General features: G+C 61.9%; 43 protein-coding genes and 1 other RNA gene (2 of these 44 cut by a window edge). 27 read left to right on the forward strand and 17 right to left on the reverse strand.

What is annotated here, in order from left to right; genetic code table 11:
- The 10 genes from AD665_RS20690 to AD665_RS20735 all read left to right on the forward strand — a co-directional run.
- Window positions 1-197, forward strand: the 3' portion of a protein-coding gene (locus AD665_RS20690; RefSeq protein WP_223194630.1) for a hypothetical protein. Its footprint begins 214 nt before the window's first position; 197 of the gene's 411 nt are visible here — the last part of the coding sequence; its start codon lies off the left edge, out of view; its stop codon occupies window positions 195-197.
- A 563-nt stretch (window positions 198-760) separates the two neighbouring features.
- A complete protein-coding gene (locus AD665_RS20695) occupies window positions 761-1,123 on the forward strand; it encodes a DUF6124 family protein (RefSeq protein WP_024776790.1) in 363 nt (120 codons plus the stop codon).
- A gap of 326 nt (window positions 1,124-1,449) precedes the next feature.
- Window positions 1,450-2,865 (forward strand): cytochrome c oxidase accessory protein CcoG, encoded by a 1,416-nt coding sequence (gene ccoG, locus AD665_RS20700; protein WP_053193484.1) that lies wholly within the window; start codon window positions 1,450-1,452, stop codon window positions 2,863-2,865.
- 11 nt (window positions 2,866-2,876) lie between these two features.
- Entirely contained in the window at window positions 2,877-3,416 is a 540-nt protein-coding gene (locus AD665_RS20705) for a FixH family protein (RefSeq protein ID WP_024776788.1), read from the forward strand.
- Window positions 3,417-3,572: 156 nt separating this feature from the next.
- Entirely contained in the window at window positions 3,573-6,023 is a 2,451-nt protein-coding gene (locus tag AD665_RS20710; protein WP_053193486.1) for a heavy metal translocating P-type ATPase, read from the forward strand.
- A 24-nt stretch (window positions 6,024-6,047) separates the two neighbouring features.
- On the forward strand, window positions 6,048-6,266 hold the full coding sequence (gene ccoS / locus AD665_RS20715) for a cbb3-type cytochrome oxidase assembly protein CcoS (protein ID WP_024776786.1): 219 nt from the start codon (window positions 6,048-6,050) through the stop codon (window positions 6,264-6,266).
- Window positions 6,259-6,942 carry a sulfite exporter TauE/SafE family protein gene (locus AD665_RS20720; protein WP_053193488.1) on the forward strand — a complete coding sequence of 228 codons (684 nt, stop codon included), beginning with the start codon at window positions 6,259-6,261 and terminating at the stop codon, window positions 6,940-6,942. Before ccoS ends, AD665_RS20720 begins: the two co-directional genes overlap by 8 nt.
- A 247-nt stretch (window positions 6,943-7,189) precedes the next feature.
- The gene (gene hemN, locus AD665_RS20725) at window positions 7,190-8,572 is read left to right on the forward strand and encodes an oxygen-independent coproporphyrinogen III oxidase (protein WP_024776784.1); all 1,383 of its coding nucleotides are present in this window, start codon (window positions 7,190-7,192) and stop codon (window positions 8,570-8,572) included.
- 93 nt (window positions 8,573-8,665) lie between these two features.
- Window positions 8,666-9,400 (forward strand): fumarate/nitrate reduction transcriptional regulator Fnr, encoded by a 735-nt coding sequence (gene fnr, locus AD665_RS20730; protein WP_024776783.1) that lies wholly within the window; start codon window positions 8,666-8,668, stop codon window positions 9,398-9,400.
- 75 nt (window positions 9,401-9,475) lie between these two features.
- Window positions 9,476-10,024, forward strand: a complete 549-nt coding sequence (locus AD665_RS20735) for an adenine phosphoribosyltransferase (RefSeq protein ID WP_024776782.1) — start codon at window positions 9,476-9,478, stop codon at window positions 10,022-10,024.
- Window positions 10,025-10,285: 261 nt separating this feature from the next.
- On the opposite strand, the gene recR is transcribed toward AD665_RS20735, so the two are convergent.
- From recR to dnaX, 4 genes are all read right to left on the reverse strand, one after another.
- Complete coding sequence (gene recR / locus AD665_RS20740; protein WP_024776781.1) at window positions 10,286-10,888, reverse strand: recombination mediator RecR; 603 nt, start codon at window positions 10,886-10,888, stop codon at window positions 10,286-10,288.
- 66 nt (window positions 10,889-10,954) lie between these two features.
- Window positions 10,955-11,989 carry an NADP-dependent oxidoreductase gene (locus tag AD665_RS20745; RefSeq protein ID WP_053193491.1) on the reverse strand — a complete coding sequence of 345 codons (1,035 nt, stop codon included), beginning with the start codon at window positions 11,987-11,989 and terminating at the stop codon, window positions 10,955-10,957.
- A 258-nt stretch (window positions 11,990-12,247) separates the two neighbouring features.
- Window positions 12,248-12,586, reverse strand: coding sequence for a YbaB/EbfC family nucleoid-associated protein (locus AD665_RS20750; RefSeq protein WP_003183512.1), 339 nt, complete (start codon window positions 12,584-12,586; stop codon window positions 12,248-12,250).
- Window positions 12,587-12,650: 64 nt separating this feature from the next.
- Window positions 12,651-14,699: a DNA polymerase III subunit gamma/tau gene (gene dnaX / locus AD665_RS20755; RefSeq protein ID WP_053193494.1), complete on the reverse strand. Its 2,049-nt coding sequence runs from the start codon at window positions 14,697-14,699 to the stop codon at window positions 12,651-12,653.
- Between the two features lie 143 nt (window positions 14,700-14,842).
- Here dnaX and AD665_RS20760 point away from each other — a divergent pair, with 143 nt between their 5' ends.
- Window positions 14,843-15,610 carry a substrate-binding periplasmic protein gene (locus AD665_RS20760; protein WP_053193497.1) on the forward strand — a complete coding sequence of 256 codons (768 nt, stop codon included), beginning with the start codon at window positions 14,843-14,845 and terminating at the stop codon, window positions 15,608-15,610.
- Here AD665_RS20760 and AD665_RS20765 read toward each other — a convergent pair.
- Window positions 15,562-17,304, reverse strand: a complete 1,743-nt coding sequence (locus tag AD665_RS20765) for a putative bifunctional diguanylate cyclase/phosphodiesterase (RefSeq protein ID WP_053193500.1) — start codon at window positions 17,302-17,304, stop codon at window positions 15,562-15,564. The two genes, AD665_RS20760 and AD665_RS20765, sit on opposite strands and share 49 nt — an antisense overlap.
- 338 nt (window positions 17,305-17,642) lie before the next feature.
- Between AD665_RS20765 and AD665_RS20770 the strand changes: the two genes are divergently transcribed.
- On the forward strand, window positions 17,643-17,957 hold the full coding sequence (locus AD665_RS20770; protein ID WP_024776777.1) for a helix-turn-helix domain-containing protein: 315 nt from the start codon (window positions 17,643-17,645) through the stop codon (window positions 17,955-17,957).
- 193 nt (window positions 17,958-18,150) lie between these two features.
- Here the strand turns inward: AD665_RS20770 and AD665_RS20775 are convergent, their stop codons facing one another.
- The 7 genes from AD665_RS20775 to AD665_RS20800 form a co-directional block, all read right to left on the reverse strand.
- A complete protein-coding gene (locus AD665_RS20775) occupies window positions 18,151-18,804 on the reverse strand; it encodes a Pr6Pr family membrane protein (RefSeq protein WP_053193503.1) in 654 nt (217 codons plus the stop codon).
- 193 nt (window positions 18,805-18,997) lie between these two features.
- An RNA gene (ffs, locus tag AD665_RS27085) (signal recognition particle sRNA small type) lies at window positions 18,998-19,094 on the reverse strand.
- Between the two features lie 196 nt (window positions 19,095-19,290).
- A complete protein-coding gene (locus AD665_RS20780; protein ID WP_024776775.1) occupies window positions 19,291-20,451 on the reverse strand; it encodes a zinc-binding metallopeptidase family protein in 1,161 nt (386 codons plus the stop codon).
- 106 nt (window positions 20,452-20,557) lie between these two features.
- Complete coding sequence (ligA, locus tag AD665_RS20785; protein WP_024776774.1) at window positions 20,558-22,915, reverse strand: NAD-dependent DNA ligase LigA; 2,358 nt, start codon at window positions 22,913-22,915, stop codon at window positions 20,558-20,560.
- A gap of 227 nt (window positions 22,916-23,142) precedes the next feature.
- On the reverse strand, window positions 23,143-23,985 hold the full coding sequence (gene zipA, locus AD665_RS20790) for a cell division protein ZipA (RefSeq protein ID WP_024776773.1): 843 nt from the start codon (window positions 23,983-23,985) through the stop codon (window positions 23,143-23,145).
- A gap of 230 nt (window positions 23,986-24,215) precedes the next feature.
- Window positions 24,216-27,704 (reverse strand): chromosome segregation protein SMC, encoded by a 3,489-nt coding sequence (gene smc, locus AD665_RS20795; RefSeq protein ID WP_053193506.1) that lies wholly within the window; start codon window positions 27,702-27,704, stop codon window positions 24,216-24,218.
- A 2-nt stretch (window positions 27,705-27,706) separates the two neighbouring features.
- Window positions 27,707-28,366 carry a GntR family transcriptional regulator gene (locus AD665_RS20800; protein ID WP_024776771.1) on the reverse strand — a complete coding sequence of 220 codons (660 nt, stop codon included), beginning with the start codon at window positions 28,364-28,366 and terminating at the stop codon, window positions 27,707-27,709.
- Between the two features lie 346 nt (window positions 28,367-28,712).
- Here AD665_RS20800 and xdhA point away from each other — a divergent pair, with 346 nt between their 5' ends.
- From xdhA to guaD, 4 genes are all read left to right on the forward strand, one after another.
- Window positions 28,713-30,167: a xanthine dehydrogenase small subunit gene (gene xdhA, locus AD665_RS20810; protein ID WP_053193509.1), complete on the forward strand. Its 1,455-nt coding sequence runs from the start codon at window positions 28,713-28,715 to the stop codon at window positions 30,165-30,167.
- Window positions 30,160-32,556 (forward strand): xanthine dehydrogenase molybdopterin binding subunit, encoded by a 2,397-nt coding sequence (gene xdhB, locus AD665_RS20815; RefSeq protein WP_053193512.1) that lies wholly within the window; start codon window positions 30,160-30,162, stop codon window positions 32,554-32,556. Before xdhA ends, xdhB begins: the two co-directional genes overlap by 8 nt.
- A gap of 126 nt (window positions 32,557-32,682) precedes the next feature.
- Entirely contained in the window at window positions 32,683-33,525 is an 843-nt protein-coding gene (xdhC, locus tag AD665_RS20820; RefSeq protein WP_053193681.1) for a xanthine dehydrogenase accessory protein XdhC, read from the forward strand.
- A gap of 8 nt (window positions 33,526-33,533) precedes the next feature.
- The gene (gene guaD, locus AD665_RS20825) at window positions 33,534-34,838 is read left to right on the forward strand and encodes a guanine deaminase (RefSeq protein WP_024776766.1); all 1,305 of its coding nucleotides are present in this window, start codon (window positions 33,534-33,536) and stop codon (window positions 34,836-34,838) included.
- A 105-nt stretch (window positions 34,839-34,943) separates the two neighbouring features.
- Here the strand turns inward: guaD and AD665_RS20830 are convergent, their stop codons facing one another.
- Window positions 34,944-35,708 carry a GntR family transcriptional regulator gene (locus AD665_RS20830; RefSeq protein WP_024776765.1) on the reverse strand — a complete coding sequence of 255 codons (765 nt, stop codon included), beginning with the start codon at window positions 35,706-35,708 and terminating at the stop codon, window positions 34,944-34,946.
- A gap of 333 nt (window positions 35,709-36,041) precedes the next feature.
- On the opposite strand from AD665_RS20830, the gene AD665_RS20835 reads away from it, so the two are divergent.
- Window positions 36,042-37,232: a benzoate/H(+) symporter BenE family transporter gene (locus AD665_RS20835; protein WP_053193516.1), complete on the forward strand. Its 1,191-nt coding sequence runs from the start codon at window positions 36,042-36,044 to the stop codon at window positions 37,230-37,232.
- Window positions 37,233-37,378: 146 nt separating this feature from the next.
- On the opposite strand, the gene AD665_RS20840 is transcribed toward AD665_RS20835, so the two are convergent.
- On the reverse strand, window positions 37,379-37,723 hold the full coding sequence (locus tag AD665_RS20840) for a YggL family protein (RefSeq protein ID WP_024776763.1): 345 nt from the start codon (window positions 37,721-37,723) through the stop codon (window positions 37,379-37,381).
- 232 nt (window positions 37,724-37,955) lie between these two features.
- Here AD665_RS20840 and dacB point away from each other — a divergent pair, with 232 nt between their 5' ends.
- Entirely contained in the window at window positions 37,956-39,422 is a 1,467-nt protein-coding gene (gene dacB / locus AD665_RS20845) for a D-alanyl-D-alanine carboxypeptidase/D-alanyl-D-alanine endopeptidase (protein ID WP_024776762.1), read from the forward strand.
- A 229-nt stretch (window positions 39,423-39,651) separates the two neighbouring features.
- Here the strand turns inward: dacB and AD665_RS20850 are convergent, their stop codons facing one another.
- Entirely contained in the window at window positions 39,652-42,036 is a 2,385-nt protein-coding gene (locus AD665_RS20850; protein ID WP_053193518.1) for a sensor domain-containing diguanylate cyclase, read from the reverse strand.
- A 141-nt stretch (window positions 42,037-42,177) separates the two neighbouring features.
- Window positions 42,178-44,463 (reverse strand): bifunctional 23S rRNA (guanine(2069)-N(7))-methyltransferase RlmK/23S rRNA (guanine(2445)-N(2))-methyltransferase RlmL, encoded by a 2,286-nt coding sequence (rlmKL, locus tag AD665_RS20855; RefSeq protein ID WP_024776760.1) that lies wholly within the window; start codon window positions 44,461-44,463, stop codon window positions 42,178-42,180.
- Between the two features lie 533 nt (window positions 44,464-44,996).
- Here rlmKL and rmf point away from each other — a divergent pair.
- The gene (rmf, locus tag AD665_RS27090) at window positions 44,997-45,212 is read left to right on the forward strand and encodes a ribosome modulation factor (RefSeq protein ID WP_003223300.1); all 216 of its coding nucleotides are present in this window, start codon (window positions 44,997-44,999) and stop codon (window positions 45,210-45,212) included.
- Between the two features lie 199 nt (window positions 45,213-45,411).
- On the opposite strand, the gene AD665_RS20860 is transcribed toward rmf, so the two are convergent.
- Window positions 45,412-46,431 (reverse strand): quinone-dependent dihydroorotate dehydrogenase, encoded by a 1,020-nt coding sequence (locus AD665_RS20860; RefSeq protein ID WP_024776759.1) that lies wholly within the window; start codon window positions 46,429-46,431, stop codon window positions 45,412-45,414.
- 241 nt (window positions 46,432-46,672) lie between these two features.
- Here AD665_RS20860 and AD665_RS20865 point away from each other — a divergent pair, with 241 nt between their 5' ends.
- From AD665_RS20865 to cobA, 8 genes are all read left to right on the forward strand, one after another.
- Window positions 46,673-47,884, forward strand: a complete 1,212-nt coding sequence (locus tag AD665_RS20865; RefSeq protein WP_024776758.1) for a CmpA/NrtA family ABC transporter substrate-binding protein — start codon at window positions 46,673-46,675, stop codon at window positions 47,882-47,884.
- A 13-nt stretch (window positions 47,885-47,897) separates the two neighbouring features.
- Window positions 47,898-48,473 (forward strand): ANTAR domain-containing response regulator, encoded by a 576-nt coding sequence (locus AD665_RS20870; protein ID WP_024776757.1) that lies wholly within the window; start codon window positions 47,898-47,900, stop codon window positions 48,471-48,473.
- 335 nt (window positions 48,474-48,808) lie between these two features.
- Window positions 48,809-50,020: a nitrate/nitrite transporter gene (locus tag AD665_RS20875; protein WP_024776756.1), complete on the forward strand. Its 1,212-nt coding sequence runs from the start codon at window positions 48,809-48,811 to the stop codon at window positions 50,018-50,020.
- A gap of 9 nt (window positions 50,021-50,029) precedes the next feature.
- Window positions 50,030-51,700, forward strand: coding sequence for a bifunctional protein-serine/threonine kinase/phosphatase (locus tag AD665_RS20880; protein WP_053193521.1), 1,671 nt, complete (start codon window positions 50,030-50,032; stop codon window positions 51,698-51,700).
- Window positions 51,701-52,143: 443 nt separating this feature from the next.
- Window positions 52,144-54,597, forward strand: a complete 2,454-nt coding sequence (nirB, locus tag AD665_RS20885; RefSeq protein WP_053193523.1) for a nitrite reductase large subunit NirB — start codon at window positions 52,144-52,146, stop codon at window positions 54,595-54,597.
- Window positions 54,594-54,911: a nitrite reductase small subunit NirD gene (nirD, locus tag AD665_RS20890; RefSeq protein ID WP_024776753.1), complete on the forward strand. Its 318-nt coding sequence runs from the start codon at window positions 54,594-54,596 to the stop codon at window positions 54,909-54,911. Before nirB ends, nirD begins: the two co-directional genes overlap by 4 nt.
- On the forward strand, window positions 54,911-57,628 hold the full coding sequence (locus AD665_RS20895; protein ID WP_053193526.1) for a nitrate reductase: 2,718 nt from the start codon (window positions 54,911-54,913) through the stop codon (window positions 57,626-57,628). The genes nirD and AD665_RS20895 overlap by 1 nt, the downstream gene beginning before the upstream one ends.
- A gap of 10 nt (window positions 57,629-57,638) precedes the next feature.
- On the forward strand, window positions 57,639-57,671 hold the 5' portion of the coding sequence (cobA, locus tag AD665_RS20900; RefSeq protein ID WP_053193528.1) for a uroporphyrinogen-III C-methyltransferase. 723 nt of this gene lie beyond the right edge of the window; only the first 33 of its 756 coding nucleotides appear in the window; it begins with the start codon at window positions 57,639-57,641; its stop codon lies beyond the right edge, outside the window.

Genomic DNA, 57,671 nt, shown 5'->3' on the forward strand with positions numbered 1-57,671 from the left:
TCAAGGGAGCGCTATGTAAAGCGACACGAGACGACCTCACAAGTTTTCTTGATGAAGCCAAGGCCTCCGGCGACCTGCGTGAATTATTGATCACTTCTGTCCGGCCTCATCCAGACAGGAAAGTAATATACATTTCAGAAGACTCAATTTTTCTGTACGCAGATGGATATACTCAACGCCCTCTGCCTCCCGCTTGAAGAGCTTCTGAATACCCGATTTCAGATAAAGATAAACCTGTTCGAGCCTTTGTCCTATGAACGGCTTTTAAAGCCACTAGTGGTCTGTGCAGTTACGCCCCAACCGCGTCGGCGCAGTCCTGAAGGCAGACCGCGCTAACTACTTTACGACGGCTGCGCCCTCGGAACGGGAGCAAGCTCCCTCGCCACGAATTGCAGATAACTTTCAGACCGTGCCTACACACTGGCTATCGCGCTCGTCCAGGCTACGCAACCTTGCGCCTTTACCTACAACTACGCCAGAATCCGCCCGCTTGTGCGCCTTAGTCATGCCGTCCTATCGTAATCCCGTCGCTGCAGATACAGCGACCGGGCTTGGCGGCCCGGTACTCGAAAGGCGTAACAATCCTTCAAATATGACTGCGATGCTTTTAGCATTGGCTTTCGTATGTTATGGCGGGTTGCGCAAGGATCCCTTCGGGGATGCCGGGTTCCTTTCGTTCCGGTCCGCCAACCTTGTGTAATCCGTCACCCCATCTGCTTGGCGGCAGACGGTGATGGTTCCCCTACGAAAGGAGTTCATCATGTTCAAAGTCACACCCAATCCGCCGAAGGCGGATTCCACCTCCTCCTGCAAAGCTGATACTGGTTCCAAGAAATACGACGAAGCCACCAACCGGGCGCTTGATTACTACCTGCTACCCAAACAGGAACAATCTCAAGACGCTCCGAAACAAGGCCAGCTATTCACCATCGTGAAAGATATCGATAACGAATGCCTGCTCGCCAACCTCAGCGAAACCCTGGCTTCAGCTGACGCAATGGTCAGCGATCTGGCCTTCGAATTGGACGGTTCACGACGTCACATTGCCCTGGGCATTCAGCAATTGATCGAGCTGAGTTACTTATTGGCGAATCGGGTATTGGATAACGTCGATCCGCGATAGCTGCCAAGTATCAGAAAACAAAGGGCATACCGAGCGTATCGATATGCCCTTTTTTGCGCATGCCTGCACACCCACCGCTATGACACCTAATAACCGATATTACAAATCGTCCGCTACGGCTGGACGACTATACTCGACAAGTCAATTGACCTGGGTCATGACTTGTTACATCCGCTACACCATTCACCCCTTGCGCCCAACGCGACCAAAGGTCGCACCCTTGGGCTAGAGCGACAGGCGTATCATTGCGCCATTGCAGCACCCTTTCTGACCGTGGTCGGCACGCACTGGCCTCGGCACTTTTCCACTGCCGTGGGATGCATTTGATGAGCAACCAGATTCCGGTACATGACGTTACCCCGCCTGCCAAGGACGCCAACAAAAGCGTCGACTTGTATGCCTCTCGGGAAAAAATCTACACCCGAGCCTTCACCGGCCTGTTCCGCAATCTGCGGATGGTCGGCGGAGCCTTTTTGTTCCTGCTGTACTTCGGTACCGTCTGGTTGAACTGGGGCGGTCATCAGGCCGTCTGGTGGAACCTGCCGGAACGCAAATTCTTTATTTTTGGCGCGACCTTCTGGCCCCAGGATTTCATCCTGTTGTCCGGACTGCTGATCATCGCCGCCTTCGGCCTGTTCTTCATTACGGTGTACGCCGGTCGGGTGTGGTGCGGCTATACCTGCCCGCAGAGCGTGTGGACCTGGATCTTCATGTGGTGCGAAAAGGTCACCGAAGGCGACCGCAACCAGCGCATCAAGCTGGACAAGTCGCCGATGGGGGTCAACAAGCTCCTGCGCAAATTCGCCAAGCACAGCCTCTGGCTGCTGATCGGTTTCGTCACCGGTATGACCTTCGTCGGTTACTTCACGCCGATCCGCGAACTGGTGTTCGAGTTCTTTACCGGTGAGGCCGATGGCTGGTCGTATTTCTGGGTCGGCTTCTTCACCCTCGCCACCTACGGCAACGCCGGCTGGCTGCGTGAGCAAGTGTGCATCTACATGTGCCCTTATGCCCGCTTCCAGAGCGTGATGTTCGACAAGGACACTCTGATCGTCTCCTACGACCCGCGTCGCGGCGAAAGCCGTGGCCCACGCAAGAAAGGTATCGACTACAAGGCTCTGGGCCTGGGGGACTGCATCGATTGCACCATGTGCGTCCAGGTCTGCCCTACCGGCATCGACATCCGCGACGGCCTGCAGATCGAGTGCATCGGCTGCGCCGCCTGCATCGATGCCTGCGACAACATCATGGACAAGATGGATTACCCGCGCGGCCTGATCAGCTACACCACGGAGCACAACCTCTCAGGGCAAAAAACCCATAAACTGCGCCCGCGCCTGATCGGCTATGCGCTGGTGTTGCTGGCGATGATCAGCCTGCTGGTGACGGCGTTCTTCATGCGTTCACTGGTGGGTTTCGACGTCAGCAAGGACCGCGTACTGTTTCGCGAGAACGCCGAAGGCCGGATCGAGAACGTCTACAGCCTGAAGATCATGAACAAGGACCAGCGCGATCACACGTATGTGCTGGAAGCCACCGGCCTGCCTGACCTGAAGCTGCAAGGCCGACGGGAAATCAAGGTCGCGGCCGGCGATATCTTCAGCCAGCCGGTGGAGTTGTCCAGCGCACCGGACCAACTGCCGTCGAGCACCAACGAGGTGACCTTCATCCTCAAGGATGCCGATGACGACAGCGTTCATGTCGAAGCCAAGAGCCGATTCATCGGCCCACAAATTCGTTGAGAGAACTGAACATGCCTGCAGCAACCGCCACCAGCCCTTGGTACAAGCACCTGTGGCCGTGGATCATCATCGGGATCCTGACCTGTTCGGTAACCCTGAGCCTGACGATGGTGACCATTGCGGTAAAGAACCCGGACAACCTGGTCAACGACAACTATTACGAGGCCGGCAAGGGCATCAATCGCTCGCTGGAGCGTGAGCTGCTGGCCCAGACCCTGCAGTTGCATGCCAACGTGCGGATGGATGGTGTCACTGGCGAGGTGGACCTGCGCCTGAGCGGCAACAGTCGACCCCAGACCCTGGAGTTGAGCCTGATTTCGCCGACCCAGCCGGAGAAAGACCGCAAGATCGTCCTGACCCGCAACGACAGCGAGCCGGGGCGGTACATCGGTCAGTTGACGGACAAGGTCGAAGGACGACGCTTTGTCGAATTGCTGGGGGTGGAGAACGACAAGACCTGGCGCCTGTTCGAAGAAGAGCAGGTCAACCATGACCAGGCCATCCTGCTGGGTGATGAACCGCTGCAAGGCGCTGAAGACCTGAAGAAGTAGGCCGTCTTTCTGTAGCTCTGATTGTTCCCACGCTCTGCGTGGGAACACAGCCCGGGACGCTCCGCGTCCCCTCGCAAGCGTGACGCGGAGCGTCACAGGATGCGTTCCCACGCAGAGCATGGGAACGATCATTGGACAACGTTCTGTGAAAACGCAATGACTACGCCCCTGCCCTGCTACCACTGCGCCCTGCCCGTCCCCCCCGGCAGCCGCTTCACCGCCGTTGTTCTGGGTGAAACCCGTGAGCTGTGCTGCCCGGGCTGCCAGGCAGTGGTCCAGGCGATTGTCGCCGGCGGCCTGGAAAGTTATTACCAGCATCGCAGCGAAGCATCGGCCAACCCCGAGACCTTGCCCGTCCAATTGACCGATGAGCTGGCATTGTACGACCGTCCTGACGTGCAGCAGTCGTTCGTGCGCCACGAAGGCGAGCTGGCCGAAACCACGCTGTTGATGGAAGGCATCAGTTGCGCAGCCTGCGGCTGGTTGATCGAAAAACAATTGCGCAGCCTGCCGGCCGTGGCTGAAGCACGGCTGAACCTGTCCAATCATCGCCTGCAGGTCCGTTGGGCCGACGCTGAACTCCCGCTGAGCACCCTGCTCGCCGAGTTGCGCCAGATCGGCTACGTCGCCCACCCGTACCAGGCCGACCAGGCCAGCGAGCAACTGGCCGCGCAAAACCGCCTGGCCCTGCGCCAGCTCGGCGTGGCCGGGCTGCTGTGGTTCCAGGCAATGATGGCGACCATGGCGACGTGGCCGGAATTCAATATCGACCTGAGCCCGGAGATGCACACCATCCTGCGCTGGGTTGCGCTGTTTCTCACCACCCCCATCGTGTTCTACAGCTGCGCGCCCTTCTTCAAAGGCGCGATGCGCGACCTGCGCACCCGCCACCTGACCATGGACGTTTCCGTGTCCCTGGCTATCGGCAGCGCCTATATCGCCGGGATCTGGACGTCTGTCACTGGCGTGGGCGAGCTGTATTTCGACGCCGTGGGCATGTTCGCGCTGTTCCTGCTGGCCGGCCGCTACCTGGAGCGACGAGCCAGGGAGCGTACCGCTGCTGCCACGGCGCAACTGGTCAATCTGTTGCCGGCCTCGTGCCTGCGTCTCGAAAGCGACGGCCAGAGCGAACGCATCCTGCTCAGCGAGTTGCGTACCGGCGACCGGGTCTTGGTGCATCCGGGGGCGGTCCTGCCGGCCGACGGCAGGATTCTCGACGGCCAGTCCAGCATCGACGAATCCCTGCTGACCGGCGAATACCTGCCACAACCCCGCCAGGCGGGCGATGCCGTGACCGCCGGCACGTTGAACGTCGAAGGCGCCTTGACCGTCGAGGTGCAGGCACTGGGCCAGGACACCCGATTGTCCGCCATCGTGCGGCTGCTGGAGCGAGCCCAGGCCGAAAAGCCGCGACTGGCGGAAATCGCAGACCGCGCGGCCCAATGGTTCCTGCTGTTCTCCCTGATCGCCGCAGCCGCCATCGGCCTGTTGTGGTGGCACCTGGATGCGTCCCGCGCCTTCTGGATTGTCCTGTCGATGTTGGTTGCCACCTGTCCTTGCGCGCTGTCCCTCGCCACGCCGACCGCCCTCACTGCCGCCACCGGCACCCTGCACAAGCTTGGTCTGCTGCTGACTCGGGGTCATGTGCTGGAAGGCCTGAACCAGATCGATACAGTGATCTTCGACAAGACCGGTACCCTCACCGAAGGTCGCCTGGCCTTGCGCGCCATTCGTCCCTTGGCAGACCTCGACAGCGACCAGTGCCTGGCCCTGGCCGCCGCCTTGGAAAACCGCTCCGAACACCCCATCGCACGGGCCTTTGGCCGCGCGCCGCTGGCCGCCGAACAGGTACAAAGCACGCCAGGGCTGGGGCTGGAGGGCCAAGTCGGCGAACAGCGCCTGCGCATCGGCCAACCCGGTTTTGTCTGCGAGTTGAGTCCCGCGGCAGTACCGCAGATGCCAGACGAACCCGGCCAATGGCTGCTGCTGGGCGATACCGGGGGGCCCTTGGCCTGGCTCGTCCTCGACGACCGTCTGCGTGCCGACGCCCCGGCCTTGCTGGCGGCCTGCAAGGCGCGAGGCTGGCGAACCCTCCTGCTGTCGGGCGACAGTTCGCCGATGGTTGCCAGTGTTGCCGCAGAACTGGGCATCGATGAAGCCCGGGGCGGTCTGCGCCCGGATGACAAACTGGCAGTGCTGCAACAGTTGCATCAGCAAGGGCGCAAGGTGCTGATGCTCGGCGACGGGGTCAACGACGTGCCCGTGCTGGCGGCAGCGGACATCAGTGTCGCCATGGGCTCGGCCACCGACCTGGCCAAGACCAGCGCCGACGCAGTGTTGCTGTCCAACCGTCTCGATGCCCTGATCCACGCCTTCAGCCTGGCCCGGCGCACCCGTCGGGTGATCATCGAGAACCTGGTGTGGGCGGCGCTGTACAATGGCCTCATGTTGCCGTTCGCCGCCCTCGGCTGGATTACCCCGGTATGGGCCGCGGTCGGCATGTCCATCAGCTCGTTGACCGTGGTGTTGAATGCGCTCAGGCTGACCCGCCAGCCCAAGGTGCAGATGTTCGACGCTGCGCCCGATACCCGCCCGCTGCCGGCCTGAGCCGCGCGAGCCTGGAGTTCCGAAATGCCAGCTCTTTACGTGATGATCCCGGCCGCGCTGTTGATCGTGGCCATCGCCGTGTACATTTTCTTCTGGGCCGTGGACAGCGGCCAGTACGACGACCTCGACGGTCCGGCCCACAGCATCCTGTTCGACGATCAGGATCCCAATCACAAGGCCGCCGTGGACGAAGCCGACGGCCAGACCCACGGGCCGGACGACAAGGCCCCGCCCCATGCTTGATCTGGCGCCATTACTGGTTTCAGCGGTGATCCTCGGCCTGCTGGGCGGCGGCCATTGCCTGGGCATGTGCGGCGGCCTGATGGGCGCCCTCACCCTGGCGATCCCCAAGGAACAACGCAGCCGGCGCTTCCGGCTGTTGCTGGCGTACAACCTGGGACGAATCCTGAGTTATGCCATCGCCGGACTGTTGATCGGCCTGGCCGGCTGGGCAGTCGCCAACAGCCCGGCGGCGATGATCATGCGGGTACTGGCCGGATTGTTGCTGATCGCCATGGGCCTGTACCTGGCGGGCTGGTGGAGTGGCCTGACCCGTATTGAAGGCGTCGGCCGGGGTTTGTGGCGACATATCCAACCGATCGCCAACCGCTTGCTGCCTGTATCTAGCCTGCCCAGAGCCTTGCTGCTTGGTGCGCTGTGGGGCTGGCTGCCCTGCGGCCTGGTCTATAGCACCCTGTTGTGGTCCGCCAGCCAGGGCAACGCCCTGGACAGCGCGTTGCTGATGCTGGCTTTCGGTCTCGGAACCTGGCCGGTACTGCTCGCCACCGGCCTGGCCGCCGAGCGCGTCACCGCCCTGCTGCGCAAACGCAGCGTGCGCATGGCCGGCGGCCTGCTGGTGATTGTTTTTGGCATCTGGACCTTGCCAGGGCCGCACCAGCATTGGCTCATGGGGCATTGATCGGGATTCCCTGTCACTGCCACCTGTGGGAGCCGAGCTTGCTCGCGATCGAGGACGGCACCATCAATACTCAATTGACTGACCCACTGCTATCGCGAGCAAGCTCGGCTCCCACAAGTTGTACTCCACACTTAGCCCCCATCCGACAGGGTCTTGAACAGCACTCCCCCGTTGATGCAAATCAACACGCCCCAGCGTCCACCCTCCTAGACTCGCGCTCATGCCAGCCTATCCGGGGAACGCCCGCATGCTCGACGCCATTCGTTGGGACTCTGACCTGATCCGCCGCTACGACGTAGCGGGGCCTCGCTACACCTCGTACCCGACTGCGGCGCAGTTTGCCGGCCAGGTGGGTACCTTCGACCTGCTCCACGCCCTGCGCGACAGCCGCAAGGCGATGCGACCGTTGTCGCTGTACGTGCATGTGCCGTTCTGCGCGAACGTCTGCTACTACTGCGCCTGCAACAAAGTCATCACCAAGGACCGTGGTCGCGCCCATGTCTACCTGCAACGCCTGGAACAAGAGATCCAGTTGATCGGCTGCCACCTGGATCCGGCCCAGCGCGTCGAGCAGTTGCACCTGGGTGGCGGCACTCCGACCTTCCTAAGCCATGACGAGCTGCGCCAGTTGATGGCCACGCTACGCCAGCATTTGAACCTGCTGGATGACGATTCTGGTGACTACAGCATCGAAATCGACCCCCGGGAAGCCGACTGGTCGACCATGGGCCTGTTGCGGGAACTGGGCTTCAACCGGGTCAGCATCGGCGTGCAGGACCTCGATCCAGCCGTGCAGCGCGCCGTCAACCGCCTGCAAAGCCTGGACGAAACCAGAGCGGTGATCGAAGCTGCCCGGACCTTGCAGTTCCGTTCGATCAACGTCGACCTGATCTACGGCCTGCCCAAGCAGACCCCGGACAATTTCGCCCGTACCGTCGAAGAAGTCATCGACCTGCAACCGGACCGCCTGTCGGTATTCAACTATGCCCACCTGCCGGAGCGCTTCATGCCCCAGCGGCGCATCAACAGCCAGGACCTGCCGAACCCGGAGCAGAAACTGGCGATGCTGCAAGGCACCATCGAACAACTGACCTCCGCCGGCTACCGCTACATCGGCATGGACCACTTCGCCCTGCCCGACGACGACCTGGCCATCGCCCAGGAAGAGGCCACCCTGCAACGCAACTTCCAAGGCTACACCACCCACGGGCATTGCGATCTGATCGGCCTCGGCGTGTCGGCCATCAGCCAGATCGGCGACCTGTACTGCCAGAACAGCAGCGACCTGAACCAATACCAGAACATTCTTGCAGACGGACAACTGGCGACCAATCGCGGCCTGCTGTGCAATGCCGACGACCGGCTGCGACGGGCGGTGATCCAGCAGTTGATCTGCCATTTCGAGCTGGCCTTCGCAGAGATCGAGCGAACCTTCAATATCGATTTCCACCGCTATTTCGCAGCATTGTGGCCGCAATTGCAGGCGATGGCCGAGGACGGGCTGATCGAGCTGGATGACTCCCACATAACGGTATTGCCTGCCGGGCGCCTGCTGGTGCGCTCGGTATGCATGGTGTTCGATAGCTATCTGGAGCAGCAAAACCGGCAGCGCTTCTCACGCGTCATCTGAGCGCGACAATTTGACGAGGAGCCGCACTGGCCGAGGACCCGGAGCTGGGTTACCCTTACGCCTTATGTGTGTTTCCCCACAAGGATTAAAGAAATGTCCGAGCCAGTCAAACTGCGCGCCCACAGCCAGGCCCATTGCAAGGATTGCAGCCTGGCCCCTCTCTGTCTGCCATTGTCGCTGAATCTGGAGGACATGGACGCACTGGATGAGATCGTCAAACGGGGCCGACCGTTGAAAAAAGGTGAGTTCCTGTTTCGCCAGGGTGACACCTTCGACTCCGTCTATGCCGTGCGCTCGGGCGCGTTGAAAACCTTCAACCTGAGCGACAGCGGCGAAGAGCAGCTCACCGGTTTTCACCTGCCCAGCGAGCTGGTGGGACTGTCCGGCATGGACACCGAAAGCCATCCGGTCTCGGCCCAGGCACTGGAAACCACGTCGGTGTGCGAGATCCCCTTCGACCGCCTCGATGAACTCGCGCTGCAACTACCGCAGTTGCGCCGCCAGTTGATGCGGGTGATGAGCCGGGAGATCCGCGACGATCAGCAGATGATGCTGCTGCTCTCGAAAAAAACCGCCGACGAGCGCATTGCGACCTTCCTGATCAACCTTTCCGCTCGCTTCCGTGCCCGTGGATTCTCGGCCAATCAGTTCCGCCTGAGCATGTCGCGCAATGAAATCGGCAACTACCTGGGCCTGGCCGTGGAGACCGTATCCAGAGTGTTCACCCGTTTCCAGCAGAATGAGTTGATTGCCGCCGAAGGCAAGGAGATCCACATTCTCGATCCGATCCAGCTCTGCGCCCTGGCCGGCGGCTCGATCGAAGGCTGATGAACGGGCGCGGCTGAGGGATTTCCCTGGCCGCGCTATACTGCCGCGTTTGCAGCCTGCCAGGACACTTCGACGATGGTCTTCGACTCCTTCGACATCAAATCCCTGATCCGCCCCGTAATCGACTTCCCCAAACCCGGCGTGATCTTCCGCGACATTACCCCACTGTTCCAGTCTCCCACGGCCCTGCGGCTGGTGATGGACAGCTTCGTCCACCGCTATGTCGAGGCCGAGTTCACCCACATCGGCGCGATGGATGCCCGGGGGTTCCTGATCGGTTCGATCCTCGCCTACCAGCTGAACAAGCCTCTGGTGCTGTTCCGCAAGCAAGGCAAGCTGCCGGCCGATGTGCTGGCCGAGGGTTACCAGACCGAATATGGCGAAGCCTTCCTGGAAGTGCATGCCGACAGCCTGTGCGAGGGAGATTCAGTGGTGATGTTCGATGACCTGATCGCCACCGGCGGTACGCTGATCGCCGCAGCCAACCTGATCCGCCGCATGGGCGCCAAGGTCCACGAAGCGGCGGCGATCATCGACTTGCCGGAATTGCTGGGCTCCCAGCGACTGACCGACATGGGGATTCCAACGTTCTGCCTGACGCAGTTCTCCCTGAGCGAACGATAACCGCCCGACCATCATCGGTTCGGTGGGAGCGGGCTTGCTCGCGAAAACGGTGTATCAGTCACATTATCGCCAACTGACTTACCGCCATCGCGAGCAGGCTCGCTCCCACAGGGGTTGTGTGCGGCCGCAGAATACTAAAGCTACCCCCGACCAATGTGGGAGCGAGCCTGCTCGCGATAGCGGAGTGACAGCCACATGATTTATTGACTGGCACACCGCTTTCGCGAGCAAGCCCGCTCCCACAGAGGGGTCATACGGTGGTTACAGCGTAATCGGCTTGCGCCCGGCAAACGAGTGCGCCAGCGTTCCGCCATCGACCAACTCCAGCTCGCCCCCCAACGGCACGCCGTGGGCGATGCGGGAGGCAACCAGGCCTTTGTTGCTCAGCAGTTGGGCGATGTAGTGGGCGGTGGCTTCGCCTTCCACCGTCGGGTTGGTGGCAAGGATGACTTCAGTAAAAGTCCCCGCCTCTTCGATCCGTCCCATCAACTCGGGGATGCCAATGGCCTCTGGCCCCAAGCCATCGAGGGGCGAGAGATGTCCCTTGAGCACGAAATACCGGCCACGGAAACCGGTCTGCTCCACCGCATACACATCCATGGGCCCTTCCACGACGCACAGCAGTGTGTCGTCCCGACGCGAATCGGCACATTGCGGGCACAGGTCGTCTTCGGTCAGGGTGCGGCATAAACGGCAATGCCCAACCCCTTCCATGGCCTGGCTCAGGGCCTGGGCCAGGCGCGAACCGCCGCTGCGATCACGCTCAAGCAATTGCAATGCCATGCGCTGGGCAGTTTTCTGGCCCACACCCGGCAAGGTTCGCAGGGCATCGATCAGTTGGCGAATCAAAGGGCTGAAGCTCATCGAGGAAATGTCCGACATGACAACGAGACGCGGTTTATACCCGCGCCTCTGAGCAGCGTCAAATACTCAATCCTGTGCCACCCGCACCACCAGCTTGCCAAAGTTGCGCCCCTCCAGCAGCCCGATGAATGCCTGTGGCGCATTCTCCAGACCATCGACCACGTCTTCACGGAACTTGACCCGACCATCCCGCACCCATGGCGCCATGGCGCTGATGAATTCCGGCTGACGGTCACCGTAGTCGTCAAACACGATAAAGCCCTGCATGCGCACCCGTTTGGTCAGCAAGGTCCGCTGCAATTGCGGCAAGCGATCCGGCCCGCTCGGAGCATGTTGATCGTTGTAGGACGCGATCAAGCCACAGAGCGGGACGCGGGCCTTGGCGTTGAGCAGCGGTACCACCGCGTCGAAGACTTTGCCGCCAACGTTTTCGTAATAGATGTCGATGCCTTTGTCGCATGCCCTGGCCAGCTCTTCGGCAAAGTGCTCACTCTTGTGATCGATGCAGGCGTCGAATCCCAACTCATCGACCACGTACTGGCATTTCTCGCTGCCGCCAGCTATCCCGACGACCCGCAGGCCCTTGATTTTCGCCACCTGGCCAACCACGGAACCCACGGCACCCGAGGCGGCGGCCACCACCAGGGTTTCCCCGGCCTTGGGTTGACCGATGTCCATCAATCCCATGTAGGCGGTCATGCCCGGCATGCCCAACACCCCCAAGGCCATCGACGGGCTGGGCAACCCGGATGGAATGGGTATGACGTTGCGACCATCGCTGATGCTGTGGCTCTGCCACCCCGTGGCCCCCACTACCAGGTCGCCCTCGTGAAATTTCGGGTGCTTCGAGCGCACTACGCGGCTGACAGCTCCGCCGGTCATCACTTCGTCGATTTCCACCGGCGCTGCGTAGGAAGGCGCGTCGCTCATCCGCCCACGCATGTAGGGATCCAGGGACAGGAACAATGTCTTGAGCAGCACCTGCCCGTCCGCCAGCTCTGGCAGAGTCACCTGTTCAATGCGGAAGTTCTCCGTGGTGGGAGCGCCCTTGGGACGGGAAGCGAGGACGATGCGCTGGTTGGAGGTCGATGCTTGTGACATGGAAACGTCTCCTTGATCGTTGAATGGGCACGTATAGGGAGCAGACCATTGCCTGGGGGGTGGCGTTCGATGTTTATCGCTGTGGGAGCAAGGCTTGCCCGCGATGGATTCAACGCGGTCTTTCAGGGGCCCCGGCGCTTATCGCGAGCAAGCTTTGCTCCCACAAGGGTTCCGGCCATCACAGCCATGCACCAGACACAAAAATGCCAGGCGCGATGCCTGGCATTGGGTGTAGCCCATCCCGACCGGGATGGCGAATCAGAACGGCAGTTTCATGCCCGGCGGCAGTTGCATGCCGGCGGTCATGCCGGACATCTTGTCCTGGCTGTTGGCTTCGATCTTGCGCACGGCGTCGTTGACGGCGGCGGCGAACAGGGCTTCGAGCATTTCCTTGTCATCTTCGCTCAGGCCTTCGACCACGCTCGGGTCAATGCTGACGCGCTTGATGTCGTGGCGACCGGTCATGACCACGGTCACCATGTCGCCGCCGGACTTGCCGGTGACTTCGGCGTTGGCCAGCTCTTCCTGCATCTTGGCCATTTTTTCCTGCATCTGCTGCGCCTGCTTCATCAGGCCGGCCATGCCACCTTTCATCATGGGAATCACCTCGAAAGTACTTGGATAAACACCGCGCCCGGCCCTTTCGGCCCGGCGCCTTCAATTATGAGCCCTGGGTGACCGGGGCTTCGACAGGTTCGATAGTATCGTGACGGACCACCGCGCCGAACTGTTGCATCATCTGCTGGATGAACGGATCGCTGTGGATCGATTCCTCGGCCTCGCGCTGTCTGTCGGCACGACGCCGGGACGCGGCCTGGGCCGGGGTTTCCTGCTCAGGCTTGATCAGCTCGATGCTCAGCGTCAAGGTGCGCTGGTGATACTGGTTCAGTGCATCGTTGAGACGCCGCTGCTGGGTCGCGTTGAACAGGGCGCTGTGGGCCGGGTCCAGGTGCAGCAACCAGTGGTCGCCTTCCACCGCGATCAGCGTGCAGTTGGCGGCGATGCTACCGGTCATGCCGGTGATCGGCAATTTCGGGAACAGTTCCAGCCATTGCAGGGCCAGTCCGGTAGCCGGCATCGCCGCGGGCTCCGGCTCCGGCTCAGGTGCCGGCTCGGCGGCGTGCTCACTGGCCAGATCGTCCAGGTAGCTATAGGCCGAGTCCATGTCAGGCTCGATGTAATCCTCATCCAGCGGAGGCTCGTCGTCCAGGTCCACGCCCGGCGTGGCCATATCAACATCGGCGACAGTCGGCTCGGGCATCGGTGCGGCGACCCACTCGGGCGCCTCCGGCACCACGCTGTCGGGCGTCGGCAGGGGCATCGGCGGCAGATCGGGCTGCTCGGCAACGGTTTCCAGTACAGGCTCGACGACAGGCTGCTGGACGATCTCGGGCTCGACCGGATCATTCCAGGGCAGATCGATAACGACTTCGGCGACAGGCTCGGGAACAGGCTCAGGCTCGACGACAGGCGCCGGGGCCGCTTCCATGACCGGCGGCACCGCAGCCGGAGCAGAAGCCACTGCCGGCGCAGCAACGGGCGCGGCAGCCACTGGCTTGGCGGAATCAGCTGTGGCCTGACTGATCCCCACTGGCTTTAGCGCCTGCCTCGGCGCGTCCGCCGTGTCGGCAGGCCGGAACGCCAGCATTCGCAGCAGCACCATCTCGAAGCCGCCGCGCGGATCCGGTGCCAGAGGCAGGTCACGACGACCGATCAGGCCCATCTGGTAATAGAACTGCACGTCTTCGGCGGGCAACGCCTGGGCCAGGGCCAGCACGCGATCACGGTCGCCGTGGCCATTGTCGACGCCGTCGGGCAAGGCCTGGGCGATGGCGACACGGTGCAATACATTGAGAATTTCCGACAGCACGCCGTTCCAGTCCGGCCCCTGTTCGGCCAGGTGGCGCACCGCTTCGAGCAACGCCTTCGCGTCGCCGTCGATCAGGGCATGCAACACGTCATAGACCTGGCCGTGATCAAGGGTACCGAGCATGGCCCGCACATCGGCAGCCATGACCTTGCCTTCACCGAAGGCAATGGCCTGGTCGGTCAGGCTCATGGCGTCACGCATCGAGCCGTCGGCAGCGCGGCCCAACAGCCACAGCGCATCGTCTTCGAACGGCACATTCTCGACGCCCAGCACGTGGGTCAAGTGCTCGACGACCCGTTCCGGTGTCATGTTCTTCAGGGAGAACTGCAGGCAGCGGGACAGAATCGTTGCAGGAAGCTTCTGTGGATCGGTGGTGGCCAGGATGAACTTGACGTAGGGCGGCGGCTCCTCAAGCGTCTTGAGCAGCGCATTGAAAGAGTGGCTGGAGAGCATGTGCACTTCGTCGATCAGGTAGACCTTGAAGCGCCCACGGCTCGGGGCGTACTGCACGTTGTCGAGCAGCTCGCGAGTGTCCTCGACCTTGGTGCGGCTGGCGGCGTCGATCTCGATCAGGTCGACAAAACGACCTTCGTCGATTTCCCGGCAGACCGAACATTCGCCGCAAGGCGTTGAAGTGATGCCGGTTTCACAATTCAGGCACTTGGCTATGATCCGCGCGATGGTAGTCTTGCCCACGCCGCGGGTCCCGGTGAACAGGTAGGCGTGGTGCAGGCGCTGGCTGTCCAAGGCGTTGATCAGAGCCTTGAGCACATGGGTCTGGCCGACCATTTCGCGGAACGAGCGCGGACGCCATTTACGTGCAAGAACCTGATAACTCATCGAAAACCATCGCAACGAAGGAACATAAGCGGCTAATGCTAGCGGAGCAGGGGCGAAATTGCATCCGGTGCACCGTTCTAATCTGACTAAGCTTGGATCAGGGACTCGGTTGTCGACACGTTTTTAGACCGTCAGGAGAGCTTATGCGCTTGGCCATGGGGGCTTTGCTGTTATTAGGGACAGAATGTTCCGCCGCCGAATTACCCTTGCGCTTTGCCGTGACCGACGGCTGGGCCATGCCCATGGTGCAGATCGAACAGGGTCGCCCGACGCAGGGAATACTCCCTGACGTCATGAGCAGTCTGGCGACCCGGGTGGGCATGCCAGCCGAGTTTCACGTCCTGTCCCGGGCCCGGCTCGACGGCGCCATGGAACGCGACGAAGTCGACATACGCTGTTATGTCAGCCAGGATTGGGTGAAGGATAAAGGCGGTGATTACCTGTGGAGCGTGCCGCTGTTCTTCCAGCGCGACCTGCTGGTCGGTACGGCCAGTGCCCCGGCAAAGGTGGCACCGGCGACGCTGGGGCAGCAGTTCATAGGCACCGTGCTCGGTTATACCTACCCGACCTTGCAACCCCTGTTCGACAGTGGCCATCTGCGGCGCGACGATGCACGGAGTCAGGAACAGGTGCTGGCAAAACTGCTTGCCGGCCGCTACCGCTACGGCGTGAGCAATCAATGGGCACTGGACTGGTTCAACCAACGACACACCGCTGACCGCCAACTGCAAGGGGTGACCATTCTCCAGGAACAGCAATTGGGCTGCTACCTGCGCAATGATCCGAAAATCCCGGTACAGCGTATTCTGCGCACCTTGCAGGACATGAAGGCATCAGGGGAAATCGACGCGATCATCCAGCTCTACACCGGCCGCAACGCGGCATCCGAAGCTGAAGCCGGCTCCCCCTGAATGCCCGGACGCTGCTGCCATTGCGGCGGCGGAACAAACCTCGCCACCCAACCCGGTATCTGCTCCGGTGGCATGGGCCGGGCGATGAAGTAACCCTGGGCGACTTCACAACCCAGGCGCAGCAGCAATTGCCCATGCTCGAGGCTGTCCAGCCCCTCGGCGACGACTTCGCGATCGAACGCCTGGGCCAGACCGATCACAGCCTTGGTCAAGGCCAGGTCATCCCGGTTCACAAGAATGTCGCGGATGAAGGTCTTATCGATCTTGATGGTCTGGGTACGCAAATGCTTGAGGTCATTGAGAGAGCAGTAGCCCGTCCCGAAGCCGCCCAGGGAGAACCCTACCCCCAAGGCCTGGCAAGCCTGCAGGCAAGTGCTGACATGCTGGAGATTTTCCACCGCGACGGATTCGACGATTTGCAGGTCAAGCATCCGCGGCGCCACGTCCGAGTGCCGCCCCAGCATCTGCTGCAGCCGCTCGACAAAGTCCGCCCGCTGGAAATGCCGCGCCGAGATGTTGATGCTCACCGGCCACCCCGGTCCCGCTTGCTGCCAAAGCTGCAACTGGGTCATGACCTGCTCCATGACCCACTCGCCGATCTCGACGATCAGGTCGGTCTCCTCCGCCAGCGGCAGGAACTCCCGGGGCGGCACCAGGCCACGTTGCGGGTGCTTCCAACGCAGCAAGGCCTCAAGCCCCACCACGGCACCGCTGCGCATGTTGACCTTGGGCTGGAAATGCAGCCGCAGCTCCTGGGCGGCCAATGCCTGCCGAACCCGCTCGACGGTCTGGTAGGTGGCCCGCACCTCCTTGTCCCTGGATACATCGAACAGATGGAAGCGGTTGCGACCGCTCTGCTTGGCCATGTACATAGCCTGATCGGCATGGCGCAGCAACGTCTCGGCGTTTTCGTTGTCCCAAGGGAATAACGTGACGCCGATACTTGCGAAAACCTTGATGCTTTTTCCGTCAATGGCATAGGGCGTGGACACGGCAACCAGCACCCGGTTCAAAGCCCCATGCAACTCATCCATCCCAGGCACGTGACGCAACACCAGCACGAATTCGTCCCCCGCCAGCCGCGCAACCACATCTTCGCCTCGCACGATGCTGCGCAATCGCCTAGCGACCTCGATCAGCAGTTGATCGCCACTGGCATGGCCGTGACCGTCATTGACCGCCTTGAAGCCATCGAGGTCGAGCATACAGACCGCCAGGGGGAAGTTTTCCGACTGGGAAAACGCCAGGGCCTGGTCCAGCAGTTCAGACAAGTAGGTGCGATTTGGCAGCCCGGTCAGCACGTCGTGCCCGACTCGCCATTGCAGGGAGTGCAATTGTCGACGCTTGTCGCTGACGTCGAAACGAATCGCCAGGTAGCGCTCGACCTGCCCCGTCGCGTCGTCGATCACCGGTACCAGGGTGGTGTCGACCCAATGCAACGTACCGTCCTTGGCGCGGTTACAGATATCTCCCTTCCAGACCTGTCCCAACGAGATGGTGTGCCACATGTCACTGAAGAACTCGCCTGGGTGATGACCGGAATTGAGCAGGCGATGGTTCGCCCCCAGCAGTTCATCGCGCCGGTAGCCGAAGAGGCTACAGAACTGGTCGTTGACGTAAGTGATACGCCCGCTCGCATCGGTTTCGGAAAAAATCGCGGCGGCGTCAACGGCTCTGCGGTACTTCTTATCCATCGAAGCAGTCATCCATGAGTCAGGCTCATTTGTCGCACGCGGTTGCACCGCCTTCGGACAGGCGAAAATCAACTAGGCTCAAACACCTTGAGAAAAGCGGGAGCACGGCGTCGCCGGTGCCACCTGAAAGTCCAGAACGCCTGCCCGGCGCGACGACAATGAGCGCGCGGCCCATTTCTTTTTGCGCATTCCGGCATCTGAAGCAGGTCACCAAATGCCCGTCCCAAACGATGATTCTACGAAACGCATCACATTTTGCAAAGCAAGGTGATGGATTGCGCGGTTGCCTAATGCGAAAATCTATCGTTAAGTTCTTGATTCTAAATGGGAATTGAGCGATGCAAATTTCAAGTTTGGGTGCAGCCATCAGACGCTACCGCAAAGTAGCGGGGCTGACTCAGGCTGAACTTGGCGAAAAAACCGGTTTTGACCCCAAAACCATCAGCCGCTTCGAAACCGGCATCTACATGCCCAGCATCGAAGCCCTGTTCCTGCTCGCCAACGTGTTGGACGTGCAACTGAAAGCCTTTTTCGCCGACATGAACGATGAAGACGAACAGCGCGCCTATCTGTTCGGAGTCATACACAAGGCCACGCCGAAGGACCTGGGCAAGCTGATCGCGGCGGTGGATCAGGCGCTGTCCAAGCCTTGAGCCGGGCGTGATCGCTCCCCGGCTACCCGCACCTGACGCACACAACCTGTGGCAGCAAAGCTTGCTCGCGATAACGGAATATCAGGCAACATCAATGCAAGCTGACCCACCGCCATCGCGAGCAAGCTTTGCTCCCACAAGGGATCGGTGGCGAACACTGGGTGTATGGGCATCCAGAAAAATAACCAGTCAATCAGCGCCCGCCTTTCGCTCGATCCACCGCGACCAGCACCAGTGAAATCACCACGAACCCCACCAACACCAACACCGCATTAACCAGCACCTGTGAATAACCCAAGCTGTTCGCCTCGATGAACGGATAGGGGTAGAAGCCGATCATCTCGCCACGTATCAGGGCGTAAATGAAATAGACCAGTGGATAGATCAGCCACGCCCATACATTGCTCCAGTGCAGGGTTCCCTTTGGCACACAGAACCACCAATAGATCATGAACAGCACCGGCATCACGTCGTGCAACAGCTCATCAGCCACCCACTGCCAGCCTTGAGGATTCCACGTCTGGCGCAGGAGCAGGTTGTACGCCACCCCGACCAGCAAAATGGCAGCCGCCACCCCCGTCTGGGTCGAAGGCCGGAGAAAGAAACGTCGCAGCGCCGAGTCTCCTGTCGTCGCCGCGCAGGTCAGCACGATTGCCACCAGGACATTGGTCAGCACCGTGAAATAGCTGAAAAAGATCTCCACGCCACCCAACAGGCTCTTCTCGGCCTGCCAGCGCGAGGCCAGGACCAGGTAAAGCTGGAGAAGCAATGCAAACCATCCCAGCGCCGCCGCGACCTTCACGGCGATTGCCCCCCTGCTTTGCGTCAACACCATGTCGTTGTTCATCACGCCGCCCTCTGGCCGGTTACACGAACCCTAGAAAGGCACAACGTGAAATTCTACTGTCAGAAATGACAGTGCCGATCAACGGTAATAGAGCAGACAGCAGAAGGCATCGACCGAATTCGATCAGAACAAGAGAAATAAGGGACAATCTGACAAACCTTGCGAATGAAGGCCTGGGGCGTTATGGAGGCAACCCCACCAGCCACACCCCGGCACACAATGTTCCCGCTGTGGCTGCTTCCTTCCGGATCTGACCAGGTTCACGGGTAATCGTTGCGGGGGGACCGATGGGGTCACCATAACGACGCCCGCCTGACGGCGAGCCGCGCCATTGTACCTATCTGACGGGAAGTTACAACCGTTCGCACCGGATTAAAAAAGCGAAGATGTTCAAGCACTTGCTATGGGGGTGGAGATGATTTCTGCAGCACCCCGAAGAACCCTGTGGGTGAGCCAAGAGCACAGCCATCCCGCCAAACCCCATCGCTACAGCAGCACCTCATCTGCCCGGCCGCCCTCCTCCTGGATCACCAGATGGATGAAATGCAGTTTGGTGATGACGGTTGCCGGCACGACGAACGGGTAGAAATCCGGCTGGCCCATGCTGCGGGACAGTTCGTTGAGCATGCCTGCCAGTTCGATCCAGGCGTTGACGAACGACAGGAACGCCGCGCCTCCGGTGTGCTCGGGATCGAACAGGGTGTCGGCTGGGAACGGTTGGTAGTCGAAGTCCATGTCCTGGGCACTCATGCCAAAGCCCAGCGCCGTGTCCACGGCGTCCATCATGTGCAGGTAGTGAGCCCAGGTTTCGGCCCAGTCCTCCCAGGGGTGCATGGTGGCGTAGGCACTGACGTAACGGGTTTGCCAGTCCAACGGTGCTCCTTGCTGGTAATGCCGCTCCAGCGCGTCGGCATAACTGGCGCGCTCATCGCCGAACAATCCGCGGAATGCTTCGAGCCAGTGGCTGTTGGCAATCAGAAGATCCCAGTAGTAATGCCCCACTTCGTGACGAAAGTGCCCGAGCAAGGTGCGATACGGTTCGTGCATCTGCTGGCGCACGGCCTCACGGTGGGCGTCGTCCGCTTCCTTGATGTCGAGCGTGATCAAGCCGCTGGCATGACCGGTGGTCGGTGGCGTGCCGTCAGGGTCGACGCCGATGAAGTCGAAGGCCAGGCCCGTGGATTCGTCGACGCTTTTCGGCGCGACCGGCAGACCGAGGGTGATCAGTTGCGCCACCAGCCTGCGCTTGGCCGTCTCGACCTTGCGCCAGCGTTCAGGGCTCTCCGGGATCGACAGGTCGGGGATGGTGCGGTTCAGCCTGCAGGCGATGCACAAGGTGTCGCGCCCCCCGGCCGGCAGCAGCCAGTTGCACGCTGCCGCGGTATCGAGGTTGGCACAGCGACGGAACAGACCGGCCTGCGGGTCGGCATCCAGGGTCCAGGTGTCAGGCAGATCACCGGGTTGCAGGGACGAAAGACGACTCTGCTCCGGCTGGTAGCCCAACGCCGCCAGGCAGGCCAGGCACTGGCTGTTGCGGAAAAACAGCGACTGGCCGCAGCGACACGGCCAGACCTTGCTGTTGCGCGAACGGTCGCCCAGGAACGGCGCGGCGATGCGTGAGCTCAGTTGTTCGAAGAAGCGGTACATGGCGATCTCTCCCTGGGGCCTGCAACACTAGATCGTCTTCTGGCACAGACGTTCAGCCTGGTGACACACCCCTGTGGCGAGGGGATTTATCCCCGCGCCACAAGGGCTAGACCGTGATGCCGTGCTTGCCAAGAAACGCCACGAACGCCTCTTCGTCCAGCACCTTGAGCCCCAGTTCATTGGCCTTGGTCAGCTTCGAGCCCGCGCCCGGCCCGGCCACCACGCAATGGGTTTTCGCCGACACGGACCCGGCGACCTTGGCCCCAAGGCTCTCCAGCTTGTCCTTGGCGACGTCTCGGCTCATCAATTCCAGCGAACCGGTCAGTACCCAGGTGTGACCCGCCTCGGGCAAGCCTTCGACCACCTTTTTCTCGCTTCGCCAGTGCATGCCGAAGTCCCGCAACTGCTGTTCCGCGGCCTCGGCCTGCTGGCGGTTTTCGGTAATGGCAAAGAACTCCCGCACGGCGTTGGCCTGCTTTTCCGGCAGGGCCTGGCGCATGTCCAGCCAGTCCGCGTTCATCACCGCCTCAAGGGAGCCGAACTTGTCTGCCAGTTTCTGCGCACCACCCGGTCCGACCGACGGGATGTACAGCTTGTCGAGGAAGCCGCCCAGGGTGGTGCTGGCGGAGAACTCGGCGCCCAGCTCGCCCTGGTCCTGGATATCGAGACCATGACGCAGCAGGTCCGCGATCACCTGACGGTTGTGCGGGTCCTCGAAGAAGCTGTGGATCTCATGCGCCACTTCCAGGCCCACGTCCGGCAGATAAGTGAGCACCTGGGGCAACGCCGCTTGCACGCGCTCCAGCGAGCCCAGGGAGCGCGCCAGGACCTTGGCGGTTTCCTCGCCGACATCCGGGATGCCGAGGGCGTAAATGAAGCGCGCCAGACTGGGCTTCTTGCTGTCGACGATGGCCGCCAACAACTTCCGGCTCGACAATTCGGCAAAGCCTTCCAGGTCGACCACTTGTTCGAAGGTCAGGGCATACAGATCGGCCGGCGATCCCACCAGGCCCTCGTCCACCAGTTGTTCGATGCTCTTTTCCCCCAGCCCTTCGATGTCCATGGCCCGGCGCGAGACGAAGTGAATGATCGCCTGCTTGAGCTGCGCCCCACAGGCCAGGCGCCCGACGCAGCGATAGACCGCGCCTTCGCTGATGGTTTCGCGACCCTTGCTGCGCTTGATCAATTGCGTGCGCTCCACGTGGGAACCGCACACCGGACACTGCTGGGGCACTTCCACCGGGCGGGCATTTTCCGGGCGGCGCTCGGTGACGACTTGAACCACCTGGGGGATCACGTCCCCGGCGCGACGGATAATCACCGTGTCGCCGATCATCAATCCCAGGCGCGCCACCTCGTCCATGTTGTGCAGCGTGGCATTGGCCACGGTCACGCCGGCCACCTTGACCGGCTTGAGCCGCGCAACAGGCGTCACGGCCCCGGTGCGACCCACCTGAAACTCGACGTCGAGTAACTCGGTGAGCTCCTCGCTGGCGGGGAATTTATGGGCGATGGCCCAGCGCGGCTCGCGAGCGCGGAAGCCGAGTTCACGCTGGGAAGCAATGCTGTTGACCTTGAACACCACGCCATCGATCTCATAGGGCAACGCGCTACGCCGCTCGCCGATGTCGCGGTAGTAATCCAGGCATTCGTCGATGCCGTGGGCCAGTTTCAGTTCGCGGCTGATGGGCATGCCCCAGGCCTTGAGCTGTTTGAGATTGCCAATGTGGGTATCGGCGATATCCGCTGTCACCTGGCCAATGCCGTAGCAGCAGAACTCCAGCGGGCGGTTGGCGGTGATTTTGGAGTCAAGCTGGCGCAGGCTGCCGGCCGCCGCGTTGCGCGGGTTGGCGAAGGTCTTGCCGCCCGCCTCCAACTGCGTGGCGTTGAGGCGCTCGAAACCGGCCTTGGACATGTAGACCTCGCCGCGCACTTCCAGCACGGGTGGCCAGCCGCTGCCTTGCAGCTTGAGGGGAATGTTGCGCACGGTGCGCACATTGACGCTGATGTCTTCGCCAGTGGTGCCGTCGCCGCGAGTGGCACCGCGTACCAACAGGCCGTCCTGGTACAACAGACTGACCGCCAGGCCATCGAGCTTCGGCTCGCAGCTGTACTCCACCGCCGCACCGCCGCCCAGCAGATCGCCTATCGGCAGATCGAGACCTTCGGTCACCCGGCGGTCGAACTCACGCATGGTGGTTTCATCGAAGGCATTGCCCAGGCTGAGCATCGGGATTTCGTGACGGACCTGGCTGAACGCCGACAGCGCCACGCTGCCGACCCGTTGGGTCGGTGAGTCGCTGGTCACCAACTCCGGGTGCTGCGCTTCCAGGGCCTTGAGCTCATGGAACAGCCGGTCGTACTCGGCATCCGGGATGGTGGGTTCATCAAGGACGTGATAGCGGTAGTTGTGCTGCTCCAGTTCGGTGCGCAGCTCTAGGATGCGGGTTTCGACGGCATTCATGGGTGTTCTCTCATAAAGCAAAAGAGCAGCCGAGGCTGCTCATTTCAATCAGTCAAGTAACGCTCGGCAGAGAACCTGTGGCGAGGGGATTTATCCCCGCTCGAGTGCGCAGCACTCGCAAACTCTGTGGCAACACAACATTTTGAGGGCTGCTTGGCAGCCCAGCGGGGATAAATCCCCTCGCCACAAAAGCGGTTTGCCACAAGCGGCTACCAGAGGCGCTCTGATCAGCGCTTCTGGGTCAATGCCCGACGTTCGAATTCGACAATACGCTGACGGTAGTGCTCGATGGTCTGGGCGGTCAGCACGCTGCGCTGGTCATCCTTCAATTCGCCATTGAGTTCCTGGGACAACTTGCGAGCCGCCGCCACCATCACGTCAAAGGCCTGCTTGGGATGACGCGGGCCCGGCAGACCGAGAAAGAAACTCACCGCCGGCGTGCTGAAATGATCGATGTCGTCCAGATCAAACACCCCCGGCTTGACGGCATTGGCCATGGAGAACAGCACCTCGCCGTTGCCGGCCATGCTTTCGTGGCGGTGGAAAATGTCCATCTCGCCGAAACGCAGGCCGCTTTCCAGGATGTTCTGCAACAACGCAGGGCCCTTGAAGCCGGCCGGATCGCGACAGATCACGCTGATCACCAGGACTTCTTCCGCCTGGGCCTGGTCCTTGTCACTGCTCGACGCCTTGCTCTCGTCCGGGAAATCGTCGCGGCTGCTGAAGCTCGGGCCGCCATCCAGGTCCAGGTTGAGGTTCAGGTCTCCCTGGGACGGTTCGTTGTTGCGCTTGCCGCGCTTGGAGCCCGACTCGCGGGGTTCGCGCACCGGCGCGCTCATCGACGGCAGGTCATGCTCGTCCAGCTGCGGCTCCTTGTGGGTGTCCAGCACCCGGGGCGGCCCCAGCAGTTCGGCATTGTCATCGTCGTCCGGCAGGTTCGACAGGCTGCGATCAAGGCGGAACTTGAGTTTCCCCTTGCCGCCGCGCATGCGGCGCCAGCCATCGAAAAGAATACCGGCAATGACAATGATGCCGATGACGATCAGCCACTCGCGCAGACCGATTTCCATGTAATCCCGTGCCTCTATAAAAATGCTGAAAAATAAGGGGCTTAGCTATTTGCAAACCGCTTTAAAACGTGGCGCCAACTCTATGTTCTGAATGGCGTTTTGCCCACGCACACGAAAAATTGACATTAAACTAGCATGACCAACAGCTACAAGCTACATAACAGCAGCTTCAAGCTTCAAGCCGAAGCTGCATCGCTTGCAGCTTGCCACTTGAAGCTCGCCGCTCGCCGCTAGGCATCCACCATTGCCATCGCCTCCTCGACATCCACCGCCACCAACCGCGAACAGCCCGGCTCGTGCATCGTCACCCCCATCAACTGATCGGCCATTTCCATGGCGATCTTGTTATGGGTGATGTAGATGAACTGCACCGTTTCAGACATTTCCTTTACCAGACGCGCGTAACGGCCCACGTTCGCGTCGTCCAGCGGTGCATCGACTTCGTCGAGCATGCAGAACGGCGCCGGATTCAACTTGAAGATGGCAAATACCAGGGCCAATGCGGTCAGCGCCTTTTCGCCACCGGAGAGCAGATGAATGGTGCTGTTCTTCTTTCCGGGAGGCCGCGCCATGATCGTCACCCCAGTATCGAGTAGATCTTCGCCCGTCAGTTCCAAGTAAGCGCTGCCGCCACCGAAAACTTTTGGGAAAAGCGCCTGCAAACCGCCATTGATCTGATCAAAGGTATCCTTGAAGCGGTTGCGGGTTTCCTTGTCGATCTTGCGAATGACGTTTTCCAGGGTTTCCAGCGCTTCCACCAGGTCAGCGTCCTGGGCGTCGAGGTAGCGCTTGCGCTCGGACTGTTGCTCGTATTCGTCGATGGCCGCCAGGTTGATCGCGCCCAGGCGCTGGATCCGCGCAGCAATGCGCTCCAGCTCCTCCTCGGCGTCTTTCTCGTTAGCCCCGGCCACCAGGGTAGCGAGCACGCCGTTGAGGTCGTAGCCGTCCTCCAGCAGTTGGTCCTGCAAGGCCTTGCGGCGCACGGTCAGGGCCTGCCACTCCAGGCGTTGCTGCTCCATCTGGCCGCGAATCAGCTGGGATTGCTGCTCGGCCTGGCTACGGCGCTTCTCGGCATCGCGCAGTTCGCGGTCGGCGTCCTCCAGGGCGATCTGCGCCGTCTTGAGCTCTTCATCGACACTCATCCGCTTGTCGAGCAGTTCCTCGAGTTTGAGGCGCAACTCTTCCAGCGGCGCCTCGCCCTCTTCCAGGTTCAGGCTCAACTGTTCGCGTTTTTCGGTCAGCCGTTCGGACTGCATTTCCAAACGCTCGAGAGCCTGGCGCGTGGAATCGTACTGCGCCTTGAGCGAACCCAGGCGCACCGCCAACTGATGGGCATGATCCTTGTGCTGACGCGCTTCCTGGCGCACCCGGTCAAGGCGTTCGCGCAGGCTGTCGCGCTGGGCCAGCAACAGTTCACGCTGCTCAGTGTCCAGCGCCATGGCATCGAGGGCTTCCTGCAGTTGCAGGCGCGCCTCGCCGATCTGTTCGTGCTCCAGTGCCCGTTGCTCGCCCAGCTCGGCGATCTCTTCTTCCAGACGAGTACGACGCAAGGCCAACTGCTCGGCCTTGGCCTTGCCGGCCGAGAGCTGTGCCTTGAGCTCGCCCTGCTGGCGCGCCTCGTCCTGCAGCAGCCGGCGCAGGTGTTCGCGGCCGTTTTCCTGTTGACGCTGCTGCGCCCGCAGATTCTGCAACTCGGTTTCCAGGGCTTCGACACTGGCTTCGCGCTCGTCGCGCTCGGCGCCCAAACGCTGGATTTCCTGGCCCCGGGCGAGCATGCCGCTCTCGGCTTCGCTGGCCCGACGCACCCGCAGGAAATGCCGGCCGATCCAATAGCCGTCGCGACTGATCAGGCTCTCGCCCGCCGCCAGTTGCCCGCGCAACGCCAGAGCCTGTTCGAGGTTTTCCACCGGCCTGACCTGCCCCAGCCAAGGCGCCAGATCGACCTTGGCCTCGACTTTGTCCAGCAGGCTGCCCGGCATCCGCACGCCGTCACTGGCCGGGCTGAGCAGGCGCAGATCGCCTTGGGTGAACCCCGAGAGGTCGAAGCCGGCGAAATCATCCACCAGCACCGCTTGCAGATCGGCGCCCAGCACGGTTTCCACCGCCAGCTCCCAGCCGGCGTCGACCTTCAGCCCTTCGGCCAGCCGCGGGCGATCGGCCAGATGCTGGTCGCGCAACCATTCGGCGGCGCCGGTGCCCGGGTCCAGCGCGGCTTGCTGCAAGGCTTCCAGCGAGGCCAGACGCCCGTTGAGCCGTTGCAGCTCGCCCTGGGCCTGCTGCTGATTCTGAAGGGCCAGTTGCAAGGCCTGGCGCAGTTGTTCGAGCCGCTCGACCTGGGCGTCTTCGCTGGCCTGCAAATCTTCGAGGGTGGCTTCGCTGGCGGCCAATTGCTCGCTCAGGTCCAGGATCGCCGCGTCTTCCGGGTCTGCCGCAAGCAACGCACGCTCTTCGGCCAGGCGACGCTGACGCTCGGCCAGGCGCTCCATGCTGGTTTCCAACTGCTGGATGCGCGACTGCTGGACCTCGGCCTGACGCCGCGGCTCGGCGGAAGTCAGGTTGAACCGGTCCCATTGCTCCTGCCAGCCGTGCATGGTCAGTTCGGCTTCTTCCAGGGCCGCGGCAGCCTCTTCGGCAGCGGCACTGGTGATTTCCTGCTCTGGCGTGAGCCGCTCCAGCTCTTCGCCAAGAGTCAGCAGCAAAGTGCGGTCGTGCCCCAAATGAGACTCGGTTTCCAGGCGCGCGCGCTCGGCTTCCTTCAAGTCATCCTGCAACTGGCGCAGTCGTTGCTGACCGTGCTGGATACTCTGCTCGACCCTGGCGATGTCGCCACCAACCGAATAGAAGCGCCCCTGCACCAGATTGAAACGCTCGGACAATTCGTGGTGCCCGTCACGCAAGCGCTCGATGGCGGCATCGGCGTTGCGCTGTTCGGCCACCAGGGCTTCGAAGCTGACCTCCTGATTGCCGATGATCGCTTCGCGCTGACCGACCTGCTCGTTCAATGCCTGCCAGCGCAGGGCCGAGAGCTGGGCCTTGAGCTGACGCTCCTCACCTTTGTATTCCTGGTATTTGCGCGCGGCCTCGGACTGGCGGTGCAGGCGTTCGAGCTGACGGTCGAGTTCTTCGCGCAGGTCGGTCAGGCGAGCCAGGTTTTCGTGGGTGCGACGGATTCGGTTCTCCGTCTCGCGCCGGCGCTCCTTGTACTTGGAGATGCCGGCGGCCTCTTCGATGAAGTTGCGCAGGTCTTCAGGCTTGGCCTCGATCAGCTTGGAGATCATGCCCTGTTCGATGATCGAGTAGCTGCGCGGCCCCAGGCCGGTGCCGAGGAAGATGTCGGTGATGTCGCGACGCCGGCATTTGGCGCCGTTGAGGAAGTAACTGTTCTGGCTGTCGCGGGTCACCTTGCGGCGGATGGAGATTTCCGCGTAGGCCGCGTATTCGCCGATCAAGGTACCGTCGGAGTTATCGAACACCAGCTCGATGCTCGCCTGACTGACCGGCTTGCGGCTGGTGGAGCCGTTGAAGATGACGTCGGTCATCGATTCGCCGCGCAGGTTCTTGGCCGAACTCTCGCCCATCACCCAGCGCACGGCGTCAATGATGTTCGACTTGCCGCAACCGTTGGGCCCCACCACAGCCGCCATGTTGCTGGGGAAGTTCACCGTGGTCGGGTCGACGAAGGACTTGAACCCCGCCAGCTTGATGCACTTGAGGCGCACGTTCAGGCCTTCGTCAGGGCGGCAACCACCAGATCGCAACTGCGCTGACAGTAAGCCATCAGCACAATGCGAATCTGCGGCAGATCACGGGCCAGCACCGCGACGAGCAAGCGTTGGAACAGGTCGAGAAACTCGCTCATCTCGGCTTTGCGCTGTTCCAGGGCCAGGAAGTAGGCGCGGCTCATGGCCGGCTGCAGGTTCTCGACGGTTTCCTGCAAGTACGGGTTATTGGCAAACGGATAGGCCGCGCGCATCACACTGAAGCTCTCGTCGACGAACATGCGGATGTCCTGGCGCTCGAAGGCCTCCTTGAGGCGCTGCTGGATCTGCAGGAACGGCGCCATGTCGGCCGAATCCCGCCAACCATGGGCCACGGCGTTGCCCAGCAGGATGTACAGCTCGCTCATGAGCGTACAGAGGCTGCGCACGTTATGTTCGGTGAGTTCGGTGACGTGGGCGCCACGGCGCGGCAGGATGGCGATCAGATGACGTCGCTCCAGGATCAGCAAGGCCTCGCGGACCGAGCCGCGGCTGACGTTGAGCGCCAGCGTGACCTTTTGCTCCTGGATGCGCTCTCCCGGCTTCATTTCACCGCGAATGATGCGTTCGGCGAGATGGTGGGCGATTTGCTCGGCGAGGCTGTCCGGGGCCTTGAACGTCATGGTTGTCCTTCAAACTCTTCGATCTGCACAAGCGGCGCAGTGTAGCGCACTCGATAAGGCATGGCGCAGGGCCTGTATGGGGTTTTTGGCACGTTTCAAGCAAAAAAAGGTTCTGTGGGAACCGAGTTTGCTCGCAATGGCCATGCCGGCCTCCATCCCTGTTGAATGTGCCACCGCCATCGCGAGCAAGCTCGGCTCCCACAAGGTTCTACAGTGTCTATAGAACGTTGCTCATCGACAAACCGGATTTTCCTGACCTTTAAGTCAGAAAAACGTTGACCGAAAAGTCAGACCTGCTAAATTCGGCCTACGTCGATACAACAATAATGAATCTGCGAGGCCTTCCGTGATCCAGTTTTTACTCAACCAGGAACTCCGTAGCGAGCACACCCTGGACCCGAACCTGACCGTGCTCAACTATCTGCGCGAGCATGCTGGTAAATCCGGCACCAAAGAGGGTTGTGCCAGCGGCGACTGCGGTGCCTGCACCGTGGTGGTGGGCGAATTGGACATGGATGAAAGCGGCCGCTCGCGCATTCGCTATCGCAGCCTCAATGCGTGCCTGACCTTCGTCTCGTCCCTGCACGGCAAGCAGTTGATCAGCGTCGAAGACCTCAAGCACCAGGGCCGGTTGCACAGCGTCCAGCAGGCGATGGTCGATTGCCACGGCTCGCAATGCGGCTTCTGCACACCGGGTTTCGTCATGTCACTGTTTGCCCTGCAAAAGAACAGCGATCAACCTGACGCCCACAAGGCCCATGAAGCGCTGGCCGGCAATCTGTGTCGCTGCACCGGCTACCGGCCGATCCTGGCTGCCGCCGAACAGGCCTGCTGCGGCAAGCAACCCGACCAGTTCGACACCCGCGAGGCCGAGACTATCGCTCGCCTCAAAGCCATCGCTCCCAAGGAAACCGGCGAGCTCAACTGTGGCGATAAACGTTGCCTGGTGCCGCTGACCGTGGCCGATCTGGCCGATCTCTACGACGCCTATCCTCAGGCGCGCCTGCTGGCCGGCGGCACCGATCTGGCCCTGGAAGTCACCCAGTTCCACCGCACCCTGCCGGTGATGATCTACGTGGGTAACGTCGCTGAACTCAAGCGCATCGAGCGCTTCGACGATCGCCTGGAAATCGGCGCCGCCACCGCGCTTTCCGATTGCTATGAGGCGCTCAAAGCCGAGTACCCGGACTTCGGTGAGCTGTTGCAGCGCTTCGCCTCGTTGCAGATCCGCAACCAGGGCACCCTGGGCGGCAACATCGGCAATGCCTCGCCCATCGGTGACTCGCCACCTCTGCTGATCGCCCTTGGCGCGCAGATCGTGCTGTGCAAGGGCCAGGTCCGTCGCACCCTGGCGCTGGAGGATTACTTCATCGAATACCGGGTCACCGCCCGCCAGGAAAGCGAATTCATCGAAAAAATCATCGTGCCACGGGCCAGCGCCGAGCAGGCGTTCCGTGCCTACAAGGTGTCCAAGCGACTGGACGATGACATCTCCGCAGTGTGCGCCGCATTCAACCTGCGCATCGACAATGGCGTGGTCCGCGATGCCCGCGTGGCCTTCGGCGGCATGGCCGCCATTCCCAAGCGTGCCAAGCATTGTGAAGCCGCATTGATCGGCGCGCAGTGGAACGACAGTACCCTGGAGCGCGCCTGCGCCGCCCTGGCCGAAGATTTCACGCCGCTGTCGGACTTCCGCGCCAGCAAGGAATATCGCCTGCTCGGCGCCCGCAACCTGCTGCGCAAATACTTCATCGAACTGCAAACGCCGCACATCGAGACTCGGGTGACCGCTTATGTCTAACCATCACACCGTAGAAAAGACCCAGGCCGAACTGGCCGAGATGTTCGCCCGCGACCTGACCACTGGCGTCGGCCGTAGCGTCAAGCATGACAGCGCCGCCAAGCATGTGACCGGTGAAGCGCAGTACATCGATGACCGTCTCGAATTCCCTAACCAACTGCACGTCTACGCGCGACTGTCGGACCGCGCCCACGCCCGGATCCTGCGCATCGATACCACGCCCTGCTACGCCTTCGAAGGCGTGCGCATCGCCATTACCCACGAAGACATCCCGGGCCTCAAGGACATCGGCCCATTGTTGCCTGGCGATCCGCTGCTGGCGATTGACGATGTGCAGTTCGTCGGCCAGCCGGTATTGGCCGTTGCCGCCAGGGACCTGGAAACTGCACGCAACGCGGCGATGGCCGCGATCATCGAATATGAAGACCTGGAGCCGGTGCTGGACGTGGTCGAAGCCCTGCGCAAACGGCATTTCGTGCTCGACAGCCATACCCATCAACGCGGCGATTCAGCCACCGCACTGGCGAGTGCCGAACATCGCATCCAGGGCTCGCTGCACATCGGCGGCCAAGAGCACTTTTATCTGGAAACCCAGATCTCCTCGGTGATGCCCACCGAAGACGGCGGAATGATTGTCTACTGCTCCACCCAGAACCCCACCGAAGTGCAGAAACTGGTGGCTGAGGTGCTGGGCGTGTCGATGAACAAGGTCGTGGTGGACATGCGCCGCATGGGTGGCGGCTTTGGCGGCAAGGAAACCCAGGCTGCCAGCCCGGCCTGCCTGTGCGCGGTGATCGCGCACCTCACCGGCCAGCCGACCAAGATGCGCCTGCCCCGGGTCGAAGACATGCTGATGACCGGCAAGCGTCATCCTTTCTACATCGAATACGACGTGGGCTTCGACAGCCGCGGACGCCTGCACGGCATCGCCCTGGAACTGGCCGGCAACTGCGGCTGCTCGCCGGACCTGTCGGCGTCGATTGTCGATCGAGCGATGTTCCATGCCGACAACGCCTATTACCTGGGCGACGCGACCATCAACGGCCACCGCTGCAAGACCAACACCGCGTCGAACACCGCTTACCGTGGCTTCGGCGGCCCGCAGGGGATGGTCGCCATCGAAGAAGTCATGGACGCCATTGCCCGGCATCTGGGGCTCGATCCGCTGGCGGTGCGCAAGGTCAACTACTACGGCAAGACCGAACGCAACGTCACCCACTACTACCAGACCGTCGAGCACAACATGCTCGAGGAAATGACCGCCGAGCTGGAAGAAAGCAGCCAGTACGCCGAACGGCGCGAAGCGATCCGTCGCTACAACGCAGGCAGCCCGATCCTGAAAAAGGGCCTGGCGCTGACGCCGGTCAAGTTCGGCATCTCGTTCACCGCCAGCTTCCTCAACCAGGCAGGTGCCTTGATCCACGTCTACACCGACGGCAGCATCCACCTGAACCATGGCGGCACCGAAATGGGCCAGGGGCTCAACACCAAGGTTGCGCAGGTGGTGGCCGAGGTGTTCCAAGTGGAAATGGACCGGGTGCAGATCACCGCGACCAACACCGACAAAGTACCGAACACCTCTCCTACCGCGGCCTCCAGCGGCGCCGACCTGAACGGCAAAGCCGCGCAGAATGCCGCCGAAACCATCAAGCGGCGCCTGGTGGAGTTCGCCGCACGACAGTACAAGGTCAGTGAAGAAGACGTGGAGTTCCACAACGGCCATGTGCGGGTGCGCGATCACATCCTGACGTTCGAAGCGCTGGTGCAACAGGCGTACTTTGCCCAAGTCTCGTTGTCGAGCACCGGATTCTACAAGACCCCGAAGATCTACTACGACCGCAGCCAGGCCCGTGGCCGGCCGTTCTACTACTACGCCTATGGTGCGGCGTGTGCAGAGGTGATCGTCGATACCCTCACCGGCGAATACAAGATGCTGCGCACCGACATCCTCCACGACGTCGGCGCCTCGCTGAACCCGGCCATCGATACCGGACAGGTCGAGGGCGGATTCATCCAGGGCATGGGCTGGCTGACCATGGAAGAGCTGGTGTGGAACGACAAGGGCAAGCTGATGACCAACGGCCCGGCCAGCTACAAGATCCCGGCCGTGGCCGACATGCCACTGGACCTGCGGGTCAAGCTGGTGGAGAACCGCAAGAACCCCGAAGACACAGTGTTCCATTCCAAGGCCGTGGGCGAGCCGCCGTTCATGCTCGGCATCGCCGCGTGGTGTGCGATCAAGGATGCCGTGGCGAGCCTGGGAGATTACCGACACCAGCCGAAAATCGACGCCCCGGCGACACCGGAACGGGTGTTGTGGGGCTGTGAGCAGATGCGCGGGTTGAAGGTGAAAGCGGTAGAGCCTGAAACCGAGATGGCTTCGCTCTAGACCGCGGCGCGGATATCGCGAGCAAGCTCGGCTCCCACAAGGGGTCTCAGAGTTAACAGAGTTCCTGTGGGAGCCGAGCTTGCTCGCGATGAGGCCGGGACAGACAAAAGAGATGTCGAGGTGAACATGTACAACTGGATCAGCGCCCTCGCCGACCTGCAAACCCGCGGTGAACCCTGCGTGCTGGTGACGATCATCGAAGAACTCGGCTCGACCCCGCGCAACGCCGGTTCGAAGATGGTCATCAGCGCCAGCCAGACGTTCGACACCATCGGTGGCGGGCACCTGGAATACAAGGCCATGGAGATCGCCCGGCAAATGCTCGCCAGCGGCCAGCAGGGCACGCATCTGGAGCGCTTCAGCCTAGGTGCCAGTCTGGGCCAGTGCTGTGGCGGCGTGACCGTATTGCTGTTCGAGCCCATGGGTCAGGTGCAGGCGCAGATTGCCGTGTTCGGCGCCGGTCATGTCGGCCGGGCCCTGGTGCCACTGCTGGCGAGCCTGCCTTGTCGGGTGCGCTGGATCGACTCGCGGGAAGCCGAGTTCCCTGAACAATTGCCCCATGGCGTACAGAAAATCGTCAGCGAAGACCCGCTGGACGAGGTCGATGAATTGCCCGCCGGCAGCTACTGCATCGTCATGACCCACAACCATCAGCTCGATCTGGAGCTGAGCGCGGCGATCCTAAAGCGCAACGACTTCGCCTACTTCGGCCTGATCGGCTCGAAGACCAAGCGGGTCAAGTTCGAACACCGCCTGCGCGATCGCGGATTCGACAGCGGCACCTTGCAACGCATGCGTTGCCCGATGGGCATTGGCGAAGTCAAAGGCAAGCTGCCTGTGGAAATCGCCATCTCCATCGCCGGTGAAATCATCGCCACCTATAACGCGGATTTCGGCCAGCACACCGCCCGCGCCGAACCCATTGCCAAGCTGCTGCCGGCCTCGCGTCGCAGCCAAGCCAAATCTTGAGATTGCCCATGCCCACGACACGCAAAGCCTACCGCGCCGCCCTGCTCCACAGCCTCGCCGACCCGGCCGAAGTCGGCCTCGAAGCCTCTTATGAATATTTCGAGGACGGCCTGCTGGTGGTGGAAAACGGCCAGATCAGCGCCCTTGGCCACGCCAATGACCTGCTGCCGAGCCTGGCGGCGGACATCGAAATCGCCCATTACCCGGACGCGCTGATTACCCCCGGCTTCATCGACACCCACATCCATCTGCCGCAGACCGGCATGGTGGGCGCCTATGGCGAACAACTGCTGGACTGGCTCAACACCTACACCTTCCCCTGTGAACGCCAGTTCGCCGACCCGGCCCACGCCGAAGCCGTCGCCGATATCTTCATCAAAGAGTTGCTGCGCAACGGCACCACCACGGCCCTGGTGTTTGGCAGTGTGCACCCACAGTCGGTGAACGCCTTTTTCGAGGCAGCCGAGAAACTCGACCTGCGGATGATCGCCGGTAAAGTGATGATGGATCGCAACGCTCCGGACTACCTGACTGACACCGCCGAATCCAGCTACACCGAGAGCAAGGCGCTGATCGAGCGCTGGCACGGCAAGGGCCGCCTGCACTACGCCGTGACCCCGCGCTTCGCCCCTACCAGCACACCCGAACAGTTGGCGCTGGCCGGCCAGTTGCTGGGGGAGTACCCGGACCTGTACATGCAGACCCACATCAGTGAAAACCTGCAGGAAGTGCAATGGGTCAAGGCGCTGTTTCCCGAGCGCAAGGGCTATCTGGACGTCTACGATCACTACCGGTTGCTCGGCGAACGTTCGGTGTTCGCCCACGGTGTGCACCTGTGCGACGAAGAGTGTGCACGCCTGGCCGAAACCGGTTCGGCCATCGCGTTCTGCCCGACCTCGAACCTGTTCCTGGGCAGCGGGCTGTTCAACCTGCCGATGGCCGAGAAGCACAAGGTGAACGTGGGGTTAGGCACGGACGTCGGCGGCGGCACCAGTTTTTCGCTGTTGCAGACCCTGAACGAAGCCTACAAAGTGATGCAGTTGCAGGGCGCGCGGCTGAGCCCGTTCAAATCGCTGTACCTGGCCACCCTCGGCGGCGCCCGGGCCCTGCGCCTGGAAGACCGTATCGGCACCTTGCAGCCGGGCACCGATGCTGACTTCCTGGTGCTGGACTACAACGCTACGCCATTGTTGAGCTATCGCCTGAAGCAGGCCCGGGACATTGCCGAGATATTGTTCGTGTTGATGACGCTGGGGGATGACCGAACGGTGGCGCAGACCTTTGCGGCGGGGCGGTTGGTGCATCAACGCTAGACCGCTATCGCGAGCAGGTTCGCTCCCACAGGGGATTTATGGCGCTCTGTGGGAGCGAGCCTGCTCGCGATGAAGGCGACTCGGTATGACTGCCTCAGCAGACCATCAAAGCTTGGCCGTCGACCGCCCAGGCTTCTTGCTCTGCAACAGGTGCGAAAACACCGCGTGCAGATCGTCCGACGCACCCTCTTCGTCTAGGTTGAGCTTGCTGTCGATGTGGTCCATGTGGTGCATCATCAGGTCCACCGCCAGCGTCGCATCGCGCGCCTCGATGGCGTCGATCAACTGGGTGTGCTCGTCATAGGAGCAATGGGAACGGTTGCCGCTTTCGTATTGGGCAATGATCAGCGAAGTCTGGGACACCAGGCTGCGCTGGAAGCTGATCAGCGGTGCATTCCTCGCCGCTTCGGCCAGCTTGAGATGGAACTCACCCGACAGGCGGATGCCGGCGCCACGGTCGCCACGGGAGAAACTGTCGCGTTCGTCGCTGACCATCTGCCGCAACTCGGCAAGCTGCTCGGCGGTAGCGTGCTGCACCGCCAGCTCGGTGATCGCCCGTTCCACCAGGCGCCGGGCCATGAACACCTGGCGAGCCTCTTCGACACTCGGGCTGGCAACGACCGCGCCGCGATTAGGCCGCAACAACACCACGCCCTCGTGGGCCAGGCGCGACAGCGCACGACGGATGATGGTGCGGCTGACTCCGAAAATCTCCCCCAGCGCCTCTTCGCTCAACTTTGTACCCGGCGCCAGGCGCTGTTCGAGGATAGCCTCGAAGATATGTGCATAGACGATATCGTCCTGGGTTCCGCTGCGGCCGGCTTTGCCTGCTCGCGGTTGTTTCTTGAGGGGCTGCAACTGTTCGTTCATGGGCACTCGGGTCGGGAGAACTGCGGCGAATTGACCGTGACTGTAATACGGCACAGCGGGTCGCTGGCAAGTATCGCGTAAAAAACACGGCGATTGTACACAACCTCTGATGGCAACACGACTGTACGGCTGTTTACGGGCTTGGCTGTATTGCAATTGCCCACTGGGTTGAGTTTAGGCTTAAACCCTCAATCTGTGACACCTGTGGCAACTGTGGGAGCATGGTTTGCTCGCGATGAAGCTGACGCGGTGAGCCTTGAAACCCAGGCACCGTCATCGCGGGCAAGCCTTGCTCCTACAAGTACATAATCTATCCAAGGACCCCCGCCCACCATGACCGAAGTCACGACTGCGCCACTTCGCCCATTGGCCGACACCTCGCCCTCAGCCATTGTTGCCGGGTTCATCGCCATGATGACCGGCTATACCAGCTCCCTGGTGCTGATGTTCCAGGCCGGCCAGGCGGCGGGGCTGACCAGCGGGCAGATTTCGTCGTGGATCTGGGCGATCTCCATTGGCATGGCGGTATGTTCCATCGGCCTGTCGTTACGCTACCGCACGCCGGTCACCATCGCCTGGTCGACGCCCGGTGCGGCACTGCTGATTACCAGCCTGGGCGGCGTGAGCTATGGCGAGGCCATCGGTGCCTATATCACCTGCGCGATACTGGTGACGATCTGCGGGCTGACGGGCAGCTTCGAGCGCCTGGTCAAGCGCATTCCGGCGTCGCTGGCGGCGGCATTGCTGGCCGGCATCCTGTTCAAGATCGGCAGCGAGATTTTCGTCGCCACCCAGCATCGCACCGGCCTGGTGCTGGGCATGTTCTTCACCTACCTGATCGTCAAGCGCCTGTCGCCTCGCTATGCCGTGCTGGCGGCGCTACTGATCGGCACCGCGCTGTCAGGCCTGATGGGCCTGCTGGACTTCAGCGGCTTCGCCCTTGAAGTCGCGACACCGCTCTGGACCACGCCACACTTCTCCCTGGCGGCCACCATCAGCATCGGCATTCCGCTGTTCGTCGTGGCGATGACCTCCCAGAATATGCCCGGCATCGCCGTGCTCAGGGCAGATGGCTACAACGTACCGGCCTCCCCCCTGATCACCAGCACAGGTATCGCCTCGCTGCTGCTGGCACCGTTCGGCTCCCATGGCATCAACCTGGCGGCCATCAGCGCCGCCATCTGCACGGGGCCCCATGCCCACGAGGACCGCAACAAGCGCTACACGGCGGCGGTCTGGTGCGGGATCTTCTACGGGATTGCCGGGGTGTTCGGCGCCACACTGGCGGCGTTGTTCGCGGCGTTGCCCAAGGAACTGGTGCTGTCCATCGCGGCACTGGCGCTGTTCGGGTCGATCATCAATGGCTTGAGCATCGCCATGAGCGAAGCCAGGGAACGGGAAGCGGCGCTGATCACCTTCATGGTCACGGCGTCGGGCCTGACGCTGTTTTCTGTCGGTTCGGCGTTCTGGGGGATTGTGGCGGGGGTGCTGACCTTGCTGATTCTTAATTGGCGTAAAGCCTAAAGCTTCGCGAGCAGGCTCGCTCCCACAGGGAAACGCGATCCAATTGTGGGAGCGAGCCTGCTCGCGATAGCGGCCTGAAGATCAACCAAAAACCCAATCACCAGGCAAAAAAAACCGGCGCCCAATCGGGCCGCCGGTTCAGGACATCACGCCTTGGCGTTGATCGGCATGTCCGGGTGCCACACGTCGATCAGCGGGCTGACGGTCATGTTGGTCAGTTCGCTACGGCCCTTGAGCCAGGCTTCAACGGCAGCACGTTGTTCTTCGGAAACCGAGCCACGCTTCTGCAGGCAAACCAGACCGTAGTCGTCACCGCCGACATAGCCCAGACCGTTGGCTTCCATGGCTTCTTTCAGGAAAGCGTCGAGGAAAGCGTCAATCGCCTCATCGTCCAGATCTTCTTTGAGATCCAGGTTCAGTTCGAACCCCAGCTCCTGAAATTCATCCACACACAGCTTTTTGCGCAGACGCCGGGAACGGTTAGTCGCCATTGGAACAATCCTCATAAGTAATAACGGCCGGCACTTTACCAGTTTGGTGCAACGATTGCCCGGTTGATCGGGCATATCGGCCTACCGTCGGTAAAAAATTGCCTCACGAAAGCCTCAGGCACGGCACATGCCGTTGCGCGTTGGGGCATAATGCCGACACTTTCTTGACCGTTGAGGACGTTCATTTTCATGTCCTCGTTTTTCTCCCCTCGCCCGTAGGGTTTTATTACCAATGATCAAATCTTTGCGTCCACTGCTTCTGGCCAGCCTTCTTCTTCCCCTGGCCCTCCCTGCTTCTACCAGCGCCGCTACGATCAACACTGCCCTGTCGCCCAATGTGCAGAAGGCCCTCAAGACCAGCAAGCTGCAAGACAACGCGCTGTCCCTGGTAATGGTGCCGCTCAATGGCCCAGGCACCCCGACCATCTACAACGCCGACGTCTCGGTGAACCCGGCTTCCACCATGAAGCTGGTGACCACCTACGCCGCCCTGGAAATGCTCGGCCCCAATCACCAGTGGAAGACCGAGTTCTACACCGATGGCACCCTCAGCGGCGGGATCCTCAACGGCAACCTCTACCTCAAGGGCGGCGGCGACCCCAAGCTGAACATGGAAAAACTCTGGCTGCTGATGCGCGACTTGAGGGCCAACGGCGTACAGCAGGTCACCGGCGACCTGGTGCTCGACCGCGGTTTCTTCATCCAGCCGCAATTGCCGGAGTTCAACGACGACGGCAACGACGAAAACAAGCCTTTCCTGGTCAAGCCCGACTCCCTGCTGGTCAACCTCAAGGCGTTGCGCTTCGTTGCCCGCAATGATGGCGGCCGGGTACTGGTGTCGGTGGAGCCACCGATTGCCAGCATTCATATCGACAACCAGGTCAAGGCAGTCAACTCCAAGCAATGCGCCGGCGGCGTGCGCTACAACCCGGTGCCCCAGCCGGACGGCAGCGTGGCCGTGACCGTCGGCGGGCAGCTGGGCGATGGCTGCAGCTCCCAGACCTACCTGTCGCTGCTGGACCACGCCACTTATACCGCCGGTGCGGTGCGGGCGATCTGGAAAGAACTGGGCGGCAGCATCCAGGGCAAGGACCGTCTGGCCTCGACCCCGAGCAACGCCAAAGTGCTGGCCCGGGCGTTCTCGCCAGACCTGGCGGAGATCATCCGCGACATCAACAAATACAGTAACAACACCATGGCCCAGCAATTGTTCCTGAGCCTTGGCGCGCAGTTCCGCAACGAAGCCGACGGTGACGACGCCAAGGCTGCGCAACGGGTCGTGCGCCAATGGCTGGCCAAGAAAGGCATCACCGCACCGCACCTGGTGATGGAGAACGGCTCCGGCCTGTCCCGCGCCGAACGGGTCAGCGCGCGCGAAATGGCAGCAATGCTGCAGGCCGCCTGGCGCAGCCCCTACGCGGCCGAGTACATCAGTTCGATGCCGATTGTCGGCACCGACGGCACCATGCGCAAACGCCTCAAGACCACGGCCATGGCCGGCGAAGCCCACATCAAGACCGGCACCCTGAACACCGTGCGTGCCATTGCCGGGTTCAGCCGTGACGTCAACGGCAACACCTGGGCGGTGGTGGCGATCCTCAACGATCCGAAGCCATGGGGCGCTTCGTCGGTGCTGGACCAGGTCCTGCTGGACCTGTACCGCCAGCCGAAACTGCCGCAGACGGCTTCGGCGCTCTGATCCAAGCTTGCTCGCGATAGCCGCCATTCAACTGGCATGCGTGGGGCTGAGCTGACGCTATCGCGAGCAGGCTCGCTCCCACAGGGGTCTGATGGGGTGCATGGGTCTGTGTCCGCCGGGGTCCGGGTGGGAGCGAGCCTGCTCGCGATGACGGTGGATCAGTCCAAACAGCCGTCAACCGACACGCCCGCTATCGCGACAAGCTCGCTCCCACTTGTTCACCGGTCGTTTACCCCACCTGCATCTCGACCCGATCCCGCCCGGCCTGCTTGGCCACGTAAACACCCGAGTCAGCCCGCAACAGCAGGGCATCCGCGCCCTCCCCGACACGCCAGCTGGCAATACCGAAGCTGGCGGTGACAACGCCCACATCTTCGATCTCCGCCCCGCGCAGTCCCTCCCACAGCCCAATGGCCAAGGCATGGGCGCTTTCGCCGTCGGTGTCGGGACACAGCACCACGAACTCTTCCCCGCCCAACCGACAAAAGACATCGGTACGCCGCAGGCGCTGGGTGACACGCTGGCAAACCGCCTGCAACACCCGGTCACCCACCGCATGGCCGTGCTGGTCATTGATACGCTTGAAGTGATCGATGTCGAGCATGATGACCGACAGCTCCCCGGAGCCGCGCTCGACCCGTATCATTTCCGAACTCAAGCGCTCCTGGAAATAACGCCGATTGCGGATACCGGTCAAGGCATCGGTCACGGAGAGCGCCCGCAATTCCTCTTCCACTCGCTTGAGATCGGAAATATCGGAGACATAGCCGTGCCACAACACGCCACCGCCCGGCAGTTGCTCGGGCGTCGCCTCGCCACGCACCCAGCGCAGGCCGCGCCGTGGCAGTTGCACCCGATACTCTTCGCGCCATGGGCTCAGGGTGTCGGCCGAGGCCCGGATCGACGCACGGACCCGCGCGTTGTCCAGCGGATGGATACGGGAGAAGACGGTCTCCGCGTTCTGGACCAAGACACTGGGCTCCAGTTCGTAGATGTCACGAATGCCATCGCTGGCATAGATCACACTGAAGCGGCCGTTGAAATCCATTTTGAACTGGTAGATGCCGCCTGGCACGTGGGCACTGAGCTTTTTCAACAGCAAGTCCCGGGCCGCCAGGGCCTCGTGGACGCGCTTGCGTTCGGTGATGTCGATGCAGATCGCCAGGTGTCCGACCCAGAGCCCCTGATCGTCGAGCACCGGCGTGGCCAGCATATTCACGGTCAAGTGACTGCCGTCATGCCGTACCAGGGTCCACTCCCGGGCCTGCTGGCCACCCGCCTCGCCCCCCTCCAGCAGCATCGCGTGACAGGTAGGAATTGGCTTGCCGAACCGGGCGCCAAGCTCTGCGGCCCGGGCCTGGAGTTCCCGGGGCACGTGGAGGCTCTCGAGGGTCATGCTCTGCAGGACTTCGCAGCTCTGGTAGCCCAGCATCTGTTCGGCGCCGGCATTGAACGTGGTGATGACGCCACGCAGATCCGTGGCGATGATCGCAACCTGGGTCGCGGCGTCCAGCACACCGCGCAACTGGCCGTGGGTGCCCCGTAGTTCCTGCTCCCGGGCGCGCAGCTCCTGGGTACGTTGCTCCACCAGTGTCAGGGCCCGTTGGCGCTGGCTGACCAGGACGTAGAGCAAGGCACTGAGCAGGAAACTGAGCAAACCGCCCAATACCACCAGGCTCGCCATCGTGGAATGGTTGGTCGACAGGAACATGCGGCTGGGCCGTAACTCTACCCGGTAGTCACGATCCGCCAGGCGCAACACGCGGATCGCTGCCAGGTCACTGTCCCCCGGCGGCTCGGGAGAATCGAACAGCACCTCCTCCTGGTCGGCCTCGGACAGGTCCAGGACACGCATCGAAAGATTGTCATGACTGACCGAAGGCAGACCATCGCCCACCAGTTGGCGCATGCTGATGGCCGCTACCACGTAACCGAAAGGCTCCGTTGACAGGGCCCGGGTGACCGGCGCCACCAATAACACGCCACGGACAAAGGCCGGGGCGCTCCCCACCAGGTCCAGCGGCTGCGATACCGCCAGGCTGTTCTGGCGACGAGCCCGCTCGAGCACGGCGCGACGCAATGGATGGGAAAGCAGATCGAAACCCAGCGTTGACTCTTGGGAAGCCTGGCACTGCACATAGAGGATCGGCGCGTACTCGTCCCGTTCCGCGGCCCGCCGCAAACCGCCGGAACCGTCGGTTTCACGAATGATGAACGGGTTGATTCGCCTGTTCCGTTCCCGCTGTTCGAAGGCCTGACGCTCGTCACGGAGCACTCGTGGCACCCAGGCAAAGGCCTGGGTACGCCGCAACAACGGTTCGGCGTAGCCGTGGAATTCCTTTTCGGAAACCGCCGCCGAATTGGCAAAGAAACGCCTCAGACTGTCGAGACGCTGCTCCTGCTCCTGGAACCTTTCCTCGATACGACTGAAGCGCTCCTCGGCTTGCAACTCGAAGCGCTGGCGAAGTTGCTGATTGAACAGGCTCATCATCGCCCAGCTCAGCAAACCAGTCAGGAGCGCGCCGGCCAGGAAGACCAGTGAAGCCACCAGCCAGGCCGATACATCTTCGCTGATAAAGCCCAGGATCCTGGGACGCACCGGATGCAATGCCATAGGACACAACTCGAAAAGGGGCAGGCGTCGGTACAGGCCTGGCCACAGCCTCAGTTATAGCTATTAGCCATCACTTTGACCAGTCCTAAAATCGGCTGGAAGCCTTGATTTACAAGGCTTCGTGGATCCAATCCGGAATTCTCAACGAGCCATGATTTTCCAGGCGCGGTGGATTTTGCTGTTGCGGGCAAAGTCGGGATCGATGGTTGCGGCGGTTATTTCTTCCACCGCGTAGCGCTCGCCGAGGTTCTCCTCAAGCTGGAACTTGCGGAAATTGTTGGAGAAATACAACACGCCCCCCGGCGCCAGGCGAGCCATGGCCAAGTCCAGTAACTGGACGTGATCGCGCTGCACATCGAACACGCCCTCCATGCGCTTGGAGTTGGAGAAAGTCGGCGGGTCGATGAAAATCAGGTCGTATTCGTCACGGCTGGCTTCAAGCCAGGCCATCACGTCGCCCTGCTCCAGACGGTTCTTGTCCGAAAAACCATTGAGCGACAGGTTACGTCGCGCCCAGTCCAGGTAGGTTTTCGACAGGTCGACGCTGGTGGTGCTCCGGGCTCCCCCTTTGGCGGCATGGACGCTGGCGGTCGCGGTGTAGCAGAACAGGTTGAGGAAGCGCTTGCCGGTCGCCTCTTTCTGGATCCGCAGGCGCATCGGCCGGTGATCGAGGAACAGCCCAGTGTCCAGGTAGTCGGTGAGGTTGACCAGCAGCTTCACGCCACCTTCATTGACCTCGGTGAACTTGCCTTGGGCACTCTGGCGCTCGTATTGCTTGGTGCCGCTCTGGCGCTCACGACGCTTGATCACCACGTGGCTCTTGTCGACATTCAGCGCCTGGGGAATGGCCGCCAGGGCATCGAACAGCCGGGCCGAGGCCTTTTCCGGGTCGATGGATTTTGGCGCGGCATATTCCTGCACGTGTACCCAATCGTGATAGAGGTCGATCGCCATGGAGTATTCCGGCATGTCGGCGTCATAGACCCGATAGCAGTCCACGCCTTCGCGCTTGACCCATTTTCCCAGTTGCTTGAGATTCTTTTGCAGGCGATTGGCGAACATCTGCCCGCCTTCGCTCAAACGCGCCTGCTCGACTACAGGCGCGGGGGCGGGGGTCGGCTTGATCGGGTTGCCATTCTTGTTGTACTGGCGCTCTTGCGGTACCTGGGGCGCCTGATCCTGCTCTTCCTGGTCAAGGCGGGCCTGCTCGCGCTCGGCCTGACGCTGTTCCGGCGTACGACGCTCGCCGGTGACGAACTGGTCCGGCAGCACCTTGATCAGCAGCAGTTTGCACGGCAAGGCACCGTTCCAGAAAGAATATTGCTTGTGGCTGCGAATGCCCATGCGCTTGCCCAGGTCCGGCGCGCCGGTGAACACCGCCGCCTCCCAGTTCAGGCACGCCTGGCGCAGGCGTTCGCCGAGGTTCTGGTAGAGGTAAAGCAGGCTGGCCTCATCACCCAGGCGTTCGCCATACGGTGGGTTGCAGATCACCAGGCCTTTCTGGTTCTGGTCGGGACGTGGCTCGAATGTGGCGACTTCGCCTTGATAGATCTTGATCCACTCGCTCAGGCCGGCACGCTCGACGTTGTTGCGACCTGGCTGGATCAGCCGTGGGTCGGCTTCATAGCCGCGAATCCACAGAGGTGGCTTGGCCAACCCGGCGGCGGCGCGGGCGGTGGCTTCTTCGTGGAGCTTCTTCCACAGCGCCGGCACATGGCCCAGCCACGCGGTGAAGCCCCACTGCTGACGACGCAGGTTCGGCGCCATGTCGGTGGCAATCATGCCCGCTTCCACCAGAAAGGTGCCGACGCCGCACATCGGGTCGGCCAGGGCGCCGCCTTCAGCGGCAATGCGCGGCCAGCCGGCACGGATCAGGATGGCGGCGGCGAGGTTCTCCTTCAGCGGCGCGGCACCTTGCTGCAGGCGATAACCACGCTGGTGCAGGCTGTGACCGGACAGGTCCAGGGAGAGGATCGCTTCACCGCGATCCAGGCGCAGGTGAATACGCAGGTCCGGGTTGAGCTTGTCGATGGATGGCCGTTCGCCGGAGGGCGTACGCAGCTTGTCGACGATGGCATCCTTGACCTTCAAGGCACCGAAGTGGGTATTGTCGATGCCCGAGCCATGGCCGCTGAACTCTACCGCCAGGGTACCATCGGCCAGCATGTGGTCCTGCCAGTCGACGTCCAGCACGCCGTGGTACAGGTCCTCGGCGTTTTTCATCGGAAAACGCTTGAGAACCAGCAGCACGCGGTTGGCCAGGCGCGACCACAGGCACAGGCGATAGGCCGTCTCCATGTCGGCCATGCCGCGAACGGCAGAGGTGTGCTCGCGCGCCTCTTCAAGGCCAAGCCCGATGGCTTCCTCGAGAAGCAGGCCTTCGAGGCCCTTGGGGCAGGTGAGGAAGAGTTCGAAACGATCGGACATGGGGAGTTCCAGAGCCTTTGGCTAAGTGGACCGGGGCAACGCATTGCCGGGTCAGGTTCAATCAGGTGCTTTTCTCAAGAGCACCCGGTGGCACGAAGGTGTGCCGTTCCACCCTCGCCGCTCAGGTTAAAAGAGCTTAGATGCAGGGGCAGATAAAAAATTCGGTGTAACAAATAGTGAAAAACTCGCCCCTTTCGTCGAATAGTACCCGAGTGCAACAGGGGGACATTCTCATCCAAAAAAAGACCACGCCTTTCAGCGCAGGGCCGATCATACAGGGGTCTTGCTCAAAAGCGGACGCCGAACACTCTGTTACTTATCGCCCTAACATCTTTAATGTTACGTGCTTATGACAAAACGATCATTCCATCCATGTGACGCTTTGGTTAGAACTCAACACAGGTTGACGCCACAACGGCGCCAACACCTTGGCTCGTCACGCCGGCAACGAGCCACCAACGGCAGAATGATTCTGCCCCGGCCTCAACAGAGGCCGACGCGAAGTAACAGTCAACAAGTGAGGGCAATACCCTATGAGAAGACTTAAGCGTGATCCGTTGGAAAGAGCATTTTTACGCGGTTACCAATATGGTGTTGGTGGTAAATCCCGTGAGCTTTGCCCCTTTACTCTACCGTCGGTACGTCAAGCCTGGATCAATGGCTGGCGAGAAGGACGCGGCGACAACTGGGACGGTATGACCGGCACTGCGGGTATCCACAGACTCAACGAACTTCACGCCGTCGGCTGACACAGGGCTCAATACTCAGGAACTCGACAATTTCGATCCACACAACGATTTAACCACGCGCGTCCCATCCGGACGGCGGGCTCCGGCCCAGGGGCTCCTTCGAGGAGCCCTTTTTAATGCCCATCGGAAACCAGTTGCGAACACTGTTGTGGCGAGGGGATTTATCCCCTCGCCACAGAAGTATCTGCCAGTTGCGAAATCAGCCCAACGCCGCAATCGCATCCACCGACTCGCGAATCAGCGCCGGCCCCTTGTAGATGAAGCCCGAGTAAATCTGCACCAGGCTCGCCCCTGCGGTGATCTTCTCGGCGGCATGCCGTCCTTCGGTGATCCCACCGGCTGCGATGATCGGCAAGCGTCCCGCCAACTCCCCGGCCAGCACCTTTACGGTGTGAGTGCTCTTGTCACGCACCGGCGCACCGGACAACCCGCCCGCTTCGTCACCGTGCTCCAGCCCTTCGACCCCTTCGCGGCCCAGTGTGGTGTTGGTGGCGATCACCGCGTCCATGCCGGTCTCGACCAGGGCCTGGGCCACCTGGGCGGTTTCTTCGTCGGTCATGTCCGGCGCGATCTTGATAGCCAACGGAACATGCCGGCCATGGATCACCGCCAGCTCAGCCCGGCGCCGGGCCAGATCGGCCAGCAGTTGCTTGAGGGAGTCACCGAACTGCAGGCTACGCAGCCCCGGGGTGTTCGGGGAGCTGACGTTGACAGTGACATAGCTGGCGTGAGCGTAGACCTTGTCCAGGCAGATCAGGTAGTCGTCGACGGCACGCTCCACCGGCGTGTCGAAGTTCTTGCCGATGTTGATGCCCAACACGCCCTTGTACTTGGCGGCAGCCACGCGGGTCAGCAGATGGTCGACGCCGAGGTTGTTGAAACCCATGCGGTTGATGATCGCCTCGGCCTGCGGCAGGCGAAACAGCCGTGGCTTGGGGTTGCCTGGTTGTGGCCGTGGCGTGACGGTGCCGATCTCCACGAAGCCGAAACCCAATTGTGCGAAGCCATCGATGGCCGCGCCGTTCTTGTCCAGGCCCGCTGCCAGCCCGACCGGATTGGGGAATTGCAGGCCCATCACATTCACCGGCAACGTTGCAGGTGCCTTGCACAACAGACCATTGAGGCCCAAACGTCCGCCCGCGCCGATCAGGTCCAGGGACAGATCGTGGGAGGTTTCCGGGGAGAGTTTGAACAGCAGTTCACGGGCCAGGGTGTACATGGGCGGCTTTGACTCGGGCGACGAAATGAGGCGGCGATTATAGCCGCGCAACCGCGGTTCAAGCGAGGTGCCTGCGCAAAACAGCGCCGATGGCATATGCCTTGCACCCCTTTGCTCATCGACGCTCATGCCAGCGATGGAATGAGTGCCACACGGTTTAAAGGACAACGGCGTCGTCATCCGGCCTTGCTCCGGCAGTCATCCGGGTACGGCGCGTTTTTATGTGGAAGGTGATGCCCAGATGAATGAAATTCCAGCCAACCCCCTGGCCTGGGTCAACGGCAGCGACGCTCCGGAAAAAAGCGCAATCGATCTCGGCTTCATGGCCTTGAGTGATTGCGCCCCGGTGGTGGTGGCCGCCACCCAGGGCTTCGCCCAACCCTACGGCCTGACCTTGAATCTCAAGCGCCAGACGTCCTGGGCCAACCTGCGGGACAAGCTGGTCAGCGGTGAAATCGACGCGGCCCACAGCCTGTACGGTCTGATCTATGCCGTGCACCTGGGCATCGGCGGTGTCGCGCCGACCGACATGGCCGTACTGATGGGGCTGAACCAGAACGGCCAGAGCATCAACCTCTCCCACGGCTTGCAGGCGATGGGCGTGACCAGTCCTGAGGCACTGGAACGCCACGTGCACCAAACTCGCCCGAAACTGACCTTCGCCCAGACATTCCCCACTGGCACCCACGCGATGTGGCTTTACTACTGGCTCGCCGCCCAGGGCATTCATCCCTTGTCGGATGTCGACAGCGTAGTGGTCCCGCCGCCGCAGATGATTGCGCACTTGCAGGCCGGGCGTATCGACGGACTCTGCGTCGGCGAGCCCTGGTGCGCCAGCGCAGTGAAACAGAACCTCGGCTTCACCCTGGCGACGACCCAGACCATCTGGCCCGATCACCCCGAAAAAGTCCTGGGCTGTACCCGCGGGTTCGTCGAGCAATACCCCAATACGGCGCGAGCGCTGGTGATGGCGATCCTCGAGGCCAGCCGTTTCATCGAGCAGAGCACCGAGAACCGCCGCAGTACCGCACAATTGTTGAGCGCCCCCGAATACCTCGATGCCCCGCTGGACTGCATCGAACCCCGTCTGCTGGGGATCTACGCCGATGGCCTTGGCAATAGCTGGCAGGATCCCCATGCCATGCGCTTCCATGGTAACGGCGAGGTGAACGTGCCCTATCTGTCCGACGGCATGTGGTTCATGACCCAGTTCCGACGCTGGGGCCTGTTGCGGGAAGACCCGGACTACCTGGCCGTGGCACAGGAGGTCCAGCAGCTCGAACTGTATCGCCAGGCGTGCACAGCACTGGGCATTTCGTCCACTCACCCGGACATGCGCAGCAGCCAGTTGATCGACGGCACTATCTGGGACGGCTCGAATCCGGCCGGGTATGCCCGCAGCTTCAAACTGCACGCCTTGAGCGATGCGGCTCCCCTTTTCGCCAGCCGCTGACAGGAGCCCGACCATGCTGCGTATCCTGCTGATCAACGACACCGCGAAAAAAGTCGGCCGCCTCAAGGCAGCCCTGGTGGAAGCCGGGTTCGACGTCATTGACGAATCCGGACTGACCATCGACCTGCCGGAACGCGTCGAAACAGTGCGTCCGGATGTGATCCTGATCGATACCGAGTCACCCGGACGGGATGTCATGGAACAAGTGGTGCTGGTCAGCCGCGACCAGCCACGACCGATCGTCATGTTTACCGATGAGCACGACCCGGATGTGATGCGCCAGGCGATCAAGTCGGGGGTGAGTGCCTACATCGTCGAAGGCATCCACGCCGCACGCCTGCAACCGATCCTGGACGTGGCCATGGCCCGCTTTGAAAGCGACCAGGCCCTGCGCGCCCAGCTCCTGGCCCGGGACCAGCAACTGGCCGAACGCAAACGCATCGAACTGGCCAAGGGCATGCTGATGAAGATGAAGGACTGCAACGAAGAACAGGCCTATACCCTGATGCGCCGCCAGGCCATGAGTCGCCAGCAGAAGCTGATCCAGGTGGCGGAGCAGATCATTGCGATGAATGAGTTGCTGGGCTGAGGCCCCGCGGCGCCTGGCCCGGCGCTATCGCGAGCAGGCTCGCTCCCACAAGGATTCCGAGTACCGCCCAATCCACCTGTGGGAGCGAGCCTGCTCGCGATGACCTCCCCTCGATACCTGCTGTTGGCACAGATCTCGCTTAAGCATCCCCACAGGTAACCAACGGCGGTTGCCCCACCTACGACAAAGACGTCGCACACCCTTCTTGCCTCGCTGGCAATCCGGGTTGCGGCGTTTTTTTGTTTTGGCTCTTCGGGGCCGGTGGTGCGACCACAGACGGCGCACTGCTCTGAGCACTGACTCATTTCTCGAGACTTTTACAGCTGAGGTGCGCGATGAATTCAAGCTTCTGGAAATCCGGCCACACCCCGACCCTGTTCGCGGCCTTCCTCTATTTCGACCTGAGTTTCATGGTCTGGTACCTCCTCGGGCCCCTGGCGGTGCAAATTGCCACGGACTTGCATCTGACTACCCAGCAGCGAGGCCTGATGGTGGCGACACCGATCCTGGCCGGCGCCGTATTGCGCCTGTTCATGGGCCTGCTGGCCGACCGGACTTCACCGAAAACCGCCGGCATGGTGGGTCAGGTGATCGTGATCTGCGCGCTGTTCTGCGCCTGGAAACTGGGCATCCACAGCTACGAGCAGGCACTGCTGCTGGGCCTGTTCCTGGGCATGGCCGGTGCGTCGTTCGCCGTCGCCCTGCCGTTGGCCTCTCAGTGGTACCCGCCGCAACACCAGGGCAAGGCCATGGGCATTGCCGGTGCCGGTAACTCGGGCACCGTGCTGGCCGCGATCTTCGCACCACTGATGGCAGCCGCCTTCGGCTGGAGCAACGTGTTCGGCTTCGCGCTGGTCCCGCTGGTTCTGACCCTGATCGCCTTCGCCTTGCTGGCTAAAAACGCTCCCGAGAGACCGAAAGCCAAATCCATGGCCGACTACCTCAAGGCTCTGGGTGACCGTGACAGCTGGTGGTTCATGTTCTTCTACAGCGTGACCTTTGGCGGCTTCATCGGCCTGGCCAGCGCGCTGCCCGGCTATTTCAACGACCAATATGGCCTGAGCCCGGTAACCGCCGGCTACTACACCGCAGCCTGTGTCTTCGGCGGCAGCCTGATGCGGCCGTTGGGCGGCGCCCTGGCGGACCGTTTCGGCGGCATCCGCACCTTGCTGGGCATGTACACCGTGGCGGCCATCTGCATCGCAGCGGTGGGTTTCAACTTGCCGAACTCCTACGCGGCGCTGGCGCTGTTCGTCTGCACCATGCTCGGTCTCGGTGCCGGCAACGGCGCCGTGTTCCAACTGGTGCCACAACGTTTCCGTCGCGAAATCGGCGTGATGACAGGGCTGATCGGTATGGCCGGCGGCATCGGTGGCTTTGCCCTGGCGGCGAGCATGGGCGCAATCAAGCAAAGCACTGGCAGCTACCAATTGGCGTTGTGGTTGTTCGCCAGCCTGGGCGTGCTGGCCTGGTTCGGCCTGTACGGCGTCAAGCGTCGCTGGAGAACCACCTGGGGCTCGGCAGCTGTCACTGCCGCTCGGGTATAAACAGCAACCATGAGTCTGCAACTGAGCTTCGCTGAAGCCACGGCCATCGGCCCGCGAGAGGAAAACCAGGACGCCCTGCGCCTGGTCACCCCGGCCCCGGCCCTGGCCGCCAGTAAAGGCTACCTGTTCGCCATCGCCGACGGCGTGAGCCAATGCGCCGACGGTGGTCTGGCCGCCCGTTCGACCTTGCAGGCACTGGCCCTGGATTATTACTCCACACCGCAAACCTGGGGCGTGGCCCAAGCGCTGGACCGGCTGTTGCTGGCACAGAATCGCTGGTTACAGGCCAACGGGGGCGGGCAGCCGTTGCTCACCACCGTCAGTGCCCTGGTGCTGCGAGGCCGGCGCTTCACCCTCGCCCACGTGGGCGATTGCCGGGTCTACCGCTGGCATGCAGATCATCTGCAACGGGTCAGCGAGGATCACGTCTGGGAGCAGCAGGGCATGCAACATGTGCTCAAGCGCGCCCTGGGGCTGGATCAACATTTGATTCTGGATTTCCTCGACGGCGAACTGCGCACTGAAGAGACTTTCGTGTTGCTCAGCGATGGCGTCTGGGCGGTTCTGGGGGATACGGCCATTGCCGGCATCCTTCGGGACCAGCCGGACTTGAATCTTGCCGCCCAGACGCTGGTCAACGCCGCGCACCTGGCCGGCAGCCAGGACAACGCCAGTGCCTTGCTGGTACGGGTCGATACGCTGGGCGAAGCGAGCATCGGCGATGCGCTGATCCAACTGCAGCAATGGCCCCTCCCCCCGGCGCTGAAACCGGGCCAGGCGTTCGAGGGTTGGCAGGTCGAAAGGCTGCTCGGCCAGAGCCAGCAATCGCTGCTCTACCGGGTACACGACGGCCAGGGCCAGCCGTGGCTGCTGAAAACCTTGCCAGGACAGCTACGGGACGACAGCCGGGCCGGGCAGGCATTGCTGTCGGAAGAATGGTTTCTCAAGCGGGTCGCCGGAAGGCAGTTTCCGGAAGTTCATGGCGTTCCCCAGCGCCAGCATCTGTATTACGTGATGCGCGAATATCCGGGCATGACCCTGGCCGAACGGTTCCACCAGGCCGGCGCCTTGCCCTTGGCTCAGTGGCTGGACCTGGCGCAACGGCTGGTGCGGGCGGTGGGCCTGCTGCATCGACGGCAGATCTACCACCGTGACATCAAGCCGGAAAACCTGCATCTGGGGGACGACGGCGAACTGCGGCTGTTGGATTTCGGGCTGGCGTACTGCCCCGGCCTGTCCGAAGACCAGGCCAACGTGTTGCCGGGTACACCCAGTTATATCGCCCCGGAAGCCTTCGGCGGTGTCGCACCGACGGCACAACAGGACTTGTATGCCGTCGGTGTGACCCTGTATTTCCTGCTGACCGGTCACTATCCCTACGGCGAAGTCGAGGCATTCCAGCGACCACGCTTTGGCGTGCCGGTCAGTGCCAGCCGCTATCGGCCGGACCTGCCCGAATGGCTCGGACAAAGCCTGGAACGCGCTGCTGCAGCGGATCCGGACGAGCGCTTTGAGACCGCCGAGGAATGGCTGTTATTGCTGGAGCAAGGCGAGCGTCGCAGCTTGAGCGTCAGGCCCAGGCCGCTGCTGGAGCGCGAGCCGTTGAAGGTCTGGCGGACATTGGCATTGGTGTCGTTGGTGGTGAATATTGTGTTGCTGTTCCTGGTATTTCATAGCTGAGATCCGGTCGCGCCCATCGCGAGCAAGCTTTGCTCCCACAGAGGATCTGCTGCCACTGGGGATCTGCTGTGGGAGCAAAGCTTGCTCGCGATGGCGGCCTGCCTGCCACTACAAAGCTATCGTCTGCCACGCTCCATTACCGGGCGACACGCTTTGATTCGGTGCAATAAATCCCCTTCCAACACCCCCGCCCCACGCTTCCCGCAATAAATCCGTGCCTTGGAGCCACTTGGCACAACCACTGCATATCCCATCCCAACAGACATAAAGCAACGCCTCCAACGATGAAGGCGGTGCTTCCCGAGAGAACGGGACCAGGACAAAGGCGTCCTCGCTAGCACACTAGCGGGACGCCTTTTTTTGTTTTCGTGAAAATTGCCGAGCCAGTCCGATCGCCGTGATGAAACGTGACGAAACCGGGCCTGGGCTTGCGGAGAACCCTGATGAAAAAACTCAAACTGGTGATGATCGGCAATGGCATGGCCGGGGTTCGAACCCTTGAAGAACTGCTCAAGCTGAGCAACGAGCTGTACGACATCACGGTGTTCGGCGCCGAGCCTCACACCAACTACAACCGCATCCTGCTCTCCCCCGTGCTCGCCGGCGAGCAAACCTTTGAAGAAATCGTCCTCAACGACCTGAGCTGGTACCAGGACAACCACATCAACCTGCTGCTCAACCGCAAGGTCGTGGAGATCGACCGGGTCAAGCGTCGGGTCATCGCCGAAGACGGCACTGAGGCCGAGTACGATCGCCTGCTGATCGCTACCGGCTCCACACCGTTCATCCTGCCGATTCCCGGCCACAAGCTTGACGGCGTGATCGGCTACCGTGACATCGCCGACACCCAGGCGATGATCGAAACCGCCAAGACCCACAAGCATGCCGTGGTGATCGGTGGCGGCCTGCTGGGCCTGGAAGCCGCCAATGGCCTGAAGTTGCGGGGCATGGACGTGACCGTGGTGCACCTGGGTGAATGGCTGCTGGAGCGTCAGCTGGACAAGACCAGCGGCCAACTGCTGCAAACGGCCCTGGAAGATCGCGGCCTGAAATTCCGCCTCTGCGAGCAGACCCAGGCCCTGCACGATGCTGGCAATGGCCGGGTCGGCTCGGTGCAGTTCAAGAACGGCGACATCATCCCCGCCGATCTGGTGGTGATGGCGGCCGGCATCCGCCCCAACGTCGAACTGGCGGAAAAATCCGGCATCCCCTGCAGCCGCGGGATCCTGGTCAACGACACCATGCAGACCTATGATCCGCGCATCTACGCTATCGGTGAATGCGCGAACCATCGCGGCACCGCCTACGGTCTGGTGGCCCCGCTGTTCGAACAGGCCAAGGTTTGCGCCAACCACCTCGCTCAACTGGGCTTCGCCACCTATAAAGGCTCGGTGACCTCGACCAAACTCAAGGTCACCGGCATTGACCTGTTTTCCGCCGGGGACTTCATGGGCGGAGAAGGCACCGAGACCATCACCCTCTCCGACCCCATCGGCGGCGTCTACAAGAAACTGGTGATCAAGGATGACGTGCTGGTCGGCGCCTGTCTGTACGGCGATACGGCAGATGGCGGCTGGTACTTCCGCCAGATTCGCGAGAATGCTGCCATCAGCGAGATCCGCGATCACCTGATGTTTGGGGAGAACGCGCTGGGAGACGTAGGCCATCAGGGCCAGGACAAAGCCATGAGCATGGCCGACTCCGCTGAGGTCTGCGGCTGCAACGGCGTGTGCAAGGGCACCATCGTCAAGGCGATCCAGGAACATGGCCTGTTCAGCGTCGATGACGTAAAAAAACACACCAAGGCCGCCAGCTCCTGTGGCTCCTGCGCCGGGCTGGTCGAGCAGATTCTCATCAACACCGTCGGCGGTGCGGCAGACGTCAAACCGAAAAGCGAAAAAGCCATCTGCGGATGCAGCGACCTCAACCACGGCCAGATCCGCCAGGCGATCCGCGACGAGCACCTGCTGACCATCGCCGGCACCATGAACTACTTGAACTGGCGCACCCCGAACGGCTGCGCCACCTGTCGTCCGGCGCTGAACTACTATCTGATTTCCACCTGGCCCGGTGAAGCCCACGACGATCCGCAATCCCGGCTGATCAACGAACGAGCCCACGCCAACATCCAGAAGGACGGCACCTATTCGGTTGTCCCGCGGATGTGGGGCGGCGTGACCACGCCGTCGGAGCTGCGACGCATTGCCGACGTGGCCGACAAATACAGCGTGCCCATGGTCAAGGTCACCGGCGGCCAGCGCATCGACTTGCTGGGCATCAAGAAGCAGGACCTACCCGGTGTCTGGGCTGACCTCGACATGCCGTCCGGCCATGCCTACGGCAAATCCATCCGCACGGTGAAGACCTGTGTGGGCATTGAGTTCTGTCGCTTTGGCACGCAGAACTCCACGCAGCTGGGCATCGAACTGGAACACGACCTGTTCAACATGTGGTCGCCGCACAAGGTAAAGCTGGCGGTCTCGGGCTGCCCTCGCAACTGCTCGGAAGCCGGCATCAAGGACGTGGGCATTATCGGTGTCGATTCCGGCTGGGAGATGTACATCGGCGGCAATGGCGGGATCAAGACAGAGGTCGCCGAGTTCTTCGTCAAGCTCAAGACCGCCGAGGAAGTGCGCGAATACAACGGTGCCTTCTTGCAGTTGTACCGCGAAGAAGCCTTCTATCTCGAACGTACCGTGCATTACATGCAGCGGGTCGGCATGGAGCACATCAAGAAAGCCGTGCTCGAAGATCCGGCGCGGCGCAAGGCCCTTCATGAGCGCCTGAAGTTTTCCCTTTCGCTGGAGCAGGACCCATGGAAACAGCGCCTGGAACAACCCCAGTTGAAGAAAGAATTTGAAGTCATCCCCGTGAAGAACCTGGAGGTGCCAGCATGAACTGGCTGGATATCTGCGCGCTGGAAGACATCAATGCCCTGGGTTCGCGCATCATCAACGGCCCGAAGGGCGACATCGCGATTTTTCGTACCAGCGACGATGAAGTGTTCGCACTCGATGACCGCTGCCCGCACAAGGGTGGCCCGTTGTCCCAGGGCTTGATCTATGGCAAGCGCGTGGCCTGCCCGCTGCACAACTGGCAGATCGACCTGGAGACCGGCCAGGCCCAGGCGCCGGACGTGGGCTGTGCCCATCATCATTCGGCCCGGGTCGAGAATGGCCGGGTGCTGTTGGCGCTAAGGGACGCAAGCTGATGAACCGCCAGACTACTGCCTCGACCTGCTGTTACTGCGGGGTCGGTTGCGGCGTACTGATCGAGCACGACAACGAGCGCATCCTCGGCGTCAGTGGCGATCCCGCCCACCCGGCCAATTTCGGCAAACTGTGCAGCAAGGGCTCGACCCTGCACCTGACCGGCGACCTCGCGGCGCGGGCCCTGTACCCCGAGCTGCGCCTGGGCAAAACCCTGCCCCGTGCCTGTACCGACTGGGACAGCGCCCTGGAGCACGCTGCCGGCGTATTCGCCGAGACCATCGCCGAACATGGCCCCGACAGCGTGGCGTTCTACATCTCCGGCCAATTGCTGACCGAGGACTACTACGCCTTCAACAAACTTGCCCGTGCCCTGGTCGGCACCAACAACATCGACAGCAACTCCCGGTTGTGCATGTCCTCGGCCGTGGTGGGCTACAAGCGCAGCCTCGGCGCCGACGCGCCGCCCTGCAACTACGAAGACCTGGAACTGAGCGACTGCGTCATGATCGTCGGCAGTAACATGGCCTACGCCCACCCGATCCTGTTTCGCCGCCTCGAAGAAGCCAAATCCCGCCGCCCGCAGATGAAGATCATAGTCATCGACCCTCGGCGCACCGATACCTGCGACCTGGCGGACCTGCACCTGGCCATCCTGCCAGGGACCGATGTCGCCTTGTTTCATGGGATTTTGCATCTGCTGTTGTGGGAAGACTGGGTCGATCGCGATTTCATCAAGGCCCATACCGAGGGCTTTGCGGACCTGAAGAACCTGGTACGCGATTACACACCCACGATGGTTGCCCAGATGTGCGGCATCAGCGTCGATCAGTTGCATCAGTGTGCCGAAGCCATCGGCACGGCCCCCAGCTTCCTGTCGTTGTGGTGCATGGGCCTGAACCAGTCCACCGCCGGCAGCGCCAAGAACAGTGCATTGATCAACCTGCACCTGGCCACCGGGCAGATCGGTCGTGCGGGTGCCGGGCCCTTCTCGCTGACCGGCCAGCCCAACGCCATGGGCGGTCGGGAAACCGGCAGCCTGTCGAACCTGTTGCCAGGCCACCGCGAAGCCGCCAACCCGGAACATCGCGCCGAAGTCGCCGAGTACTGGGGCGTCGAGCAACTGCCCGCAAGCCCCGGCTTGAGCGCAATCGAGTTGTTCGAGCAGATGCGCAACGGCAAGATCAAGGCCTTGTGGATTGCCTGCACCAACCCGGCTCAATCGATGCCGGACCAGACGGCGGTCCGGGAGGCCCTGCAGGCCTGCCCGTTCGTGGTGCTGCAAGAGGCTTTCCGGACCACCGAAACCGCCGGGTTTGCCGACCTGCTGCTGCCTGCAGCCAGTTGGGGTGAAAAAGAAGGTTCGGTGACCAACTCCGAACGACGCATATCCCACGTACGCCGGGCTATCGACGCACCGGGCGAAGCACGACCAGACTGGGCCATTACCGTGGATTTCGCACAACGCCTGGAGAAACGTCTGCGGCCGGGCCAGCCCAGCCTGTTCGCCTTTGACGCGCCAGCCCAGTTGTTCGACGAATACAAGCAGTTGACCCGGGGGCGAGATCTCGACTTGTCCGGTATCAGCCATGGGCTGATTGATCGACTTGGCCCCCAGCAGTGGCCCTTCCCTGAGGGCGCCACGGTCGGGACGGCGCGTCTGTACGTGGATGGCATTTTCCCCACCGACAGCGGCCGAGCGCGGTTTGTCGCCGAACCGTATCGCGCCGCCAGGGAGCTGCGGGACGCGCGCTACCCATTGACCCTCAACACCGGCCGACTGCGGGACCAGTGGCACGGCATGAGCCGCACCGGCACCGCCGCGCAGTTGTTCGGTCATGTGAACGAAGCCGTACTCAGCCTGCACCCCGACGAACTGCAGCGCCAGCGCCTGCAACCGGGCGATCTGGTCAGCCTCAAGAGTCGTCGTGGCGCGGTGATCGTGGCCGTGGACAGCGACGAAAGCGTGCGGCCCGGCCAGGCGTTCCTGCCAATGCACTGGGGGGACCGGTTCCTCAAGGGTGGGGTCAATACCCTGACTCAACCGGCATTCGATCCCCTGTCGAAACAACCGGAACTCAAGCACAGCGGCGTGCGCCTGGAACCGGTGAACCTGCCTTGGCAGCTTTTCGCGCTGATCGAAGGCGATATCCAACAACATCTGGAGACGTTGCGTCCGCTGTGTGAGGCGTTTGCCTACGTCAGTATGAGCCTGACCGGTCGTGAACGTCCCGCGTTGCTGATTCGCGCTGCCAGCGCCGTAGCGCCTGATCCAGAACTGCTGCAAACGATCGACGAACAACTGGGACTGATCGACGGGCCGGTACTGGCCTATGACGATCCCCGTCGCGCCATCGGTAAACGGGTGCGGATCGAAAACGGTCGCATCACGGCCATCCGCCTGGCCGGGGAAACCCTTGCCCGCCATTGGTTGCAGAACCTGTGGCAGGAAGGTCGTGCCGATGAGCAACTGCGCCGTTGGCTACTGGCGCCGTTGAGTGCACCACCGGGCAATGCTGGCGCGGCGGCCGGGGGCAGCAAAACGCTGTGCAACTGCTTGAACGTCAGTCAGCGTGCGATCTGCGCTGGCATTGAACGAGGGCTGGACCTGCAAGGGCTGAAACAGAAACTGGGCTGTGGCACGCAATGCGGCTCCTGCGTACCGGAAATCAAGCGCCTGCTGGTCGCCACTGCGCAACCGACGGCCGCTCTATCGTGAGGAAAACACTATGAACGCAAAAGTCTGGCTGGTGGGTGCGGGT

Origin of the sequence: Pseudomonas corrugata (assembly GCF_001269905.1) — a bacterium.
Taxonomy (GTDB): Bacteria; Pseudomonadota; Gammaproteobacteria; order Pseudomonadales; family Pseudomonadaceae; genus Aquipseudomonas; species Aquipseudomonas corrugata.

Bases quoted from the DNA above. Each gene is read 5' to 3' on its own strand.
- recR (WP_024776781.1), bottom strand. From the start codon at position 10,888: ATGAGCTTCAGCCCTTTGATTCGCCAACTGATCGATGCCCTGCGAACC.
- nirB (WP_053193523.1), top strand. From the start codon at position 52,144: ATGAAAAAACTCAAACTGGTGATGATCGGCAATGGCATGGCCGGGGTT.
- dacB (WP_024776762.1), top strand. From the start codon at position 37,956: ATGATCAAATCTTTGCGTCCACTGCTTCTGGCCAGCCTTCTTCTTCCC.
- AD665_RS20870 (WP_024776757.1), top strand. From the start codon at position 47,898: ATGCTGCGTATCCTGCTGATCAACGACACCGCGAAAAAAGTCGGCCGC.
- xdhB (WP_053193512.1), top strand. From the start codon at position 30,160: ATGTCTAACCATCACACCGTAGAAAAGACCCAGGCCGAACTGGCCGAG.
- AD665_RS20850 (WP_053193518.1), bottom strand. From the start codon at position 42,036: ATGGCATTGCATCCGGTGCGTCCCAGGATCCTGGGCTTTATCAGCGAA.
- AD665_RS20835 (WP_053193516.1), top strand. From the start codon at position 36,042: ATGACCGAAGTCACGACTGCGCCACTTCGCCCATTGGCCGACACCTCG.
- AD665_RS20750 (WP_003183512.1), bottom strand. From the start codon at position 12,586: ATGATGAAAGGTGGCATGGCCGGCCTGATGAAGCAGGCGCAGCAGATG.
- AD665_RS20765 (WP_053193500.1), bottom strand. From the start codon at position 17,304: ATGGATAAGAAGTACCGCAGAGCCGTTGACGCCGCCGCGATTTTTTCC.
- ccoG (WP_053193484.1), top strand. From the start codon at position 1,450: ATGAGCAACCAGATTCCGGTACATGACGTTACCCCGCCTGCCAAGGAC.
- AD665_RS20875 (WP_024776756.1), top strand. From the start codon at position 48,809: ATGAATTCAAGCTTCTGGAAATCCGGCCACACCCCGACCCTGTTCGCG.
- AD665_RS20775 (WP_053193503.1), bottom strand. From the start codon at position 18,804: ATGAACAACGACATGGTGTTGACGCAAAGCAGGGGGGCAATCGCCGTG.
- guaD (WP_024776766.1), top strand. From the start codon at position 33,534: ATGCCCACGACACGCAAAGCCTACCGCGCCGCCCTGCTCCACAGCCTC.
- AD665_RS20735 (WP_024776782.1), top strand. From the start codon at position 9,476: ATGGTCTTCGACTCCTTCGACATCAAATCCCTGATCCGCCCCGTAATC.
- AD665_RS20705 (WP_024776788.1), top strand. From the start codon at position 2,877: ATGCCTGCAGCAACCGCCACCAGCCCTTGGTACAAGCACCTGTGGCCG.
- AD665_RS20780 (WP_024776775.1), bottom strand. From the start codon at position 20,451: ATGTACCGCTTCTTCGAACAACTGAGCTCACGCATCGCCGCGCCGTTC.
- fnr (WP_024776783.1), top strand. From the start codon at position 8,666: ATGTCCGAGCCAGTCAAACTGCGCGCCCACAGCCAGGCCCATTGCAAG.
- ligA (WP_024776774.1), bottom strand. From the start codon at position 22,915: ATGAATGCCGTCGAAACCCGCATCCTAGAGCTGCGCACCGAACTGGAG.
- zipA (WP_024776773.1), bottom strand. From the start codon at position 23,985: ATGGAAATCGGTCTGCGCGAGTGGCTGATCGTCATCGGCATCATTGTC.
- AD665_RS20800 (WP_024776771.1), bottom strand. From the start codon at position 28,366: ATGACGTTCAAGGCCCCGGACAGCCTCGCCGAGCAAATCGCCCACCAT.
- AD665_RS20830 (WP_024776765.1), bottom strand. From the start codon at position 35,708: ATGAACGAACAGTTGCAGCCCCTCAAGAAACAACCGCGAGCAGGCAAA.
- AD665_RS20745 (WP_053193491.1), bottom strand. From the start codon at position 11,989: ATGTCACAAGCATCGACCTCCAACCAGCGCATCGTCCTCGCTTCCCGT.
- rlmKL (WP_024776760.1), bottom strand. From the start codon at position 44,463: ATGTCCGATCGTTTCGAACTCTTCCTCACCTGCCCCAAGGGCCTCGAA.
- AD665_RS20860 (WP_024776759.1), bottom strand. From the start codon at position 46,431: ATGTACACCCTGGCCCGTGAACTGCTGTTCAAACTCTCCCCGGAAACC.
- nirD (WP_024776753.1), top strand. From the start codon at position 54,594: ATGAACTGGCTGGATATCTGCGCGCTGGAAGACATCAATGCCCTGGGT.
- AD665_RS20695 (WP_024776790.1), top strand. From the start codon at position 761: ATGTTCAAAGTCACACCCAATCCGCCGAAGGCGGATTCCACCTCCTCC.
- AD665_RS20865 (WP_024776758.1), top strand. From the start codon at position 46,673: ATGAATGAAATTCCAGCCAACCCCCTGGCCTGGGTCAACGGCAGCGAC.
- xdhC (WP_053193681.1), top strand. From the start codon at position 32,683: ATGTACAACTGGATCAGCGCCCTCGCCGACCTGCAAACCCGCGGTGAA.
- AD665_RS20710 (WP_053193486.1), top strand. From the start codon at position 3,573: ATGACTACGCCCCTGCCCTGCTACCACTGCGCCCTGCCCGTCCCCCCC.
- AD665_RS20760 (WP_053193497.1), top strand. From the start codon at position 14,843: ATGCGCTTGGCCATGGGGGCTTTGCTGTTATTAGGGACAGAATGTTCC.
- AD665_RS20770 (WP_024776777.1), top strand. From the start codon at position 17,643: ATGCAAATTTCAAGTTTGGGTGCAGCCATCAGACGCTACCGCAAAGTA.
- ccoS (WP_024776786.1), top strand. From the start codon at position 6,048: ATGCCAGCTCTTTACGTGATGATCCCGGCCGCGCTGTTGATCGTGGCC.
- dnaX (WP_053193494.1), bottom strand. From the start codon at position 14,699: ATGAGTTATCAGGTTCTTGCACGTAAATGGCGTCCGCGCTCGTTCCGC.
- rmf (WP_003223300.1), top strand. From the start codon at position 44,997: ATGAGAAGACTTAAGCGTGATCCGTTGGAAAGAGCATTTTTACGCGGT.
- AD665_RS20895 (WP_053193526.1), top strand. From the start codon at position 54,911: ATGAACCGCCAGACTACTGCCTCGACCTGCTGTTACTGCGGGGTCGGT.
- AD665_RS20720 (WP_053193488.1), top strand. From the start codon at position 6,259: ATGCTTGATCTGGCGCCATTACTGGTTTCAGCGGTGATCCTCGGCCTG.
- hemN (WP_024776784.1), top strand. From the start codon at position 7,190: ATGCTCGACGCCATTCGTTGGGACTCTGACCTGATCCGCCGCTACGAC.
- AD665_RS20880 (WP_053193521.1), top strand. From the start codon at position 50,030: ATGAGTCTGCAACTGAGCTTCGCTGAAGCCACGGCCATCGGCCCGCGA.
- AD665_RS20840 (WP_024776763.1), bottom strand. From the start codon at position 37,723: ATGGCGACTAACCGTTCCCGGCGTCTGCGCAAAAAGCTGTGTGTGGAT.